The sequence below is a fragment of the Streptomyces melanosporofaciens genome (assembly GCF_900105695.1).
Classification (GTDB): Bacteria; Actinomycetota; Actinomycetes; order Streptomycetales; family Streptomycetaceae; genus Streptomyces; species Streptomyces antimycoticus.
This window is the reverse complement of sequence record NZ_FNST01000001.1, coordinates 449,354-505,644: the sequence shown is the minus strand read 5'-3', so window position 1 is coordinate 505,644 and position 56,291 is coordinate 449,354. Positions and strand designations below refer to the sequence as shown.

57 protein-coding genes and 3 pseudogenes (2 of these 60 running past the window's edge) are annotated in these 56,291 nt (G+C 70.1%); 47 read left to right on the top strand and 13 right to left on the bottom strand.

What is annotated here, in order from left to right:
* Together BLV72_RS02565 and BLV72_RS02560 are read left to right on the top strand one after the other, a co-directional pair.
* Positions 1-829: the 3' portion of a ParB/RepB/Spo0J family partition protein gene (locus BLV72_RS02565; RefSeq protein ID WP_244320585.1), read on the top strand. Its footprint begins 761 nt before the window's first position; only the last 829 of its 1,590 coding nucleotides appear in the window; its start codon lies beyond the left edge, outside the window; its stop codon occupies positions 827-829.
* Between the two features lie 99 nt (positions 830-928).
* Positions 929-1,393 carry a hypothetical protein gene (locus tag BLV72_RS02560; RefSeq protein WP_143059727.1) on the top strand — a complete coding sequence of 155 codons (465 nt, stop codon included), beginning with the start codon at positions 929-931 and terminating at the stop codon, positions 1,391-1,393.
* 79 nt (positions 1,394-1,472) lie between these two features.
* Here the strand turns inward: BLV72_RS02560 and BLV72_RS50980 are convergent, their stop codons facing one another.
* Positions 1,473-1,607 (bottom strand): hypothetical protein, encoded by a 135-nt coding sequence (locus tag BLV72_RS50980; RefSeq protein ID WP_280142997.1) that lies wholly within the window; start codon positions 1,605-1,607, stop codon positions 1,473-1,475.
* A 72-nt stretch (positions 1,608-1,679) separates the two neighbouring features.
* Here BLV72_RS50980 and BLV72_RS46405 point away from each other — a divergent pair, with 72 nt between their 5' ends.
* From BLV72_RS46405 to BLV72_RS02495, 13 genes and pseudogenes are all read left to right on the top strand, one after another.
* The gene (locus BLV72_RS46405; protein WP_167746256.1) at positions 1,680-2,471 is read left to right on the top strand and encodes an N-6 DNA methylase; all 792 of its coding nucleotides are present in this window, start codon (positions 1,680-1,682) and stop codon (positions 2,469-2,471) included.
* Positions 2,468-3,163 (top strand): DUF3263 domain-containing protein, encoded by a 696-nt coding sequence (locus tag BLV72_RS51435; RefSeq protein WP_342030646.1) that lies wholly within the window; start codon positions 2,468-2,470, stop codon positions 3,161-3,163. Before BLV72_RS46405 ends, BLV72_RS51435 begins: the two co-directional genes overlap by 4 nt.
* Positions 3,164-3,234: 71 nt before the next feature.
* Positions 3,235-3,792: a single-stranded DNA-binding protein gene (locus tag BLV72_RS02540; RefSeq protein ID WP_093459951.1), complete on the top strand. Its 558-nt coding sequence runs from the start codon at positions 3,235-3,237 to the stop codon at positions 3,790-3,792.
* Between the two features lie 261 nt (positions 3,793-4,053).
* On the top strand, positions 4,054-4,974 hold the full coding sequence (locus BLV72_RS49425) for a hypothetical protein (RefSeq protein ID WP_244320584.1): 921 nt from the start codon (positions 4,054-4,056) through the stop codon (positions 4,972-4,974).
* A pseudogene (locus BLV72_RS51815) lies at positions 4,859-5,434 on the top strand (tyrosine-type recombinase/integrase); the annotation flags it as partial. The gene BLV72_RS49425 and the pseudogene BLV72_RS51815, both read left to right, overlap by 116 nt.
* Before the next feature lie 52 nt (positions 5,435-5,486).
* Complete coding sequence (locus BLV72_RS50975; RefSeq protein WP_093459947.1) at positions 5,487-5,801, top strand: tyrosine-type recombinase/integrase; 315 nt, start codon at positions 5,487-5,489, stop codon at positions 5,799-5,801.
* Positions 5,798-7,975: a tyrosine-type recombinase/integrase gene (locus tag BLV72_RS02520; protein WP_244320583.1), complete on the top strand. Its 2,178-nt coding sequence runs from the start codon at positions 5,798-5,800 to the stop codon at positions 7,973-7,975. Before BLV72_RS50975 ends, BLV72_RS02520 begins: the two co-directional genes overlap by 4 nt.
* 77 nt (positions 7,976-8,052) lie before the next feature.
* Entirely contained in the window at positions 8,053-8,601 is a 549-nt protein-coding gene (locus BLV72_RS02515; protein WP_093459945.1) for a hypothetical protein, read from the top strand.
* A 346-nt stretch (positions 8,602-8,947) separates the two neighbouring features.
* Entirely contained in the window at positions 8,948-9,202 is a 255-nt protein-coding gene (locus BLV72_RS49415; protein WP_244320582.1) for a hypothetical protein, read from the top strand.
* A 196-nt stretch (positions 9,203-9,398) separates the two neighbouring features.
* Positions 9,399-10,040 (top strand): adenine nucleotide alpha hydrolase family protein, encoded by a 642-nt coding sequence (locus tag BLV72_RS49410; RefSeq protein ID WP_244320581.1) that lies wholly within the window; start codon positions 9,399-9,401, stop codon positions 10,038-10,040.
* Between the two features lie 9 nt (positions 10,041-10,049).
* Complete coding sequence (locus BLV72_RS49405) at positions 10,050-10,445, top strand: hypothetical protein (RefSeq protein WP_244320580.1); 396 nt, start codon at positions 10,050-10,052, stop codon at positions 10,443-10,445.
* Between the two features lie 30 nt (positions 10,446-10,475).
* On the top strand, positions 10,476-10,820 hold the full coding sequence (locus BLV72_RS02500) for a hypothetical protein (protein ID WP_093459944.1): 345 nt from the start codon (positions 10,476-10,478) through the stop codon (positions 10,818-10,820).
* A gap of 216 nt (positions 10,821-11,036) precedes the next feature.
* Positions 11,037-11,759, top strand: a complete 723-nt coding sequence (locus tag BLV72_RS02495; RefSeq protein WP_093459942.1) for a hypothetical protein — start codon at positions 11,037-11,039, stop codon at positions 11,757-11,759.
* A 206-nt stretch (positions 11,760-11,965) separates the two neighbouring features.
* On the opposite strand, the gene BLV72_RS02490 is transcribed toward BLV72_RS02495, so the two are convergent.
* Positions 11,966-13,249: an NsdA family TPR-like regulatory protein gene (locus BLV72_RS02490; protein ID WP_425288342.1), complete on the bottom strand. Its 1,284-nt coding sequence runs from the start codon at positions 13,247-13,249 to the stop codon at positions 11,966-11,968.
* Positions 13,250-13,397: 148 nt separating this feature from the next.
* On the opposite strand from BLV72_RS02490, the gene BLV72_RS47145 reads away from it, so the two are divergent.
* The 6 genes from BLV72_RS47145 (at position 13,398) to BLV72_RS02470 (ending at position 17,395) form a co-directional block, all read left to right on the top strand.
* Positions 13,398-13,529 (top strand): lasso RiPP family leader peptide-containing protein, encoded by a 132-nt coding sequence (locus BLV72_RS47145; protein ID WP_143059725.1) that lies wholly within the window; start codon positions 13,398-13,400, stop codon positions 13,527-13,529.
* 167 nt (positions 13,530-13,696) lie between these two features.
* Entirely contained in the window at positions 13,697-15,532 is a 1,836-nt protein-coding gene (locus tag BLV72_RS02485; RefSeq protein ID WP_107417334.1) for an albusnodin/ikarugamycin family macrolactam cyclase, read from the top strand.
* Complete coding sequence (locus BLV72_RS02480; protein WP_093459939.1) at positions 15,516-15,818, top strand: PqqD family peptide modification chaperone; 303 nt, start codon at positions 15,516-15,518, stop codon at positions 15,816-15,818. Before BLV72_RS02485 ends, BLV72_RS02480 begins: the two co-directional genes overlap by 17 nt.
* A 5-nt stretch (positions 15,819-15,823) precedes the next feature.
* A complete protein-coding gene (locus BLV72_RS02475; RefSeq protein ID WP_107417340.1) occupies positions 15,824-16,237 on the top strand; it encodes a lasso peptide biosynthesis B2 protein in 414 nt (137 codons plus the stop codon).
* Positions 16,238-16,334: 97 nt separating this feature from the next.
* Positions 16,335-16,475 (top strand): hypothetical protein, encoded by a 141-nt coding sequence (locus BLV72_RS48615; RefSeq protein ID WP_208905480.1) that lies wholly within the window; start codon positions 16,335-16,337, stop codon positions 16,473-16,475.
* On the top strand, positions 16,472-17,395 hold the full coding sequence (locus BLV72_RS02470) for a protein-L-isoaspartate O-methyltransferase family protein (protein WP_208905478.1): 924 nt from the start codon (positions 16,472-16,474) through the stop codon (positions 17,393-17,395). The genes BLV72_RS48615 and BLV72_RS02470 overlap by 4 nt, the downstream gene beginning before the upstream one ends.
* A gap of 84 nt (positions 17,396-17,479) precedes the next feature.
* Here the strand turns inward: BLV72_RS02470 and BLV72_RS02465 are convergent, their stop codons facing one another.
* The 3 genes from BLV72_RS02465 to BLV72_RS02455 all read right to left on the bottom strand — a co-directional run bounded on the left by BLV72_RS02465 (position 17,480) and on the right by BLV72_RS02455 (position 19,843).
* Entirely contained in the window at positions 17,480-17,956 is a 477-nt protein-coding gene (locus tag BLV72_RS02465) for a hypothetical protein (RefSeq protein ID WP_093459938.1), read from the bottom strand.
* 221 nt (positions 17,957-18,177) lie between these two features.
* Positions 18,178-19,482 (bottom strand): helix-turn-helix domain-containing protein, encoded by a 1,305-nt coding sequence (locus BLV72_RS02460; RefSeq protein WP_093459936.1) that lies wholly within the window; start codon positions 19,480-19,482, stop codon positions 18,178-18,180.
* An 88-nt stretch (positions 19,483-19,570) separates the two neighbouring features.
* Positions 19,571-19,843 carry a hypothetical protein gene (locus tag BLV72_RS02455; protein WP_093459935.1) on the bottom strand — a complete coding sequence of 91 codons (273 nt, stop codon included), beginning with the start codon at positions 19,841-19,843 and terminating at the stop codon, positions 19,571-19,573.
* A gap of 882 nt (positions 19,844-20,725) precedes the next feature.
* On the opposite strand from BLV72_RS02455, the gene BLV72_RS02450 reads away from it, so the two are divergent.
* From BLV72_RS02450 to BLV72_RS02345, 22 genes are all read left to right on the top strand, one after another.
* Positions 20,726-21,583: a conjugal transfer protein gene (locus tag BLV72_RS02450; RefSeq protein WP_244320579.1), complete on the top strand. Its 858-nt coding sequence runs from the start codon at positions 20,726-20,728 to the stop codon at positions 21,581-21,583.
* Positions 21,580-21,891 (top strand): hypothetical protein, encoded by a 312-nt coding sequence (locus tag BLV72_RS02445; RefSeq protein WP_244320578.1) that lies wholly within the window; start codon positions 21,580-21,582, stop codon positions 21,889-21,891. Before BLV72_RS02450 ends, BLV72_RS02445 begins: the two co-directional genes overlap by 4 nt.
* Complete coding sequence (locus BLV72_RS02440; RefSeq protein ID WP_093459932.1) at positions 21,888-22,472, top strand: hypothetical protein; 585 nt, start codon at positions 21,888-21,890, stop codon at positions 22,470-22,472. Before BLV72_RS02445 ends, BLV72_RS02440 begins: the two co-directional genes overlap by 4 nt.
* Entirely contained in the window at positions 22,472-25,126 is a 2,655-nt protein-coding gene (locus tag BLV72_RS02435; protein ID WP_093459931.1) for an ATP-binding protein, read from the top strand. Before BLV72_RS02440 ends, BLV72_RS02435 begins: the two co-directional genes overlap by 1 nt.
* Positions 25,123-25,506 (top strand): hypothetical protein, encoded by a 384-nt coding sequence (locus BLV72_RS02430; RefSeq protein WP_093459929.1) that lies wholly within the window; start codon positions 25,123-25,125, stop codon positions 25,504-25,506. Before BLV72_RS02435 ends, BLV72_RS02430 begins: the two co-directional genes overlap by 4 nt.
* A 6-nt stretch (positions 25,507-25,512) precedes the next feature.
* Positions 25,513-28,077 (top strand): hypothetical protein, encoded by a 2,565-nt coding sequence (locus BLV72_RS02425; protein ID WP_093459928.1) that lies wholly within the window; start codon positions 25,513-25,515, stop codon positions 28,075-28,077.
* Positions 28,074-29,198, top strand: a complete 1,125-nt coding sequence (locus BLV72_RS02420) for a C40 family peptidase (protein WP_244320577.1) — start codon at positions 28,074-28,076, stop codon at positions 29,196-29,198. Before BLV72_RS02425 ends, BLV72_RS02420 begins: the two co-directional genes overlap by 4 nt.
* Complete coding sequence (locus BLV72_RS02415) at positions 29,192-29,872, top strand: hypothetical protein (protein ID WP_093459926.1); 681 nt, start codon at positions 29,192-29,194, stop codon at positions 29,870-29,872. The genes BLV72_RS02420 and BLV72_RS02415 overlap by 7 nt, the downstream gene beginning before the upstream one ends.
* On the top strand, positions 29,854-32,499 hold the full coding sequence (locus BLV72_RS02410) for an ATP/GTP-binding protein (protein ID WP_093459925.1): 2,646 nt from the start codon (positions 29,854-29,856) through the stop codon (positions 32,497-32,499). Before BLV72_RS02415 ends, BLV72_RS02410 begins: the two co-directional genes overlap by 19 nt.
* Positions 32,496-33,446 (top strand): replication-relaxation family protein, encoded by a 951-nt coding sequence (locus tag BLV72_RS02405; protein ID WP_244320576.1) that lies wholly within the window; start codon positions 32,496-32,498, stop codon positions 33,444-33,446. The genes BLV72_RS02410 and BLV72_RS02405 overlap by 4 nt, the downstream gene beginning before the upstream one ends.
* Positions 33,447-33,700: 254 nt before the next feature.
* Positions 33,701-34,510 (top strand): helix-turn-helix domain-containing protein, encoded by an 810-nt coding sequence (locus BLV72_RS02400; protein ID WP_167746255.1) that lies wholly within the window; start codon positions 33,701-33,703, stop codon positions 34,508-34,510.
* The gene (locus BLV72_RS02395) at positions 34,507-35,292 is read left to right on the top strand and encodes an SAM-dependent methyltransferase (RefSeq protein ID WP_093459922.1); all 786 of its coding nucleotides are present in this window, start codon (positions 34,507-34,509) and stop codon (positions 35,290-35,292) included. The genes BLV72_RS02400 and BLV72_RS02395 overlap by 4 nt, the downstream gene beginning before the upstream one ends.
* A gap of 234 nt (positions 35,293-35,526) precedes the next feature.
* Positions 35,527-36,081, top strand: coding sequence for a hypothetical protein (locus BLV72_RS02390; RefSeq protein WP_208905477.1), 555 nt, complete (start codon positions 35,527-35,529; stop codon positions 36,079-36,081).
* Between the two features lie 113 nt (positions 36,082-36,194).
* Positions 36,195-36,962 (top strand): ATP/GTP-binding protein, encoded by a 768-nt coding sequence (locus tag BLV72_RS02385; RefSeq protein ID WP_244320575.1) that lies wholly within the window; start codon positions 36,195-36,197, stop codon positions 36,960-36,962.
* Positions 36,963-37,106: 144 nt separating this feature from the next.
* On the top strand, positions 37,107-37,664 hold the full coding sequence (locus BLV72_RS02380; RefSeq protein ID WP_342030645.1) for an SAF domain-containing protein: 558 nt from the start codon (positions 37,107-37,109) through the stop codon (positions 37,662-37,664).
* Positions 37,664-38,503, top strand: a complete 840-nt coding sequence (locus BLV72_RS02375) for a CpaE/TadZ family protein (RefSeq protein WP_093459917.1) — start codon at positions 37,664-37,666, stop codon at positions 38,501-38,503. Before BLV72_RS02380 ends, BLV72_RS02375 begins: the two co-directional genes overlap by 1 nt.
* A gap of 94 nt (positions 38,504-38,597) precedes the next feature.
* A complete protein-coding gene (locus BLV72_RS02370; RefSeq protein WP_093459916.1) occupies positions 38,598-40,022 on the top strand; it encodes a TadA family conjugal transfer-associated ATPase in 1,425 nt (474 codons plus the stop codon).
* On the top strand, positions 40,019-40,942 hold the full coding sequence (locus BLV72_RS02365) for a type II secretion system F family protein (protein ID WP_093459914.1): 924 nt from the start codon (positions 40,019-40,021) through the stop codon (positions 40,940-40,942). The genes BLV72_RS02370 and BLV72_RS02365 overlap by 4 nt, the downstream gene beginning before the upstream one ends.
* Entirely contained in the window at positions 40,939-41,823 is an 885-nt protein-coding gene (locus BLV72_RS02360; protein ID WP_093459913.1) for a type II secretion system F family protein, read from the top strand. Before BLV72_RS02365 ends, BLV72_RS02360 begins: the two co-directional genes overlap by 4 nt.
* Positions 41,824-41,873: 50 nt before the next feature.
* Complete coding sequence (locus BLV72_RS02355; RefSeq protein ID WP_093459911.1) at positions 41,874-42,080, top strand: hypothetical protein; 207 nt, start codon at positions 41,874-41,876, stop codon at positions 42,078-42,080.
* On the top strand, positions 42,080-42,508 hold the full coding sequence (locus tag BLV72_RS02350; RefSeq protein WP_280142996.1) for a TadE family protein: 429 nt from the start codon (positions 42,080-42,082) through the stop codon (positions 42,506-42,508). Before BLV72_RS02355 ends, BLV72_RS02350 begins: the two co-directional genes overlap by 1 nt.
* Positions 42,509-42,535: 27 nt before the next feature.
* Entirely contained in the window at positions 42,536-43,012 is a 477-nt protein-coding gene (locus BLV72_RS02345; protein WP_280142995.1) for a TadE/TadG family type IV pilus assembly protein, read from the top strand.
* Positions 43,013-43,032: 20 nt separating this feature from the next.
* Here BLV72_RS02345 and BLV72_RS02340 read toward each other — a convergent pair whose 3' ends face one another.
* Positions 43,033-43,518, bottom strand: a complete 486-nt coding sequence (locus tag BLV72_RS02340) for a hypothetical protein (RefSeq protein ID WP_342030644.1) — start codon at positions 43,516-43,518, stop codon at positions 43,033-43,035.
* 83 nt (positions 43,519-43,601) lie between these two features.
* On the opposite strand from BLV72_RS02340, the gene BLV72_RS02335 reads away from it, so the two are divergent.
* The 4 genes and pseudogenes from BLV72_RS02335 (at position 43,602) to BLV72_RS48610 (ending at position 50,193) form a co-directional block, all read left to right on the top strand.
* Complete coding sequence (locus BLV72_RS02335; RefSeq protein WP_093459910.1) at positions 43,602-44,069, top strand: TadE/TadG family type IV pilus assembly protein; 468 nt, start codon at positions 43,602-43,604, stop codon at positions 44,067-44,069.
* Positions 44,069-47,371 (top strand): LysM peptidoglycan-binding domain-containing protein, encoded by a 3,303-nt coding sequence (locus tag BLV72_RS02330; protein WP_093459908.1) that lies wholly within the window; start codon positions 44,069-44,071, stop codon positions 47,369-47,371. Before BLV72_RS02335 ends, BLV72_RS02330 begins: the two co-directional genes overlap by 1 nt.
* A gap of 149 nt (positions 47,372-47,520) precedes the next feature.
* Positions 47,521-48,678 (top strand): annotated as a pseudogene (locus BLV72_RS47140) (DUF2637 domain-containing protein); the annotation flags it as partial.
* 1,074 nt (positions 48,679-49,752) lie between these two features.
* Positions 49,753-50,193, top strand: a complete 441-nt coding sequence (locus BLV72_RS48610) for a hypothetical protein (RefSeq protein WP_208905475.1) — start codon at positions 49,753-49,755, stop codon at positions 50,191-50,193.
* Positions 50,194-50,947: 754 nt separating this feature from the next.
* Here the strand turns inward: BLV72_RS48610 and BLV72_RS02315 are convergent.
* The 7 genes and pseudogenes from BLV72_RS02315 to BLV72_RS02285 all read right to left on the bottom strand — a co-directional run.
* Positions 50,948-51,730 (bottom strand): aldo/keto reductase, encoded by a 783-nt coding sequence (locus BLV72_RS02315; RefSeq protein ID WP_093459905.1) that lies wholly within the window; start codon positions 51,728-51,730, stop codon positions 50,948-50,950.
* Positions 51,727-52,323, bottom strand: coding sequence for an AAA family ATPase (locus tag BLV72_RS02310; RefSeq protein ID WP_244320574.1), 597 nt, complete (start codon positions 52,321-52,323; stop codon positions 51,727-51,729). The genes BLV72_RS02315 and BLV72_RS02310 overlap by 4 nt, the downstream gene beginning before the upstream one ends.
* 163 nt (positions 52,324-52,486) lie before the next feature.
* A pseudogene (locus BLV72_RS02305) lies at positions 52,487-52,921 on the bottom strand (3'-5' exonuclease); the annotation flags it as partial.
* Positions 52,918-54,102 carry a radical SAM protein gene (locus BLV72_RS02300; protein WP_093459902.1) on the bottom strand — a complete coding sequence of 395 codons (1,185 nt, stop codon included), beginning with the start codon at positions 54,100-54,102 and terminating at the stop codon, positions 52,918-52,920. The gene BLV72_RS02300 and the pseudogene BLV72_RS02305, both read right to left, overlap by 4 nt.
* Positions 54,103-54,128: 26 nt before the next feature.
* On the bottom strand, positions 54,129-54,692 hold the full coding sequence (locus BLV72_RS02295; protein WP_244320573.1) for a nucleoside-diphosphate kinase: 564 nt from the start codon (positions 54,690-54,692) through the stop codon (positions 54,129-54,131).
* A complete protein-coding gene (locus BLV72_RS02290) occupies positions 54,689-55,714 on the bottom strand; it encodes a thymidylate synthase (protein ID WP_093459899.1) in 1,026 nt (341 codons plus the stop codon). The genes BLV72_RS02295 and BLV72_RS02290 overlap by 4 nt, the downstream gene beginning before the upstream one ends.
* Before the next feature lie 151 nt (positions 55,715-55,865).
* Positions 55,866-56,291, bottom strand: the 3' portion of a protein-coding gene (locus BLV72_RS02285; RefSeq protein WP_093459898.1) for a DUF6082 family protein. Its footprint extends 15 nt past the window's final position; the window shows 426 of its 441 coding nt (coding positions 16-441); its start codon lies beyond the right edge, outside the window — the gene reads right to left on this strand; its stop codon occupies positions 55,866-55,868.

Genomic DNA, 56,291 nt, shown 5'->3' with positions numbered 1-56,291 from the left:
GGTCAAGGAACTCGCCGAGGCGGGGATCCCGCTGCTCAAAACCCACTTCTCCTGGGGGCAGAAGGACCCGTCCAAGCCCCTGTCAGACCTGACAACGCCGCTGGGCAACCCGCTCACCGGGGAGAACCACGCGGGGTGTCCGGGTCACAGCGCGCGCCTGGACCACGAAGGGCAGCCCGTGTGGCACTGCTCCGACCCGGCCGCCCACGGGCACAAGGTGCGCCCGGTGCCGAAGAAGCCCCGGACGGCTGAGGATGAGGCCCAGGCCGCCGAACGGCGGAAGGTGATCGCCCGCAACAAGGCGTGGACCGCTGCTCAGGGACCGCGCAAGGACTTCATCGCCAAACTGTGCGCGGGCCGGGCCCTGCCCGATGAGGCCCGCAAGCTCGCGCTGCGGACCGTCGTCGGCCTCCCGTACCACTACGAGAAGTGGGTGGAAAAGAAGCCGACCGAGGACCTGGCCCGGTTCCTGGGGGTCAAGGACCCCCAGGTCGACGAGGGTGGGGCGGCTTCCGGCTCTGACCCGTTCGGGGATTTGGTCGAACGGACCGGCAAGCCCCGGGAGATGCACGTGGTGTTCGCGGGCGTGGCCGCCGCGTTCGAGTACGACCTGCGCGAGAAGAACGCGTGGCGCAACCTCTTCGGCCACCAGGCCCGGTGGCTGATGTTCCTGGAAGCGCTGGGATACACGCTCTCCGAGGTCGAGCAAGAGGCCCTCGCGACGCACCGCCCGAAGCACGCGGATGCGGAGTCCGGGACGGAGCTCAGGGAGCCGACCGACACCGACGGGGCGTCTGCTGCCGGTCGGGACTCGGATGAGGCCGCCTGATCGGCCGCGCTCTCCCCACCTTCGCAGCGGCCCCCGGCCCGGCCCTTCCTGCCCGGACGAGCCGGGTGCCGCTGCTACGCCCCTCGGAGAACGGCAGCCATGTCCGACCCCGGCATCGGTGACCACATCGGTGACACGCCCGGCTCCGGTTCTCGCTCAGTCGTCCCGGCGGTCCATCGGGCCGCACCATCACCAAGCAAGAAAGAGATCACCATGAGTAGTGCCACGCTCGAATCGGTCATCGACTTCATCCTCAACCAAGCCGACGAAGGCAGCGTCGAGAAGGTCTTCGCGGCGGGCAACCAGCGCATGGCGACCCTGATCAACGCCCGCGCCGCCCAGGTCACCGAAGGCGCGACCGTGCGCCTGACCGGCTTGAAGCCCAAGTACCTCAACGGACTTCAGGGAGAGGTCGTAGAGCTGACGCGCGAGCGGAAGCAGATCATCGCGGTCGTCCTGCTGGACGAGACATCCACCACCGAGTTCTCGTTCCACAGGGAGATCGACCCGGAGACGCAGAGGCATCGGGTGCGCGTGCCCGCTGGCACGTGCAAGGTCCTTTAGCCCCATCCAGTTGGCCGTCCGCGTGGTCCGCCGCGCGGACGGCCCCGCCCCTCGCTTCTGTTTCGACTCACCGGCCGCCTCAGGCGTGCCTGCCCGATCCGGAGACAGTGTTATGGACCAGCCCGATTCCCAGGATGAGGTAGGCGCCGACGCCGAGCATCCCCTCCGTCCTCGCCGAGCGCACGGCACAGCCGCGGAACAGCTCGTCGCTCATGTCGCCGAAAGTGCCGCTGCCGCCTGGCACCGAGACCGCGGTGGTGTCTCCATCGAGATCCCTCTTGGAGTGGTGGCCGCCCTCGCCCAGGTGACGCAGCCAGCGGAGGGACCGGACGTCAGCGCCCGTCTGCTGGCTCTCGCGCCCCAGGAACTGCTGGCCCTCTTGGAGCGGGTGTGGTCCCGGCAATGGATCGTGCACCCCGAACTCGTTGTGTGGGCGCGTCCCCTCCACGCCTGGCTCACCAGCAGCACGCCACCGGCGGAAACCGTCGAAGCCATCCATGCCACCGCTCGGGCCGCCGTTCGTGCCGGGCAGCTGGAGCTGACGGGTGCCCCGGATCCCTGGGACCGGGCACAAGCTGACCTGCTCGGCCGCATGCTGGACGAACTGCGTTCTCACGGCGCACGTGAGGCCATGGGTGAACACCACACGCCGCCTGACGTTGCTGCGCTGTTCAGCCAGTTCACCGTACGGGAGGCAGACGCTCCGGAGCCTGGACGATGGTTCTACGAAGTAGCTGCCGGCACCGGCGGGATCTTCCGCGCCACCGCGCAGCACCTCCGCCGCAGGGGCCTGAATCCCCATGGCTACGGCTGGTCAATGGTCGAGATCGACCCTCTGGCCGCCGCCTGCTGCGCGGTCAACGCCGTCGTCTGGGACCTGGGACCGAACGTCGTGATCGCGTGTGCCGACGTGCTGGTCACCCCCGATGCCCACCAGCAGGCCACGGCCCAGCGCCGCAGGATCCGGGCTCACCGCGATCGCGTCGTCGGCCAGGCAGGTCTCATCGCGACCACGCGCTCCGCCGCCGCGCTGCTGAACCTGCCCACCGCCGGGAACCATGAGAAAGGCGCGCCATGACGACCCAGCACGCCGTGTTTCCACCGCTGATCGTCACCCGCCGGGTTGAAAGCGAGGACCGGGCCCCGGCCGATGTCGACACCCGGCGGGTGTGCATCGTGCGAGCCGATGAGGTCGGAGCCGGAGACCTGGTCCTCGCCTCCTTCGACTGGCTGAAGACCGTCTACTTCAACGCGCCCTACGAGGCCGAACCGATGCCGTACGACCGCCACTGCCCGTGCGGGGCATGCGAGTTGCTGGCCGACGAACCCGGCCCGGTCGTCGTCTCCGGCACCCCCCGAGGGGTCTGTTCCCCTCACCCTGCTGCCTCGCCGTTGCTCATCGCTCCCGCAGCACGGCAGGGGAGCGCAGAGGCCGGCGCGCCGCCGACGGACGGTGTCATCTGCTGTGCAGCAGGACTCATCGAGCCGGGCGCCCCCGCGCGCCTGGGCGCACCACGGGGCCGTGGCGGGCATCTGAGTGCCCGGGACCGGGACATCATCGGCCTGGCCGCGCGGAGCTTCCGTACACCGGGGGCGCGGGATCGGGTCATCCGTGAGGAACTGGGCTTGTCCCCCACCCGGTACTTCCAGCTTCTCAACGGGCTGCTCGACGATGTCCGCGCTCTGGCACACGATCCGGTCACCATCAACCGCCTGCGGCGCATCAGAGAGGAGAACCGGGTCAAGCGGGAGCTTCCGGAAGGGCCGTAGTGCCTGGTGGGAGGGGGGGTCCCCGATCCCACATCTTCCACTATTATGAATCTAAGGAAGGGAGGTGCCCCATGCCCGGCGAGCCCGCCGTGCCGATCTCCGGCACCGTGATCGGCAACCCCGAAATCCGCTTCACCGACAACGGCACCCCTGTCGCCCGGTTCCGCATGAAGTCCGTTCCTCGCGTGTGGGACGCCCGGGGCAACACCTGGACCGACGGGAAGGCGGTGCGCTACGTGTGCACCGTGTGGCGCAAGGTCGCCGAGCACGTCGCCGAATCCCTGGTGAACGGGACGGCCGTGCTGGTGTTCGGACGGCTCACCGATGCCGAGGGAGGCGTGCTGCACATCAGCGTCGACGACATCGGCATCAGCCTCCGCGACCGCATCGTCTACACCGAGGTGAGCCTTCCGAGCCCACTCGCCGCCCGCCCCCAGGGAGTTGGCGCCGCAGCACCGGCACCTGCGCACCAGGAAGCCGGAACCGGCGCACCGGCGGCCGCCGAGACCGCCACCGTGCCCGGGGCCGCGCCGAACTGGTGGCACCAGCAGCGAGCGCGGAGCTGGCAGGGCTTCACTCAGATGGCCGCCCGCGCCACGTCCGACCCCGGCGCCTTCCGCATCACCTGATCACGCCGCACGCCCGGCTCCCTGGCCCGCGCCCCACACCACCTGTGGGGCGAAGGACGCTCCGTGCCGATGCGCGCCGCCATCAAGACACCGTGCTCTACGACTCCCGAGCTCCTCGCCGGACCCAACGAATCCCCGGCGGTGGCCTCAGCGGTCCTCTTACGCGCGGCCTGGACGCCCGGGCTCGGCCCCGGCAGCCCTCGCAGCTGAACCAGCGCCGCCTGCTTCCAGCACGTCCCACGCCATCTAAGGAGGTTCGCCGTGCCCCGTACCCCCGCTCGGCTTCCCGAGCCGCTGCCGGGCCTCGGCCGAGGCGACGTCGACGTCGTCATCAACTGGGGGCTGGGGCGTGACTCGAGCAGCATCATTGCCCGGCTCCTCGACGATCCCGCAGCCCACGGCATCGACCTGGAGCGCACCGCGGTCATCCATATGGCGACCGGCGACGAGTGGCCGGACACCATCGCAGACGCGGAGCGGTTCATGCTACCGCTCTTCCGCCGCCACGGACTGCGCCTGGTCCAGCTCGCGCGAGCGGGCCAGGCCAAGGCGGCGGGGATCGAGGTGCTCGATGACTCCCGGTGCCCGGCCGAACTGGTCACCCGCGGCAGCTGGACGCTGTGGGAGGAGATGGAGTCCAACGGCACCGTGCCCCAGCAGGCCGGCACCCGGCTGTGCAGTCTCCACGCTAAGGCAGAGGTCGGCGACCGCTGGATCCCGGCGACCACCGGCGGCGGCCCTTTCCGGCAGATCATCGGCTTCAACGCCGACGAGCCCGGCCGAGCCAAGGCCGACGCCGTCATGAGTAAGAACCCATTGCGCACTGCCGTCTTCCCGCTCATCGAATGGGGCTGGGGCCTCGAAGACTGCCAGAACTACCTCTTCGATCGGTTCGGGATCTGGTGGAAGAAGAGCTACTGCACCTTCTGCTTTATGTGGAATCGGGCGGGCCTAACCTGTGGTCATGGCCCCCATCCCGTGGGGCAAGTTCCCCACTGTTGCAGAGCATCAACTGGCTCACCGGTGGCTTCAGTTCACGGCGAACATCGGGCGAGCTCCCAACACCATCGACGCGTACGGGCGGGCGGTCGAGGACCACCTGCGGTTCTGCGCTGTGGAAGGCACGGACCCGTTACTGGCCCGCGCGGACACCGTCGCAGCTTGGATCAGGGACATGCTTGACCGGCCCCTTCGCCGTCCTGCGAAGGGCCCACGACGGGCGGATACGGGACTCGCGAACGCGACCATCCAACAGCGCCTGGTGGCCGTCCGGTCCTTCTACGAGTACCTGGTGGAAGACGGGCTGCGGGAGCAGAACCCGGTCCGGCGAGGACAGGCAAGCCGTGGTGGTCGCAGACCCCGCCAGGGCCTCGTACGACACGTCGAACAGGCTCCCTGGATCCCCAACGAGGAGATCTGGCAACGGATCCTGACCGCCTCGGCCGAGGAACCACTGCGCAACCGGCTGATGGTCACGCTCGCCTACGACGGTGCACTACGCCGCGAAGAACTCGTCCAGCTCGACGTCGAGGATTTCGAGCCTGCACACCGACTGATCCACCTTCGGGCGGAAACCACCAAGTCCCAGCGAGCCCGGGAAGTGGCCTTCGGCACAACCTCGTCCCGGCTGTTCGTGGCCTACCTCACCGAGCGCCGCACGATGTTCGGTCGGATCGACGGACCGCTGTTCCGCTCTGTCTCGAACCGCAACTACGGGTGCCCCACTGGGCCCTTCCATCTGGTCGAAGACCGTCGAGCGTATCGCCCGCCACGCCGGGGCTGCCCGGTTGTCCACTCACACCCTGCGGCATCTTCGGCTGACCGACCTGGCCCGCGCCGACTGGACCATCGACCAGATCGCCCAATACGCCGGCCACCGCGATCTTGCCACCACCATGCGCTACATCCACTTGTCCGGCCGTGAACTGGCTGCCCGCTTCCACCGCACGAACAAGACCATCCAGGCCGACCGCGAGCGACTGCTCGCCGCACTGCTGGAGGAGCGATGAACACGACCGATTCCCACCACGCCCCTGGCGACGCGATGCCGCGCGAGGCTCTGCTGGAGCTGATGCGACCGGTCGACGAGGCCATCCGGGCCTGGTCCCCCAAGACCGCCCGCGCCGCACGCAACCGCATCGTTGACGAGGTACGCGTCCGCGGCCTCTCCTACCGGTCATGGGACGAGGCCATCTGGGCGGAGATATCCCGCACGGCCGGACCCGCCCGTCTGCACATCGCAGCTCTGGGCCACCTCCTCGGCGGGCATCACCGCCTGCACCACACGGCCGGGATCAACCAGCTCCGCAGGCTCGCCGACCTGGTCTTCGGCCCCGGCGCCACCCAGCCCGCGCTCGACGAGATCGAACAGACCCTGAGTTCCTGGCAGACCTCCCCGCATCTGCTGGAGTGGCAGGTCGGCAACGCGGTCCTCGACGCGCTCCTCAGCGCGGGCAGCCCCCGGCTGGAAGACCTCACCGACGACCTCGTACGCCAACTCGTCACCGCCTACAAGGCTGCGGGTCTGACCAGTCGCCGCCGCGGTCTCATCAAGATCTCCCGGGTGCTCGCGGACAAGGGCATCATCCCGGCCCCGCTGCACATCAACGAGGACAAGGCCGGCCCCCGCTCCGACATGCTCTCCACCGTTCCACCCGAGTGGGCCGAGTGGGCCCTGCGCTGGCGGAAGTTCTCCACCCACGAGCCCGGCACCATCCGCTCGATGTTCTCCGTCATCCTCATCGCCGGACGCTGGGCCGCGGAGAAGCACCCGGACGTCATCTCGCCGGATCAGTGGACCCGGGACATGGCGGCCGAGTACATCGCCGACACCATGCAGGCCACCGTCGGGCAGTGGGCCGGCCACAACCGCAACCGCAGCCGCTTCGGCCAGCCCATCTCCGCAGGCGGACGGGCAGCGCGGATCGACGGCATCCGCGGGTTCTTCTGCGACCTCATCGAATGGGAATGGATCAAGCCACGCTTCGACCCGCGCCGCGTGATGAGCATGCCACTGTCCCTGCGCGCCCAGATGGGGCCGAACCCCAGGATCATCGACGACGCGTCATGGGCCAAGCTCATGGCCGCCGGGCTCACCCTGAACGCCGAGGACCTCATGCCCTACGGCTCTGGCCGAGCCCGAAAGGCCGGCTGGAAGGCCACCTACTACCCGATCGAGATGGTCCGGGCCATGGTTGCGGTCTGGCTGTTCGGCGGCTGCCGCGTCGACGAGATCCGCCGTCTCGACCTGGACTGCGTCACCTGGGACAAGGGCACCGACGACACCAGCGGCGAGCCCTTCACCATCTGTCTGCTGCACATCCCGCAGAACAAGACGTCCCGGCCGTTCAATAAACCGGTCGACCCGATAGTCGGCCAGCTCATCGACGCCTGGAAACTCACCCGGCCACCTCAGCCCGACCTGGTCGATCGCAAGACCGGCGAGAAGCGGCAGCACCTGTTCTGCCACCGGGGCCAGCTCGTCGGCAAGGACTACCTCAACCACAACATCCTCCCGGTCCTCTGCCGCAAGTCCGGCGTCCCGCAGACCGACTCCCGCGGCGCCCTGACCAGCCACCGCGCCCGCGCCACCATCGCCACTCAACTCCTCAACGCCCGCGAGCCGTTAACTCTCAACGACTTGCAGCAATGGCTCGGCCACAAACACCCGGCCAGCACCCGCTACTACGCGGCGATCCTGCAGCGCACCCTCACCGCGGCCTACAAGAAGGCCGACTACTTCGCCCACAACGTCCGCACCATCCAGGTTCTCATCGACCGCGAGTCCATCCTCACCGGAGCCGCCGCTGGCGGCGAGCAGCCCTGGAAGTACTACGACCTGGGCGAGGGCTACTGCAGCTACGACTTCTTCGCCAAGTGCCCTCACCGGCTGGCCTGCGCACGCTGCCCCTTCTACGTCCCCAAGCAGTCCTCGCAGGGCCAGCTCCTGGCCGTCAAAGACGGCATCGACCAGATGCTCGAGCGCCTGGACCTGACCGATGACGAACGCGAAGCCCTCGAAGGAGACCGCGAAGCGGTCACCGCCCTCGCCGAGCGCCTCGCCGACACGCCGACCCCAGGCGGCCCCACTCCACGCGAACTCGGGACCACCGACGGCTTCATTCCCCTGACCCACCTCATGAAGACGATCGCCCCAGACCGGGGCGAGCAGGAGACCGATTGATAAACGAGCCCTCAAGCGCGACGAGAGAGGTCACAGACCCGTCTCGATTCCCAATAACTTGCCGCTTCCCCGTGTCCATGGGGTCGCTCCCCGCCCACCTGGACCGGATGCGCGCCCACCCGCAGATCGCCGGACGCGTGCTGCGCCTGGAGTACACCTCCATGGCCCTCAACCCCAACGGCCGTCTGTTCGGCAAGCGCAGCCTGCTGGAGCACTTCTCCCCCGCCGCCCCTGCCTCCCACGAAGTCCTGGATGCCTTCCAGCGCGAACTGGACTGCCCTTGGGCCATCTACGAAGTCCGACGGATCTTGCCCGTCTCCAAGACAGATCCCACCGTGCGGGCTCCGGCGCTGCGGTCCGTCGCGCGCCTGACCTTCGGGACCGCCTCGCAGACGGGGCGGCATCTGATCAAGGTTTCGGACAAGAACGACGTGCCGGTGGAGATCGACTCGGAGTACGGCTCGGTGCGTGCGTGGCTCCGGAGGCGCGGACAGGGCTTCCCCACTGTGGAGCACTTCCTGGTGGCGGCTCCGTTCTTCGTCAAGGACAAGCAGCAGGAACGGTTCGAACGCGAATGGGCCGCCCATCGCGGCCTCGGCCGACCGGCCTTCGCCAGCCCGGTGTGAGCGGAAGCTCATGCTGTACCTGGCCACCCCCTCGGGGCCGGACGTGCGGACCGCGATGTGCGCCGGGCTCCTGGGGTGTATCACCACTCCCGCCCAGGGCAATCTGATCGGCCCGGGTCGGACGTCTGGTCCCGGTGGCTCGCCCAGCAGATCGAACGCTACGACGGGCCCCAGCGGTGCCTGTGGGCCGTGGCCCCGGACGTGCCCTGTGACGCTGAGCAAACGCTCGTCGAATCCCGCCCCTGGCTGCCCCGGATCCGCGATCTGGGGGTGCCAGCGGCGTTCGCTGCTCTGGATGGGTGCGAACACGACCTGGTCCCCTGGGACGACATCGATGTGCTGTTCCTTGGCAGGCAGCACCGCCTGGAAACTCGGCCCGGCCGCCGAAGGGCTGGCGCGCGAAGCTGCGGCACGCGGCAAAGCCATCCACATGGGCCGGGTCAACTCCCGCAGGCGGCTCACCATCGCCCAGTGGTACGGCTGCGACTCCGTCGACGGAACGTACCTGGCCTTCGGACCGGCCAAGAACCTCAGCCGCCTGCGGAGCTGGCTGGCGGAACTGGGCCAGCAGCCACCACCCCTCTTCCGTCATGCGCCGTGACGGCAGCCACCTCCCACCACGACGAGCCGCCGCTGCCCGCAGCCCGCTTCTCGCCGTGATTCCCGGGAGCGGCCGCGCAGCGACGGCCCAGCACGCCGCCCCGGCATCGGGCCGGCCAGATCGGTCCTGACATCCCGCTCTCTGCCGACCCACGGCCGGGCTCGACACCGCCCGCCCCTCAGCCAAGAGAAAGATCATGTCCCCTGCACACCATGCCCCCGTTGAGACCGTCACCCGCGCGCCGAGGCCGGACCTCACCGACTACGACCTGCTGGCCCCCCGGCTGTCCGGTGGGAAAGACAGCGCCCTGATGATGTGGCTGTTCATCGAGACAGCCCGGACCGCCGGCATCATCGAACGAGTCCGCAGCTACCATGCATCGCTCGGCCTCTTGGACTGGCCGGGCATCACGTATCACGGCGTCTACTGGCCCGGCGTTTCCGAGCTCGCCGCCCGGCAGAGCACCGCCTTCGGCCTGCCTCCCGACCAACTCATCGAAGTCACCCGCACCCTCACCGGCCCCGACGGAACCCGGATGCCTCACTCGCTGCTCACCGAGATTGCCGCGTACGGACGGTTCCCGCGGCTCGGCAGCCGGTACTGCACCAAGAGTGCCAAGGACACCGTGGTCTCGGCGTCCTGGACGCCGTTCGTCACCCAGCGGAAGAAGGAGCTGGGAAGGCCGGTGCGGATCTTGAAGGTCCAGGGCATGCGGCGGGACGAGAGCCGCAGTCGCAGTGCGCTCGCGCCGTACCGGAACGTGCTGGCCAACGGTGCCAGGAGCGTCGACGAGTGGCTTCCAGCGCTGGAGTGGACGACCGAGGCGGTCAAGGAGTGATGCGACTCCATGCCCGTCGCGCGGCACTGGACGTACGACTCGGTACCGGGCGCCGGCGACTGGCTGGGCACGTCCCGCTGCTCCTGCTCACTGTGCAGCTTCGCCTCCAAGCGGGACCTGCTGCTCGCGATCGGCCGACGGCCGCGCCTGGCAGCGCTCTACGAGCTGGTGGAGAGCATTCGCGGCGACAGCCTCCGCAGCGACTGGCGCATCCATGACCTGATCCATCTCGCGGAGGCCCCTGACGCTCCCGACCCAGGTGTCGTCTGCGCTGACAACACCCGAGCCTTCGCCATGCTCGAGCAACAGGTTCGGGCCGCGCTCACCCAGCCACCGCGCAAGGCCGTCAAGCTGGCCCGCCGCGCCGGCACGCTGCCGTGCACCAGCTGCCCCGCCCACCCGTGACCGCACACAATCGAAAGGAGGGTGAGACCGATGACGTATCCGACTGAGCACTTGATGGACCTCGCAGCGCTGGTCGGCGCCACCACCGAGGCAGAGGACCTGAAGAGAATCCTGAGCGAGGGACGCGAGCTCTACCACCGCGGGCTTGAGGAGATGCAAACCGAAGTCGCCCGCGAGTGCTCGGAGCTGGCCGACCAGGAGCTCGCCGAGCAATACCAGCACCTGGGAGCACCATGGCCCGCAGGCAGTACGCGGGATGAGACCATCTCCATGCTGGCCTTCCACCGCTGGGATTCCACCCCTGGCGCTATCGCCTTCGGCTTCATCGCCGAGCATGCAGCGCGCCACGGGGTCAGCGCGATCCCGGAGGAGTGATCGCCCGGCCGGGACGGGCAGTGGATCGGTCCCGGCCGCCCTCCTGTGTCTCGTGAGTCCGCCGACCTTGCTGGAGCTCCGGCCGCAGCTGACAAGGTCGCTCATGCTCGCGCCAAGAATCTCTGACGACGGGCTGGATCCCACACGGGACCTTCTGCCATTATGAGCAGTAACGGAGCGCGACAGCGTTCACCGTCTGCTACCGATTGGGCTGCCATGCCGTCGAACGCCGCTGAGGAACGCCGGCTGGTCGACGCCGTGCAGATCGGTGACGAGTTCGGCCTGAGCCCCGGTCGCGTCAACGCCCTCCATGCAGACCGCGAGAACACAGGCTTCCCGGCGGCACGCCCCAGGAAGGGCCGCGGGGGCAAGCAGGAGTGGGAATACGGCGGAGTGGCCGAGTACTTCGCCAATCGGGAAGCCTCCAACAGGCTGGCGAATCTGACCGAGGACGCCAGCGGCGACCCCGACGAACTTCTCAACGCCTCCCAGGTCGCCAAGGAGCTCGGCTACAAGAACCCCAACCAGATCACCACATACATGCGGGACCACCCCGGCTACTTCGCTGAGCCGGACGTGGTCGAGCACCTCGGCTCGGAGGAGCGTCCGTGGACCAAGATGCTCTGGTACCGCCGGACCATCACCGCCTGGAGGAAAGAGCGTCGGGGGAAGGGACGCCGCGAGGGGAACACCCGGACGGCACCCGCCTTGCCGGAGGTCGCCGCCGATGGTGACCCCGACGAGCTGCTGGTGGCGCCCCAGGCCGCAGCGCTCCTCGGGTTCAAGAGCGTGAATACCTTCTCCAGCTCCCTCTCCCAGGGGAACCTCCCCCTACTGAAGGAGGACGATGGCAAGGTACTCGGCAGCCGAGGCCGGAAATCGCGCGCGTGGACACGGCGCCGTGTCCTGGAGCAGAAGGCAGCACGCAGTTCGAGGTGAACACTGAAGCCGAAGCGGTGAACGGTTCAGCTACCGTAAGCTGCGGCACCCGGTCAGGGTTGTTGATGCCCAGGCAGGCCGGGTGACCGCCCGATGGCCGGCATGGAGGGACCACCAATCCCTCCCCGCAGCGGCACATGCCGTTGCGGACCGGCCATCGCGCTATGGACATGCGAAAGCGAACGTGAGTGGAGAACCCTCGGTCTCTACGCGCGGGTGGCGATGCGCTCCCTGAGCTCCTCGGCGGCCGGGACGTCGGGGATGCCGGGCAGGCGGGCGGAGATGTTGGTCAGGCCGTCGGTGATGCGGACGGAGTGCACTCCCTCCGCGCAGTCGAGGAATTCGTTCCACGTGGTCAGGGCCTGGGCGGTGTTGCCGCGTTTGAGCTGGACGTGGCCGAGGTCGGCGAGGACGATCGCGCGGGTGCGTTTGCGGTCCAGGCCGTGGATGTCGAGGGCGAGGTGGAGGTGTTCCTCGGCCGCAGCGAGGTCGCCCAGCTTGGCGTGGATCATGCCGGAGTCATGGGCCCACCGGCCGTGGCTGTAGTGGCTGGCCCAGGACTGTCCGGGCCTGGCCGGGGCGTGCTCGATCGCGGTCTGTGCGGCGGTGAGCATCGTGGTGGCGGTGGTGTCGTCGTCGTCGGCGGCGGCCGCGCGGGCGAAGGTGTTGCGGTAATACGCCAGCGCCTTGGGGTTGTCGAGCCTCCGGCCGCGTTGTTCGCATGCCTCGGCGAGCCGTACGGCGGTGGGGATGTGGCCGAGTTCGATGGCCTGCTCGGCCAGACCGCGCAGGGCGGTCGCGGCGAGCTCGTTCTCTCCTGCCTCGGCGGCGAGACGGTAGCTGAACAGCTGGTACTTCTGGCTCAGCCCCTGGTTCCCCTCGTCGCGGGCCATCCATCCGATCAGGTGCACCAGCTCGCTGGTGGCGGCGAACAGCTCACGTCCGACTTTCTGGGTCCAGGAGCCGTTCAGCCAGCGGTCGACGTCGACCGTCAGGTAGCGCACCGCCAGGTGCCGGGCGTGGCCGCCGCCGAGCTCGGATGCGGCGTCTCCGAGGGTGGTGGTCATGGTGCGGATCGCGGTGACCTCGCCCATCCCGGCCCTGACGGGGCCGGGCCGGTTCGCGCGGCGGGTGACCGCCTCGGCGTCGGGAAGGTCGAGGGCAGCCAAGCCGACCGCGGCGGACGCTGAGAAGAACTGACGGCGGTCCACGTCGGTGCCTCCCATGAGCATGACCGAGGTCACGGTATCGGCGAACTGGGCCTCATTGTCCCCGCAGGCCCCGGAGAGATCGAGAGCGAGGACCTGTTCGAGATACGGCAGCCACTCCCTGGGGACCCTCTTCCCGGCCTCCCATCTGTAGACCGACTGCCGGCCCAAGTACCCCTTTTTCCCCCAGCGTGCCTCCGACAGCTCATCAGCGAGTTTGTCCTGGCTGCAGTAGGGGCGCCGTGCCTTGCGCGCCGCGCGGATACGGCTCCCGATGGTCATGTCCGGCCCTCATCCGTCGTGATGTGGTTCACAACTGGCCTACAAGTGGCAGACATTCTGGCAGCTACCCACACCCTCCGTCTGCGCGTTGAGTGATAGTCACAGCCCGGCTGACAGAAGCCGGGCAGCAAGCGAAGGGACATCCGCCATGAACCACAAGACGCCTCCGCCGTCGGTGTACCAGGCCCCTCTCGTGCAGGACGCGGGCAACGTCACCGCGGTGACTCTCGGTCCGAACACCTTCGACAGCTCCGACGAGTCCGAGTACAAGGACTCCTGAGCCACCGCCTGGGGCCGGGCGGTCCGTGAAACACCGCGCCCACGCCCGGCCCCGGGCGCCCAGGAGGCGCCGGTCCCCTTTCCCCTCGCGTGCTGAGTCACGCGTGCGGGCGGGGTCGGCGCCTTCGCCTTGTCGCACACGGTCAGGTATGAGGGGAGAGGGCATCGATGAGGTGGAGTGCGGGATGGTACGGCAGCATCAGGCATGACCGGCAGCCCGCTTCGGGCCGGGCAGTGCCCGGCCTGCAGACGGCATGGACCTGCGGCTGGCCCGCCGCGCGGGTCCGCACCGCCGACGCGGGCCCCACAGCGCTGGCGGTGATCGGCGAATGCGGTGCGGATGACCACCATCTGCAGGACGCGCTGGCGACCGTACGGGCGCAGAAATGGCGAGCGTTGACCCGCTGGCCGGGCTCGTACCTGACGATCGCCCGCAGCGGAGCGACCCTGGCGGTGATCGGCGATCTCGCCGGGCAGCACCCGGTCTACTACCACGCCGAGGCGTCCGGGACCTGGTGGTCGACGGCGGCCTCCGCCCTGGCGGCGCTGGACGGGGCGCCGGTCGACGCCACCGCGCTCGCCGCCCACCTGGCCCTTGCCCAGCCCGACGTCCTGGCCGCCCGGAGCCTGTTCCGCGGTGTGCGGCGGGTGCCGGGCGGGCACCTGCTGCTCATCGGCCCGGATGCCGTCGGCACCGACCGGTACGAACCGGTCGCCTACCCGTCCGTGGACCTGCGGCAGGCCGCACCCGTGGTGCGGACCGCCCTGGCCGAAGCGGTCGCCACCCGCATCGATGACCGGCCGGTCAGCTCGGATCTGGCAGGACTGGACTCCACCACGCTGGCCTGCCTGGCCGCCCAGCGAGGCCCGGTGACCGCCGTAACGTTCGCCGACCAGCGCCTGCGCGACGACGACCTCACGTTCGCCACCCGCACCGCCGCCGCGGTGCCGAACCTGGACCACCACCCGGTGCCCGGCGCCCCCGAGACCATGTACTACGCGGGGCTCGACGACCTCGGCCACCTGCCGGTCACCGACGCCCCCAACCAGTTCGCGATCACCGCCTCCATCAAACGCACCGTCCTGAACACCGTCGCCGCGCACACCCCTTCCCCAGGGGTGCACTTCACCGGAGCCGCCGGGGACGCGGTGCTCTCCGCCCCCTCCTCCTACCTCGCGGACCTGCTGCGCACCGGTCAGCGTCGCCGGGCCCGGCAGCACGCGCACCTCCGCGCCCGGCTGCGGAACACCTCCACGCGCACCGTGCTGTCCCGGGCACAGCCGGCGGCCCGCACCGACCTGGCCGGGGCCTGGCGCCAGACGGCGGCCGACCTGCGGGCGCCGGTCCGCGACTGGATCCCCCAGGCCCAACGGCCGGTCGCCTGGACTCCGCTGCTGGCCTCAGCGGACTGGATGACCCCCGACCTGCGCCGCCACCTCGCCATTGCCCTGGACCAGGCGGCAGACGGGCTCACCGAGGCACCGGCCCTGCTGACGGACTGGACCGATCGCCAGGACCTGACCCGGCTCGGCGTGAACACCAGCGGATGGCGGGTGCTCTCGGCCGAGTACGGCATCGACCTGGCCGCCCCGTACCTGGACAACGAGGTCATCCGAGCCTGCCTCGCGGTCCCCGCCGACCAGCGCGGAACACCAACCCGATACAAACCACTGCTGGAAGCGGCATTCGCCCCGACCGGCCTGGTGCCCGACTTCGTCCTCACCCGCACCACCAAGGGCGGCTTCAACGCCCTCAACTACCAGGGCCTGACCGACCACGCCCCCGTCCTGCGGGAGTTGCTGGGACCCTCCTCACGACTGGCCGCCCTGGGCCTGGCCACCGAACAACCCGTCAGCGCCGTGCTCACGCGGGCCGCCACCGGCCAGCCCACCGCCCTCGGCGCCCTCCACCTGATCGTCGCCGCCGAGGTCTGGCTGCGCCAACTGGCCGCCGCGCCCACCCGCTGGTGGCAGGAGGTGACCTCCCATGTGGCAGCTGCTTAACGGCGTCCACGCGGCCCTCACCGACGAGGGCGGGGCGATCCTGGACGAACGCAGCGGCCGCTGGTCGCACTTGACCGCGACCGCGGCCTGCGCGGTGAGGCTCCTGCGCTCCTGCTCCAGCGAGGAGCAGGCCACCGCCCGCTACGCCCAGCGGTACGGCATACCCCTCGCCCAGGCAGCCACCGACGTGCGCGCGGTCGCCGAGACCCTGATCGCCAAGGGCCTGGCCACGTACGGGGGGCGGCCCTCGCGGCGGCGCTGGTGGATGTGGAGGTGGGGGCGGTGACCAGCATGGAGGCGTACTCCACCGTCCGCACCGGCACCCGTCGCGAGCGCGCGGCCGCGGCCGCCGGGCTGGCGCTCGCCCTGGTGCTGCTGCGGCTGCCCTTCCGGCACACCGTCCGCGCCGCCCGCCTCGCGCGCCGCGCCGGCCAACGCCCCCTCGACACAGCGCGGGCGGAGGCGCTGGTCGCTGCCGTACGGCACACCGCCCGGCTGTGGCCCGGCCGCGCCGCCTGCATGGAGACCTCGCTCGGCGCCGTCCTCGCCGCGGCCCTGCTCGGCCGACGCCTCACCTGGTGCCTGGGAGCCCGCTTCGCCCCGCCGCCGGTCGAATACCACGCATGGGCCGAGCTGCCGGACCACGGCCCCGTCGGCGAGTACACCGCCGACGGATGGCACCGCCACACTGCGATGAAGGTCTGACCCAATCTCCCGGTCGCTCCGGGCGGGCGCGTGTCCTTCACCCGCCCGGAGCAGTTACCGCATACGAGTGCCCCCACCCCTCTCCAAGGAGTGAGCAGTGACCGCCGTCGCAGACGCCGCCGAGCTCGTCCCCGAGCGCCACTACACCCACCACGAAGGCCGCGGCGCCACCCCACACCGCTCCAACCCGGCCGTGATCCACCGCGAGCTGACCACCTCGACGTCCACCCGGGCATGAACGTCCTCGAGGTCGGCACCGGTTCCGGCTACTCCGGCGCCCTCCTCGCCCAGCTCGTCGGACCCGCCGGGCGGGTGACCAGCCTCGACGTCAACTCCTACCTCGTGCAGTGGGCCAACCTCATCCACCACGAACGCGGCGTCCGCACCGTGCGCTGCCACATCGCCGACGCCACCGCCGGTGGCTTCCCCGAACGCGCCCCGTACGACCGGATGGTGGCCTGGTGCACCCCGCCGCTGCTGCCCTCGTCATGGGTGGACCAGGTGACCGACGGCGGGCTGATCGTCGTCCCGCTGCCGATCGCGGCCGTTCCCCATATGACCGTGGTCGCCGCAATCCGCGTCACCGGCGGCGAACCGGTCGTGGAGGCCGTGGCCACCGGCGGGTACATCGAGACCACCACCTCACCGAAAACCGACCTCGATCTGCCCGGCCGCTGGGTCGACTGGGAAAACCGCGTCCCCGCCCCCTCCTGGATCTCCATCACCTGGCGCGGCCAAGACGACCACCTTCACACCGGCGCCCGCACCGCACTCAACCAGCTCCTCAAGGACGCACACACCGAGCCCTACGGCGGGCCCGACATCGACTGGCACTCCTGGCGAACCTTCGCCGCCTCCCTCACCAATCCTCAGCTGACCCAGGCCGGACTCCGCCCCAAACTGCGGGCTCTGGGCCACACCACCGCCACCACGGCCGCCGTCATCCAACAGGACGGCACCATCCGCGCCGACCACCCCGACTCACCCTCCCTGGCCGCCCTGCGCGGCTGGCTCACCGCCTGGGAAAACGCCGGGCGACCCGCACCCGAGACCTACACCCCCGCGCTGACCCGGCACGATGAATCCGGACTGACCGGCTGGAGCCTCAGCCTCACCTACACCGAGACGTGCGATGCCAACGGCCGATCGCGTGGCTGATCCCAGGCGTGCCCTGGAGGACGACGGGAGGGCTGCCGCCTGATCGGCGGCAGCCCTCGCATCGTTCCTCAGGGCGCTCGTGGGCTACGAGCAGTGCTTCTTCTCGTAGGAGCCCCAGGCTTCCGCGCGGTCCCAGCTGTTGTTGTAGTCGAAGCCGGCCTCGAGGTTGATGCAGGCGCCGCGGGCCTTCGCGTAGACCGGCCCGGCGAACTTCTTGTAATTCTCGTTCCCGTAGCCGTCCTGGTCCCAGTTGCCCGAGCCGCTCTTCACGACCCGGACCTTGATGTGGTTGGGCTTGTAGATCCCGTTCTTCGGCCGGCCCACGGCGCAGTTCTTGCCGGCGGAGGGGGACCAGTAGACATCGATGTACCCGACGGTACGGCCCTCGGTGTCGCTGCCCCAGACGTTCTGGATCGGCCAGGACTTCTTGAAGTGGTAGGAGGAGCCGCAGCGGTTGACCCTGTCAGTAGCGCTCGCGCTCGGCGCGGTCGCGATGGCGACCGTGCTGCCGATCATGGCGACGGCCGAAGCGGCCACGACGGCCTTACGGATCTTACGCATGGTTTTCTTACCTTCCATGAGGTCAGTTCGTGTTTGTGCGGTCTGTGTCTGTCTGGGGTGGAGTCGGTGGCCATCGCGGCGGTGCGCGGCCGCGCGGCTGGATGAGTGCCGTGGGCGGCCGCTGGTGGGCGGTCCGCATGCGGAGGCGGGCCTCGCTTGTCCTGCCGGCGCAGCCGGACCGCGGGGCGGCCGAGCTGGTGTGATGGGCAGGCGGGGGTGTGTCAGGGGGCATGGGGGGCGTCCTTGGGGTCGGAGTGGCGGTGGTGCCACTGGCGCATGTGCGTCTGGCGCATGTGCGTCTCGACCTCGTGGTCCAGGAGTTCGCCCCAGTGGCCGGCGGCGGCCAGCTGCTCGCGGACCCGCTGCTCTTCGCGGGCGGCCGCCGTCTCGTGCTCTTCGTGTGCGCAGGCCAGCTCGGCGTCGCGGGTGAGGCGGTCTTCGACGGCGGTCCGGGCCTGCTCGGCCTGCTGCTGTTCGGCACGGCGCGCCTGGCAGGCGGTGCAGGGCCGGTCGGTGCCGAGGATCAGCCCGTCCTCGCAGGAGGGGTCGGGGCATTCGTGGGCGGTGAGGAGGTCGGCCACGTAGCCGACGGGGCGCCGGATGGGGTCCGGGCCGGTGTAGTCGTCAGCTGCTCGTTCGGGTCCGCGGGCTTGGTTCCAGCGGCGGTTGATGCGGGCGATCAGCTGTTCGGGTGTGCGGGGCGGGATCTGGTAGGTGCCGGATTCGGGTCCGGGGACGCCGGTGAGCGCGGTGCAGATGGCGCGCACCAGGGTCGGGGCGAGGCGTCCGCCGGGGCGGGTGGGCTGGACTTCCTGCGGCAGGGCGGCCGCGACCTGGTCCCAGCCCGGGGGCCGTTTGCGCGGCCCGGTGGTGATGGCCTTCGGGGCCTTCCGGGTGGTGCCTGCCGTCCTCGATGCGGCGCCTACTGCGGTGGAGGCAGCGCTCCTACCACCCGCACTGGTCCTGCGGACGTCCGGGAGATGGTTCCGCTTGGTGGGTTCTTGATGACCGGTTATGGAGGGGGCGCGTGTGACACCCAGGGAGGGTGTTGCCGACGCCCCCTGGGAGGGGTTGCTGACAACCCCTGCCCCCGCGGCGGAAGAGCCCTGGTCAGGGCAGGGGTTGTCTACGACCCCTGCCTTCGGCGTGGGCCGGGGGATGAACTCGCCGTCGCGGATGGCCGCGTACCGGTCGTCGTGGTCCTGGTAATGGCTGATCTCGGCGAAGGGTTCGCCGACGCCGCCCCACTGGTCCCACGGCCCGTGGACGAAGTACCGGTTGCTCGTCTTGCTGCCGTTGCCGCGGTAGCGCTGCCGGGCGGAGAGATAGCCGTCCCGCCGCAGCTCCCGCAGCAGGGTCCGGGCGCGCTCTTCGCTCACCAGCGCTTCCCCGGCGATCAGGGCCCGGCTGGGGAAGGCGGAGTAGTTCTGGTCGCACCGGGTGGCGATCGCCAGGAGGACGAGCTTGTGCGCCGGTGTGGGCAGGTGCAGCCGCATGACGTAGGCGGCGGCGTCGACTCCGCTCACCTCTGGCCGCCGCGTTCGGTACGGGCCGCGTGGGCGGAGGCGGTGAGCGGAGGTGTACGCCGTGCCGTGGCGGCCGCAGCGCGGCGGGTCACGTGTACCGCTCGTGGATGCGGGTGGATTCGATGTGGTCGCGGGCTGCGGGGGTGTCGGCCTCGGTCGGCTGCGTGCGGATGCGGCCGTCGGTCAGCAGGTCTTCAGCACGGCCCTCACCGCCGGTTTGGAGCTCCCAGCCGCAGGCGAGGTCGGCGACCACGCCGCGGGCGAGCAGCAGGTACTCCTCCGGGAGGGTCTCGCGTGCCGCGAGCCAGCTACCGATCTTGCGGGTGTGCTGGATGACGGACAGGAGCTCGTGAATCAGCACAGAGCTCGACGGGGTGTGGTGCGCGGTGCATTCGGTAGTGGCCGGGGCGGGTGCTGCGGACGTGCGGTGGTGGTGGGCACGTGAGCGACGGGGCCAGAGCGGCATCGGGCTCTCCTTGTGGACGGGTCTGCTTGGCGATGAGCAGACCCGGGCGCTCTGACCGGATCGGTGGCCAAATCCGGTAGCCAGGAGTCACGTTCGCGTCACGTTGGCTGTGGTCGACGGTGTGGTCACGGCCGAGGCGATTGCGCAGCCGCGTGGTTGCGTAGCCGGGCTGCGCAACGGCGACCGGCGAACCGGGTTGCGCAGCCGGGAAGGAATGACGAAGCCGGAAACGGAGGCGGGCTGCGCAGCCCGTCATCCCCCGGGCGCTGCGGGGCCCCGGCAGCAGGGAGTGGTCACGTTGCCGCTCGGCCATCGGCCAGGGGCGGTCAGGGCCTGCTGCTGCTCTGCACGGCCGACTCACTCGCGGCCGCGGCCGCCAGCCGCTTGACGCGAGGGGGCTGCCCGGCGGCCGGCCGCGCCCGGGGCCCCGGCGGGAGCGACACAGGCAGGCGGGCCGATGGCGACGTGGTCAGGGTTGACCGGTTGGTCGACCACGGCGCGGCCAGGCCGATGTGACCCGGTTGTGACGGTGGTCAACGGTGGCTGGCCAGTGGACCGGTCAGGGGTGGCGGGTTGTCTCCAGGCATACGACCGATCCGCTTGTGACCTGGAGTTCTCATGCCTGTGTTCCCACGCCGTGAGGCGTCTTCTGGACCACCGGTGCCGTCGTCTGAGGCGGCTGTCCCGGTGCGGCTGTTGCGGGCCCGTCGGTGGGTCCGGATGGGCCGGGTTGCGATGTGGGGGGCGCTGGCTGCCGGCCCGGTCGCGCTGGTGATCATGACGGCTTCGTCCGAGACCGCACCGGTGATCCAGAAGACGCCGGTACCCCACCAGGCGCGGGATGCCGACCCGTCGGGGACTGCCGAGTTGTTCGTCGCGCTGTGGCTGCGCAGCGACAGCCGGAGTGAGCAGAGCGGTGATGAGCGCCGGCTGCGCGCGATGGCTCCGGGGGTGGATCTGCCCGAGCCGCGTGAGGGTGCGCAGCTGAGTGTCGATCGGGTGGTCGCGGTGCGCAGTGCGCAGCTGTCCGATGGGGCCTGGTCGGTGACGGTGGCTGTGCAATCGGGTGAGCAGGTGCGCTACTTCGCGGTGCCGCTGGTGGCGTCAGGCGACTCCGGATCGGGAGCGGGAGCGTTCGTCGTTGCGGCAGCCCCGGCCCGGATGGCCGGACCACAGGCGATGCGGGCACCGGGGTCTGTGTATCGGGTGCCGGTGCCGGAGGGGAGCGAGCTGGCGGAGACGGTGTCGGAGTTCTTGACGGCTTATCTGACCGGAGTGGGTGAGAAGGACCGGTATCTGGCGCCGGGAGTGCGGCTGGCGCCGCTGGATGCGCCCCGGTACGAGCGGGTGGAGGTCGAGCAGGTCTCGGCCGATGACGCCGCGGTGAAGGGACCGGTGCCGAAGAACGGCACGGTGGCCCGGGTCCAGGTCCGGGTGCGGGCGGTCGACGCGGCAGCCGCCTGGCCGTTGGTCTACAGCCTGCGGATGTCGGCACGGGACGGTCGCTGGGAGATCGCGTCGGTGGGCACCGGCCCCAAGCCGGTGGGGCACGCCCGCGCCCGCGGAGCCGGCGTCGGTCTGTTGGCTGCATCGGGCGCGGGTCGGCCGTTGCGCGCGGCGGGTGGTGTGCGGTGAGCGGCGCCGTGCTGCTTGCCGGGCAGCTCGACGATGCGGGCACCGGGTGGCTGGACATGTTGGGCCGCTGGGCCGACAAGGGGCTTCCGGTGGCGCTGACGTGGATCGTGATCCTTGAGCTGGTGCGGCGGGGGAGTCTGAAGGCCGGGATCGGGGCCCTGCTGGCGATGGCGATCGCGCTGGGGATCTATGCCTCGAAGTTCAGCTTGGCGTCGATCTTCGAAGACGAGGTCAAAAACCCGGCGAAGTCCGCTCCCGCCGTTACCCGGGTCGTGGACCAGGTACCTCCGGTGGGGGGCTCGCGATGAGCGTTTCGGAACGGAGGGTCAGCCGGACGTACACCGCGGCGCGTCGGCATCCGTGGGTGCTGGGCCGGGTCGGTGACTGGAAGATCCCGTTGGGCCCGTACACGCCCCCGCAGCTGATGGTGGCCTTCGTCGGCGCTCTGCTGCTGATCAAGACGTTCAGCTGGTGGTCGTGGCTGGGGCCGGTGCCGGTGGCCGGGTGGGCCGTGGCGGTCTGGATGGCCCGGCGGTCCCGGATCGGGGGCCGGTCTCCGTGGGCTGCTCCGGGCGGCGTGATCAGTGTGCTGCTCCAGCCGCCTGCCGGGCGCATCGGAGGCCGCCCGGCGCGGGATCGCCGGGCCCAGGTGCTGCTGGGGGCGTTCACCATCGAGCCCGCCGCTGCCGGTGTCACGCCGTCGATACCGCGCGGTCCGGTGCTGCGGCGGCCTGCCAGCTCGCCGCCGTCGGCGGAACGGAAGAACCGGCCCACGCGCCCAGCTGGGCGCCGTGCACGGCGGCGAGGTCAAGAGCAGGCAACGCCGGTGCCGCGGACCGCACTGCAGCAGCTGCTGCTGAAAGAACCGGACGACGGGAGGGGTCAGTGATGCGTGTGCCGATCCGGCACCTGGCCGGGCACATTCTGTGGTCCACGCACGGCGGGGTGTGGGGGGTCTGGCGCGTCACCGCGATCGGCGGCCGCTACGTCCCGGATCAGGTCAGGGAGGAAGTACTGGGCCGGGTGACCTCGCTGGTGCGGTCGTTGGCGGGCACGCCGCGGCTGTTCGGGCTGTGCGCGCAAGTCGATCCGGCCGAGGTCGCCGAGCGGATGGTCGCCGGTGTCGATCTGGAGCGGTGCCCGGGGTGGGCGCAGACGGTCGAGGCCGGTCTGGATCTGCTGGAAGAGCAGGAGATGCACACCCGGACCCTGTGGCTGGTGGTGCCCCTGTCTGCGTCCGTGGGCAGTCGGGCCGCGGTGTCGGCGATGGTCGGCTCCGTCTGGGCGGATACGCAGGCCGCCTTCGGCCTGCCGCCGACCCCGGTACGCCGGGCGGAGGTTGATGCCTACCGGGAGCAGGCGGACTGGGTGGCGGCCACGCTGGGCAGTGGGCTGCCCCTGCGTCCGGCCAGTCCCGCGGAGATCGTGTGGATGGTGCAGCACGCCGTGCACCGTGGGATGGATGAGCCGCTGCTGTCCGACGCCGAGACCGACGGCCAGTACGGCGGCCGGATGCGCGACGGGGTGCTGCACTCCCCTTCCTACGCTGACCTGGGCCAGGCCCGGCTGGCCGAAGGCGGCCGGGCCTTGGGCACCAGCGCTCACCAGGACACCGAAGAGGAAGAAGTGTCGGGTCGGCAGGGACGTCGAGCCGCTGCGGACCGGAAGCCGTGGTGGCGTGCCGCGGTCCCTTCCCCTCTGCGGCGCAACTGGCTGCAGGTGGAGGCCGAGGCGGGCACCGGGTATCAGGCGCACCTGGTGCTGGCGGAAGTGCCGCCCGCGGTGTCGGAAGACGTCGCGGACCTGTTCGCACAGCTGGAGAGCCTGCCGTTTCCAGTGGATTTCCTGGTCGAGTTGGAGATCCTCAGCGCGGACCGGGCCAAGGAGCAGCTGCGGAAGAAGAAGAACGAGCTGGTCGACCAGGCCGACCAGTGGGACGCGAAGCCGAGCGGCATGCCCGGTTCGCTGCCGAGCGCGGCTAAGGATCTGGGCGAGGAAGACGCGCGGCTGTCGCGATCCAGCGTGGAGGTCGAGGTCCAGCCAGTCACGGTGCTGACGGTCTGGGACCGGGAGGCCGAGACCTGTGATGCGCGGGCCCGCACGCTGACGGGGCTGCTGCGGGGCGCGGACTACCGGGCAGTGCGGGCAGTGGGACTGCAGGAGCGGCTGCTGACCTTCGGTCTGCCGGGTACGTCCTGGCCGCCGACGATCCGACGGGAGTTCCGGCAGGTCCAGCTCGCCGAGGACTGGGCCATGAGCGGGGCGGTCACCGACACCGCAGTGGGCGACCAGCGCGGCGCGCTGATCGGGATCGATCTGGACTGCGGCACCGTGCGGCCCGTCCTGGTCGACGTCGCCGACGCGCCGCAGCAACAGGCGTCCGCGTCGGTGGGGGTCATCGGGGACCTGGGCAGCGGAAAGTCCGTCCTGGAGAAGCTGCTGACCATCTCGGTGGTCGACCGCGGCGACCGGGCGATCGTGATTGACCGCACGCCGGTACGCGAGTGGGCCGCGTTCGCCGAGACGGCCGCTCCGGACACCTGTCAGGTGATCGACGCGGCCGCGGCAAGGATGTCGATCGACCCGCTACGGATCTTCGAGGGCCCCACCGGCGCCCACTACGCGATGAGCTACCTGGCCCTGCAGCTGGGGATCGGGCCGATGACCACCACGGGAGCCGTGCTGCACCGGGCCGTCGAAGAGGCAGCCGCTGCCCCTGCCCCGTCCATGGCCGCGGTCCTGACCGCGCTGGCGGCCATGGCCGACTCCGACACGGCGGGCCCGGCACGCCGCGATGCGGCTCAGACGCTCACCGATCTGCTGCAGATCGTCGTGGCCAGCCCATTGGCCGACATGGTCTTCGACCCCGAGCTGCCTCCGCTGCGTCTGGACGATCCCGGACACGACCTGGTGGTGATCACCACGGCGGGGCTGACTCTGCCGCCGATGGAAGCGTTTGCCCAGCCCGAAGTGCTGCGGCAGCAGCCGCTGGAGGCGCTGATCGGCCGGGCCGTGATGTATCTGATCGCGGCGATCGCCCGGCAGGCCGCGTTCACCGACCCCACAAGGTTCTGCCAGATTGTCATGGACGAGTGCTACTGGCTCACCAGCAGCGCCGAAGGCCGCGCCCTGGCACACGAGATCACCTACGACGGCCGCAAGCACAACGCGGCCGGGATCTTCGGCGCCCCCGACGAGTCGCATCTGCACGACGTCAGCGGACTGCTGGCGTACAAGGCCCTGGGCCGCACCACCGATCCGGCCCGGGCTCGCCGCGGGCTGGAGTTCCTCGGCCTCAGCCCTCAGGACGAGGACCTGGTGCGGCTGGTGACGACCGGCCTGTCCCCGGTCGGGAAGCCAGGCCGGGAGGGAGAGATGCTGCTGCGGTTTCCCTCCATGCAGGTAGGCCGGATCAAGGTCATCGTGCCCGCCGTGGCCCGCATGGACCAGATCTTCACCACCCCCGGTGACCTGCCCGGCCGGCGCGTCGACCTACGCAAGCCGGAACCAGCCACCGCCCCGAACCCGGGGAGGCAGGCGTGAAACCGCTCAAGCGCGCACGCGCGACGCACCGGGGCCGAGTGGCGGTCTCCGTCGCCGTCATGGTGCTGCTGACCGTCGCCGGAGGCGCTCTGGCCTGGGCACTGCTGGCCGGGACCGAGGCCCTGCTGGATGGCGCACTCCCCCACACCGGCAAAGCGTTCAGTCCCACCGCCACCGCACCCCAGGGCGAGAGCGGTCCCGTGCCCGAGGCGACGGACAGCTGCCACCCCTCTCCTCAGACCTCTAACCCGGAAGGCTGCCACGAGCCGCTGCCCGGCGAGAGCACCGGCGCCGACCCCGCTGGGCCGTGGTGGGTGATGCTGCTGCTGCCCGCCGGGCTGGGGCTGCTGGTCTACGCCGCCTCCGGGCGCCGGCGGTGATGGCCCGTGAGGCGGCTGGACCGGGGCACGCTACGGGCGGCCGGATTCGTGGTGCTGATCACCGTCGTGTTCGTGATCGTGAACACTTCGGTCGCCACCGCGGCGGACGGCAAAGGGGAGGGCGGCGGCGGGCTGTTGGCGCCGCTGAACATCCGCACGGGCGAAGGCGCGCCGTTGAACCGCTACGAGATGGGCGCCGACCCCGGGAAGGTGACCAATGTCGGCGGACAGGTGCGCACTCTGCTGCTCGGCGGACTGTTCACGCTGGTGCGGCTGATGGTGGGCCTGAGCTGCTGGCTCATCAAGACCGCGTTCGACTTTCCACTGCTCACGCTCTTGCTCCGGCCCGCGCAGCAGGTGGCCGACGAGTACAACAAGATCGTCGTGGACACTCTCGGCCTCAAAGGGCTGCTGCTGTCCTGGGGGTTCGTGTTCGGGCTGATCCTCTTCCAGCGCGGCAAGGTCGGCCGCGGGCTCGGGGAGATCGTGCTGACGCTGGTGATCGCGGCGATCGCCGCCAGCAGCCTGATCCGCCCCGACTACCTGCTGGGCCACAACGGGCCCCTGGAGCAGACGCACCAGGCCGCCATGGAGGTCACCCAGATCACAGTGGACAGCCACTGGGGGAAAGGCAGCAGCGATGATCCGTGCGACATGGTCATGGGTCCCATCCAGGACGCGTGCAAGGAGACCGATGTCCATGCCGCCTCGGTCGCCCAGCCCATCCAGAACGTGCTCACCGACGTCCTGGTCGTCAAGCCCTACCAGCTGCTGCAGTACGGCCGGATCCTCGACCCGAAAGACCCTGACGACAAAAAGGCGTACGCCGCCCACCTGAAATGGGTGCGGGGCAAGGAGTACGACACAGAGGCCAAGCGCGCCGAGCGGGAGAAGGTCTGCAAAGCCGAGCCCGCCCCGCTGACCGGCCGGGCCCTGGAGTACTGCCTGCGGGGAGAGAGCCGCCGGGAGGCGACACTCCATGAGATCGGCGACACGATCAAGCTCAAAGTTGATCCGCTGAGCGCGCTCAACCCCTCCGAGGTCGACTTCGACGACTTCATGAAGGACCTGGAGGACGCCGGCGACACCGGGAAAGCGGCCGCCGCCTACGCTCAGAACCCCACGTGGGATCGGGTCGGCGCCGTGCTGCTGCTGCTCATCGCCGTCATCCTGATCACCGCCCTGGCCAGCACCATGGCCCTGGTCCTGCTCGGCGCCCAGGGCGCCGACGTCGGCGCGGCCGCGGTCGGCGGCGTCGCCCTGGTCTGGGGCATGCTGCCCGGCCCCAGCCGCATGGTCGTCTGGCGATGGGCGTCCATCTTCCTCATCTCCGTCCTGCTGATGTTCGTCACCGCCGGCTTCCTGCCTGCCTTCGGGATCGGCGTGGACGCGGTGCTGACCAACGGACCGGACCTGATGGTCGAACGGCTGCTCCTCGTCGACGCCCTGGCGCTGGCCGCCCTCGCCTTCCACCGCCGTCTGCTGCGCGGAGCCAGCGAGTTCGGGTCCCGGATGGCGATGCGCATGCGCTACGCCAAGGTCGGCGGCACGCATCTGCCCGGAGACACCTCCGAGATCGGAGCGGCCCTGGCCATGCACGGCTCGGCCAACTTCGGGCGTTCGCCGGGGCTGATGGCCCTCGGCGGCGGATCACCGGCGCACGCCGCCCTGGGCATGCGCCACAAACTCCTCAACAACCTGGCGGCCCTGACCGACGGGACCGGTATGCCCGTCGACTCCGGGCAGCTGCTGGGGGATGCCGCCGCCGAAGCACGCCGCGGTCTGGCTCCCGCCCTCATCGCAGGCCGTCTCGCCTTCGGGGGCGCCTACGGTCTGCTGATCGGCCGACGCCCGGACGACGCCAAGCTCGACCGGTGGCGCAAGCCCACCGCCGCCGGCAACGGTGACGGCGAGGGCTCTGCGGAAGGCGGGGACGAGACCGGCTCGGGTCGGAGTGGCACCGCGCGGATGATCGCCGACAGGCGCACCGGGGAGATTCTGTACGACCCGAAGGACGGGCGGACGCTGCTGGGCACGCGGGTCCACAACCGCATGGTGCGCTTCCGCGGCTACCGCATCGCCCGGCGAACAGGACGCCTGGCCTACTACTCCACCTACGGACTGCCCGCGGCTCTATCCCGCGGCCGCGGCCGCGCCAGCCGGGCGACACAGGATGCCCGCACTCAGCTGCGGGTCTACAGCAACCAGGTACGCACCGACGCCCACCACTGGGAGCCGGTCGGCCGCGCGGCGGTCCGAGCCGGCCAGGCGGTGGACAGGGCCGGGCAACGGGCCGCGACCGCCGCGCAGGTCTACGGTCCGCCTGCCTCTGCCGCCGTACGCCGCGGCGTGACCACGGCCGCCACGGCCGCTGCCCTGTCAACGTCGCCGGACCGCCCGCACTCGCACATCGGCGGCTCGCGGCCCGCCGCCTCCTCCAGCGCCGGTGTCGATCCGCGCCGTGAGGCCCGCCGGCGGATCCTCGACTCCCTGATGCAGGCCCAGCGCTCCACCTGGGAGCGGCGGCCCCGGTGGGGCGGCCGCGGTGGCAGGGACGGTGACGAGTCGTGAAACGGAAGCTGGGGTGCCTGGGGGTGGTGCTGTTCGTCGCGCTGGTGTGCTGCGCGGGGCCGCTGACGATGTCGATGTCGGCGTCCTCCGGCTCGGGCGGGACCGCGGCCAACGCGGCGGCCGCCGCCGCTGACATCCCGGCCCGCATGCTCACCGCCTACATCGCGGCCGCCGAGAACGTCCGGTCCTACCGGCCCCGGTGCCGGGGGATGCAGTGGCAGGTCCTGGCCGGCATCGCCAAGGTCGAATCCGGGCATGCGGCCGGACGCACCGTCAGCTCCGACGGTGACGTCCGCCCGCGCATCCTGGGACCGAGGCTCGACGGCTCCGGGGCGGGCGGCAACACCACACCAGTGCCGGACACCGACCGCGGCCGGTGGGATGGAGATCCGGACGGCGAGCGAGCCGTCGGCCCCTTCCAGTTCCTGCCCTCCACCTTCCGCACCGTCGGCAAGGACGGTAACGACGACAGGGCGACGGATCCTCACAACGTCGACGACGCGGCGCTGAGCGCGGCGGTGTACCTGTGCGGCAGCGGACGGGGCCGTGATCTGACTCAGCGGCGGCAGCTGGAGACAGCCATAGGCTCTTACAACCACTCGGCTGCCTATGTCGCCGACGTGATGGGGTGGATCAGCCGCTACAAGACCACCGGCACGGCCGCGTCGATCAAGGGAGTCACCGGCAAGGCCCGGACGGTCCTGGCGACCGCGCTCAGCCAGCGCGGGATGCCGTACTCCTGGGGTGGCGGATCCGTCAACGGCCCCTCCTACGGGATCTGCTGCAGCCCAGGCGGATCGTCCGGGGAACGCATCCGGGGGTTCGACTGCTCCGGGTTGACCAGCTACGCCTACGCCCGAGCAGGGATCACCCTGCCGCGGACCGCCGCCGCACAGGCCGGCGTGGGACGCCGTATCCCCGCTTCCGCCGGCGTGAAGGCGCTTCAGCCAGGCGACCTGGTGTTCTACGGCTACGTGCCCACATCGGACGGCACCATCCACCACGTCGGCATTTACCTCGGCAACGGCAAAATGATCAACGCCCTGCGGCCCGGCACGAAGGTGCAGGTCGACCCGGTGAGCGTCATGTCCGACTACGCCGGAGGAGCCCGGCCATGGTGACCTCGACCAGGAAGAAGGCCCATTCGCGCAAGCGCCTCCCCACCCGTGAGAGGACGGCTCACAGATCCCGCAGGTCTGTCCTGGCGACGCTGAGCGCGGCAGCCGTTCTGGCCCTGGCCGGTGGCGTGCTGCTGATCCAGGGCGACAGCGGCGAGAGCCAGGCACCCCCTCAGCCCAGCGCTCGCTCCATCCCACGGAAGCCCTACTCGCCATCGGCGGGTTCGGCCGCGCCACGGCGCTCGACTGACCCGACGCTGCGCGAGCACGGCCCGCGGAGCGAAGCCGTCCCGACCGGACACGAGGTGCTCCCGCCGCCCGGCGACGGGCCCGCCGGTGACACCGCCATTCAGCGCGCGCTCGACCGCTCCTCCCCTGCCGACCTTTCCCCGCAGACCGAGCGGCGCCTGGTCCAGCTCGGGCGGGCGGTGTGGACGGCGGAAGTCACCGGCCGCGACAGGCAGCGGTGGCCCCACTACTTCCCCGACGCAGAGGTCCGCTCCTACCGCCGCTTTCGTATTCAGGCCGCTATCGCCCGTCGCGCAGGGAGCCGACGGGTGGTGGTGCACCTGGTGTGGGCGGGTGCCTCCCCGTCCGGGACCGGCGACGCCGACAACCGCACGGCACGGGTCTTCCTCGTCCGAAATGGAGGCAACACGTGGACACCGTCACGCTGATGGCCAGCAAACTGACCGGCACACCGTCTGACATGCGGCACGCTGCCAGCGCACTGGAAACCTCGGCCGACGTCGTCGTATGGGTGTTGGACCAGTGGCTGTGGCTGGTGCTGGCCGCGCTGGTGCTGTACGGCGCGGGGTCCTATGCCAGGCGTCGGCTCGCCGATCGGGCAACCAGGAAACGTGTGGCATTTGAGCTGGTCCCGTCCAGGCGGTTCGATCCGTCTACTGAGGAGATCTTCCGGTACGGGGCGCTACTGGCCCGCTCGGCGGTGGCCGGGCCGTGGTGGGCTCCGCGGCGGGCCAAAGCGGTGCGGGTCCGGATGCGTGCGGACGGGACGCGCCCCCTGTCGTACCGGGTGGAGGCGCCGGCCGGGGCCGTGCACCTCCTGCGGAGCACCCCGTATGCGCAGGTGCGCTGCGAGAAGATCGCTCCGGTTGTTCGGGACAAGCAGCGAAAGTACGTGGTCCGGGCCCAGTTCGCCCTGCATGGCGGGGCAGGGTCACAGCTCAGGGAAGTGCCCTTGGAGCCCGACCCGCTGCAGCCACTGGTGGACGCGGTCGCCGACCTGCGTGCAGGGCTGGGGGATCTGGCCGAGGTGTGCCTGGACCTTCAGCCGGCCCCACGGTGGCGGCTCAAGACCCGCCGCTGGCAGGTAATCGAGGCCGCACGGCAGCGTGAGCGGCGTGAAGCTCAGCGCGCTACGCGGTGGATGCGACAGGACTTCCGTGAAGTGGAGGACTCGATCGCGTACCACCTCTCACGGCTGCTGACGCCAGGCAGCTCCGGCCGGGGCGACTATCCGCCGCGGCGCGTCATGATGCCGCCTGCTCCTCGCCGAGTTGACCGGGAGAAGGTGCTGGGGAAGCTCTCCGAGGAGGCGCACCTTGTGCGTGTCCAGCTGATGGTGCGCTGCTCTTCCAATACGGTGACGCGGGCCGAGCGGCGAATGCAGCAGGTTCAGGCCGCGCTCGACGTGTTCGCCGCGCGGACCCGGTTCGCCTGGATGGGCAAGCTGTGGGGTCCCGTCAGGTTCGGCCCGGACCGGCGGCCCTGGTGCTGGGTGTTCGATCACCGTTGGCGCACGGGGCAGATGCAGCCGCCGCGCACCAACTGGGTTCACCTCGATGAGCTTGCCGGGCTGCTCAAACCACCGACGATGCACTGCCGCCTGCCCTTGCTGCCGGGCGACGTACCCGGCTTCCGGCTCGGGGATCCGGGGCTGCTGCTTCAGGGCTGGCATCGCGGTGCGGACGGCCGGTGGAGGCTGCTGGCGACGCGCGAGGAAGAGACCTTGAACGAGGTGGCCGTCGGTAAGGCGGGAGGAGGAAAGACAGAACGGGCTCTGTGTCAGGCGGTGGGAGCCGCGCACGCCGGCCACGGCTTGGCCTATGTGGATCCGCACGGCGATTCGTGGAAACGAGCGGCCCCCTATATGGCCCACGACACGATCATGGAGCGGATCGCACGGATCGATCTTGCCGTTGCCGGACCGCGGTCGCGGGTGGGCTGCTGGAATCCGCTGGGGATGGACTCCAGGCAACAGGCCCATGAAGTCGTGGGCGCAGTGGTGGACGCCCTGGCCTCCGCGCTGGGCTGGAGTGACGTTGCCGCTCCCCGGGCCATCACCATCGCGACCAAAGCCGTGGAGGCCCTGGTCACAGTGAACGCCGCGGCCTGCCGGAATCAGAAGCCTGAGTGCCAGGCCACGATCTTCCACATCCGGCCATTGCTCGTTGACCAGAGTTTCCGCGAGGCGGTCCTCGGAGTGCTCGACAGCGAGCAGGTCGCCTGGTGGCGTACATCGTTCGCGGCTATTCCTCCGGACGCACTGCCGACGGTCCTCAACCCGCTGGACCGGCTGGCGGCCAATCCGGCCACCTACGCCATGCTGGGCAGCCCTGTCGGGGCCTACGACATCCGTGCCGCCATGGACAACCGGATGGTCGTGTGGATCTGCCCGGCCGGCAACGGACCGACGGACCGGCTGCTGGTGGCCCTGCTCGTGCGCGACCTGCTGCGCGCGGGACTCTCACGGCGGGATGTGGACGAACGCCACCGGGTGCCCTTCCGGGCCTACCTGGACGAGCTCATCTCCCTGGACGGGGCCGCCGGTACCAGCATCGCGGAAATCCTGGAGCAGTTGCGCAAGTTCAAGGTGCGGGTTCACGGCATGACCCAGCTACTCCAACGGCTGTCTCCGGAAGTGCGGGCCTCCTTGATGCAGAACTCCTCCACCTTGTCCACCACGGCCGGGTCGCTGGATGCGATCCGGCACATCACCAACGAGTGGGGGGACCAGGTCGACCCGGTCGAGGTCACCGAGCTCGACCGGTACCACCACTACATGAGTTTCACCGTCGACGGCCGTCGTGTTGGGCCGTTGCAGGTTCGGGGTCCTGAGCTGTCCGAGGTCTTCCCCCGGCTCGCCCGGACCAGAGCTGTCGGGGCTCTCAGCCGAGCCGCGGACAAGAAGGCGGGCGCACGTCCGGTGAGCGAGCTGGTCGCCATCGCCGAGAAACAGCAGCAGCGCATCGTCGGTTTTCTCACCAGCGTGGGGCGCACTCCCGCTGCCGAATCGTCCGGCCCGCACGAGGCCGCTTCACCCACTCGGAGGCACCTGTGACCGTATCCAGCCCAGGACAACCGACAACGGAGACCTCACCGGGATTCCCAGAAACACTGGCCCACCGCGCCCTGGCCGCGCTCGCTCAGCACCGTGTGGTCAATACCAGGCAGCTGCAGGGCCTGCTCCAGCCCAGCTCCCGGGCCCGGCTGGCCGGGATCCTCAACACCTTGCGCAGGGAGCGCCTAGTCGATCACATCACCATGCCCTCGGCCCATCGGATGCGAGCCTGGTTTCTCACTCGCGAGGGTGTACGCGCCACCGAGAGCTGGCCTGAGGTGCGCGGACGGTCGAAGTACCCGGTCATGGAGAAGACGGTGGCCTCGTTGATTGCCGCGCATACGTGCGCGGTGGTCGATGCCCATCTGGCGTTCGTCCAAGACGCGCGCAACCGCGGCGATGAGCACGGTCCGTGGGACTGGATTCCGGAAACCGTTCACCAGCTGCCGGACGGCGAACTGCTGCAAGCCGATGCGCTGCTGCACTACGGCGTCTCCTCCTTCCACGGCTCACGGGTTCAGCTACGCGCCTTCGTCGAGGTCGATCGGGCGACGTCAACCGGCGGGAAGCTCGCGGGCAAGCTCATCCGGTATGCCCGCTTCTACACTCACACACAGGTGCCGCTCGCCGGACGGCGATCGGCTGCTGCCCAGCCGACGGTTGCCCCGGGGTGGCAGCGCTGGTATCCGGTGTTTCCGCGGCTGCTGTTCGTCCTCGCCAACGCCAGCCCGGTGACCTACCAGCACCGCATCGAGGATCTGCAAGCCATGGCCGCCGAGCATCCGCTGGTCGCCCAGATGGCGGTGAAAGTGCCGCTCGGTGCCGCCGTGCTGTCAGACCTTAAGGAGCACGGCCCCCGAGCGCCGGTCTGGACGCGGCTCGCCGGTTCTCCGGAGCAGTGGCGGCTGGAGGCACCGGCGGAGCGCTGTGCGTGGACCGACCTGTAGGCCCTCACCCACTCCCTCAGCCGGATGATTGCATTCCAAATGGCCATGAAGCACGCACAGTTGATTGAAGAAGAGACGCGGTCGCCGGTATGTCGCTTGCCCTTCGTAGTGGTGTGACCACTAACATCCCGTGGGTCACAGCCGAATCGCGGAATGCGATTCGCAAATCTCGATGCGCGTGGGCACGACGCGCGGGGCCACCAGGCAGAGACAGGAGTGACGTGTCCGAGGACAGTCCGGCGATCCTGCGCAGGGTGTTAGCCAGGCACCTGCAGACGCTGCGGGAGCGGGCGGGCCGTAGCTTCGCCCAGGCGGCTGGCCGGCTCGGGCTGCATCACACCACCATCCGCCGGATGGAGCAGGGACTCGGCAGGCCCCCGCGGCAGCCGGATCTACGGGAGCTGCTGTCGTTCTACGGTGCTGACGCGGGGGAAGTCAGCGCGCTGGTGGAGCTGGCGGAGAGAGCGTCGGGCCGGAACTGGTGGGACGAGTACAACCTGTCCGAATCGATGGCGGACTGCGTCATGCTGGAGGGCGGTGCCACCCGGATCAGGGCCTTCGCCCCGTGGGAGGTGCCCGCCCTACTGCAGACGGAAGACTACGCCCGCGCCCTGGCCCCCGGCGCCCATCCTGACCGGCAGCTCGACCTCCTCAAGCGGCGCCAGGCTGTGCTGGAGGATGACGCCGGGCCGCTGCTGTGGGTGGTGCTGGACGAACCGGTACTGCACTGGCAGATCGGAAGCCCCGGCATCATGGCCGACCAGCTGACGCACCTGCTGGAGATGGCAGCCCAGCCGCGCGTCGACCTCCGGATAGTGCCGTACGACGCCGGCCCCTCGCCCGCGGCCCGAGCCGGCGCCTGCTGTGTCTACCGCCTGCGCCCGCGCGAGCTGCCGGACACCGTCTGCGTCCAGCAACTCGACGACCTCAGCTTCGTGAACAAACCCTCAGCCGTCGCGCACTACACCGCGGTCCTCGACCAGACCGTCGGGAAGGCCACCCGCCGCGGAGAGCAGACACGCCTCCTGCTCGAGCGGATACAAGACCACTGGAGAGCAGCATGACCGATGACACCGCGCACGGGGCGCGGTTATATGCACACTTCCTGGGGGACCAAAGAGACGATTGGCCCGGCGACCTGACCCTGGCCCAGCGAATAGAGCAGCGTGTGCCCAACGTGGGGCTCATCGCGCGCAACCAGCGCAAGTTCGTCATGCGGGCGGTGGGCACTATCGCCGGCTACGGCATCCGGCAGTTCCTTGATATCGGCTCCGGGCTCGCCCACTCCCCCAATGTCCACGAAGTAGTGCAGCGGGCCGATCCTTCGTGCCGGGTGGTCTACGTCGACCAGGACGCGGTGATCACCGCGAACCAGCAGGCGTCGTTCGCCGTCGACGACCGGGTCCGCCACCTCACCGCCGACGTCCGCGACCCCGATGAGATCGTGCAGGCCCCGGTGGTGCGGGAGTTCATCGACTTCACCGAGCCGGTCGGGCTGGTGCTGGCGTCGGTGTTCCTGTTCGTCCCGGACGATGCCGACCCGGCCGGGATCGTCAAACGCCTGGTCAGCGCGCTGCCGTCCGGGAGCTACGTGGCCTTCAGCCAGGGCACCTACGACTACGACGACGAGCGACGCCCGGTGCACAACCTGACGCGGATGTATGCCGAGGGCGGGGTGATCGTGACCCCGCGGGACAAGGCCACCATCGCTGGATTCCTCGACGGAGCGGGCCTGGCCGTGCTGACCCCCGGCATCGTGGCCACCAACCGCTGGAGAGCCGAGGACACCCGGCCGGGTGCGGAGGCCGACTCCTGCATCCATGCCGCTCTCGCGTACAAGCCGTAACGGTGCCCGCCCTGAATCTCAGGATGACCGGCTCATGACAGTAACGCACAAGGGGAACAGCATGTTCTGTACTGCTTTCTCCGTATTTCCTCCCCATGTCCGCGGCCCGGGGATCTGCCGGATCCGCCCGCCATCATCCGCACTCGCCCAGGAGGCCCTGTGACAGCACCACATTCATCCGCCCGGCCCCCAGTCCGCTACGACCGGAAGACCCGGATCGCGCGGTACGGGGCGATGACGATCGCGGTCGGCGTGGCGCTCTCCGTTTCGTCCTGCAGCGGCGACGACAAGGCATCGGGCGAGTCCAAGCACTCGTCCACGCCCGCCGCATCGCCCCCGGAGCCCTCGAAGCCGTCGGCCAGCTCCGATCCGCAGGCGGCCGACAAGCGCGATGTTCTTACGGCATACCGGAGCTACTGGCGCGAGCAGGTCAAGGCGTACTCGAAAGCGAGCGTCAAAGACACTGACCTCGACAAATACGCCAGCGCCGACGCTCTGGGGCGGGCTGAGGGCGACGTATTGAGCCTGCAGAAAGCCGGAGTGGTAACCAGGGGCAAGCCGACGAGCGACCCGGAAGTCACGGGGATCGACATGGACCGGCAAGTCCCCCGGGCGACGATCAACGACTGCCTTGATGTCTCCAAATGGATCAGCGTCAACCGCAAAACCGGAAAAACAGTGCCTCCTGCGAAGGGGCAGCTCAAGCGCTATACGACCACCATCAAAGCGGAGAAGTGGGGGAAGCAATGGATGATGCTCAAAGTCACCTCCAAGGCGCGCACCTGCTGAAGAGCCTGACTTTCATCGCCGCTCCCGCTCTGCTCGCCGCTGCGCTACTACCGGCGGAAGCGGACGTAGGAGATTCCGCAGGCAACGGCCTGTGTGGTGGGACCCACTCCTGGGTGAGTGTCTGCGCGACCGACCCCGGTTCGCCCGGGTCCGACGCATCTCAGGACCGGCCCGCCAAGCCGCGCAAAGGCGACAAGAATCAGAAGGCAAACTTCCAGTCCTGTGTGGTGAAGAAGCTCGACCCGCAGCCGCCGGCCGGGAGCGCAATCTGGGAAGGCCACGATCCAGGCGACGGCGCCGTCTACAGGCGTGCCTGCGTCTTTGACGCGGCTTCTTCCCCGGTCACCGCCGGTGTGCCGCTGCCCGGCCAGACGTTCTGGTCTGCTACGCCGCCGGCCGCTACTGGGCCGGATCCGGCCCAGCTGGCGCAGCAGGCGGTGGACAAGATGCTGCTGAAGGGGCCGGACATTGTCACCCCGGACGCGGCCGGGCGGTGGACGGTGGGGGTGCCGGTGTGGATGCACGCCGGTAAGTCACCGGCGACGTACGGGCCGACCTCGGCGTCGGCGACGGCCGGGGCGGTGACGGTGACCGCCACCGCCAGGGTCTCGAGCATCAAGTGGCAGATGGGTGACGGGTCCACCGTGACCTGCTCGGGGGCAGGCACGCCGTACCGGAAGGCGTACGGCAAGCGGGCGTCGCCGGACTGCGGCCACACCTACGCGCAGACCTCCGCGTCCAAGCCCGGCAAGAGGTACACGGTGATCGCGACCGCGACCTGGGCGGTGGAGTGGAACGGCGGGGGGCAGTCAGGGGAGCTCACGGAGATCCGGGAGTCCCAGGTCGAGGTGTCGGTCGGGGAGCTGCAGGCTCTCGGCTGAGGCCGGTGTCGGAAGGACGGAGCGGTGAGCAAGACCAAAGAACGTAGTGCTCAAAGCGCCGGGGGGATGGCGCAGCCGAGGGGGCCGGTGGCCCCTCCGCGGGTGTCGGCTCGGCGTAGACGACCGGGTCTGATTGCCCTGGCCGTGCTGCTGATCACGGGTGGGGGCGCGGGTGGTGCGGTGTTGCTGATGGAGAGCGGGCAGCGCACCGAGGTGGTGACCGTGGTCCGGCACGTCCCGGTGGGCCAGGTCGTCACGGACCAGGATCTGGGGGAAGCGTCGGTCGCCCTCGATCCGGTCCTCAAGGCGGTCAAGGCCGCGGACCGGGGCGATGTGGTGGGCAAGCGGGCCGCTGTGGAGCTGACGCCCGGATCGCTCCTGTCCCGTGGGCAGGTGACGGCGGACTCCCTGGTGAAGGCCGGTGAGCAGGTGGTGCCGCTGGGGCTGAAGCCTGAGCAGGTCCCCGCCAGTTCCCTCGCCCCGGGCCAGCGCGTCCAGATCGTGCGCGTGCCCGGCGAGGACCCGCAGGGCAGCCAGACGCAGGCCGAGCCCATCTCTGCGCACGTGGTGAAGGTCGGCGACCCCACGCCCGGCACCGGGGCGTCCGTGGTCGACGTCGCCGCGGCGAAGGCCGAGGCGCCGCTGCTGGCGTCGTGGGCGTCCACCGGGAACATCCGGCTGCTGATCGATGGTGGTTCCTGATGCCGGTCATCGCGTTGGCAGGAAGTGCCGGATCGCCCGGAGTGACAACGACGGCGCTGGCACTGCTGCTGTCCTGGCCGCTGGAGCCGGAACGCCGGGTGGTGCTGGCCGAGTGTGACCCCGACGGCGGAAGCGTGCTCTACGGGCTGTTGCAGGGGTCGCTCGGCGACCGGTACGGGCTGAAGAACCTGTCGGTGGCCGCCCGCAAGGGCGAGTTGACCGAGGCGTTCTGGCGCCAGCTGGTCGACATGACCGAGGACGGCAAGGCGGCGCAGGCGGCGGGGGGACGCCTGCTGCTGCCGGGGCTCACCGATCCTGCGCAGGCGGCGGCCCTGGCACCGGCCTGGGAGCAGCTGGCTGATTTGCTCGCGGGGATCGAGCGGCACTCCACGTATCCGCATGACGTGCTCATTGACCTGGGCCGCAGTGGGGCGTTTGGCCCGTCGGGGGTGCTGGCTCAGCGAGCGGACTTGCTGGTGATGGTGGCGCGCTCCACGATGCGCTCGATTCAGTCGGTGCAGATGCGGATCGAGGCGCTGCAGGAGCGGGTCGGTGAAATCGGGCTGCTGCTGGTGGATGAGGGCCCGTATTCGCCGGGGGAAGTGCAACGGCTGCTCAAGGCACCGGTGTTGGCAACGTTGCCATACCGTCCGTCGCTGGCCCGGGTGCTGTCGGAGGGGGAGGAGCAGCCGTCCCGCTTCGCGCGGAGCGAGTTGATGCGGGCGGTGCAGGGGGCGACGACGCCGTTGCGGCAGCGGGCTGCGCTGCGGCGTGCCCGGTTGGCGCCGCGTGGCGGGCCGGTGCCCGGAGGAGGGGAGGTGGGGGCTGGTGCGTGGTAAGCCGCTGCATCCTGACCCGACGGTGCGGGTGACACGGCCGTGGAACGCGGCCACCGGCGATGGGGGCCCGGTGGGCTACCCGCGGAGTCGGAGCATGGCCGTGGATGGCGCGGTGCAGCACCAGGTCCTGGGTGAGGCGGTGCCGACGCTGGTGGTGGACCGTCAGGCGGTCGCGGCGGTCAAGGACCGTGTAGCCCGGCAGGTGACCGCGTTCCGTAAGGCCACGCCGTCAGTGGGCGCGGCCAGTGTGGAACAGCGGGCCCGGGGCTGGATCAACGAGGCGGTCGCGGAGTGGTCGGACGCCGCCGCGGCCGAGCGCGGAGTCAGTCCCACGCCGGCGGAGGACGCGGCGCTGGCCCGCTCCGTGTTCGATGAGCTGTTCCGGGCGGGCCGCCTCCAGCAGCATCTGGACAACCCGCAGGTCGAGAACATTTTCATCAACGGACCTGACGAGGTGTGGCTGGACTTGGCCGGGGGACGCCGGGAGCGGGCCGAGCCGGTGGCCGACTCCGAGGAGGAGCTCCTGGAGCTGCTGCGGCGGCTGGCCAGTGCCGACGACGGGCACAGTGAGCGGACCCTGACCACGGCCAATCCGATGCTGGCGTTGCGGCTGGCGGACGGCTCGCGGCTGCAGGCCGTCACGGAGGTGAGCCCGCGGACCTATGTAACCATCCGCCGGCACCGCGTGCAGGACGCGGATCTCGGCGACATGGTGCGCCTGGGCATGGTCAGCCCCACGCTGGCGGCGTTCCTCGCATCGTGCGTGAAGGCGGAGAAGAACGTGCTGATCGCCGGCCCCCAGGCGGCTGGTAAGACGTCGCTGATGCGGGCGATGCTCAAGGAGATCCACCCGGACGAGCGGTTCGCGACCATCGAGACCGAGCACGAGCTTTTCGCCCACACCAACGGCTTCCACCGACAGGTCGTGGCGATGGAAGCACGGGAATCCAACGGGGAGCGCGGCCCGGACGGGCGGCTGGTCGGTGAGATCACGCTGATGGACCTGATGTACCGGGCGCTGCGGATGTCGCTGTCGCGGATCGTGGTCGGCGAGGTCCGGGGCCCGGAGATCGTGGCGATGCTGCAGGCGATGGCCAACGGCCAGGGCGGCAATCTGTGCACCCTGCATGCCTCTCATCCGGGGGTGGTCTTCGACCGGATTGCCGAGTTGTATCTGCTGGCGCAGGGCAACATGAGCGAGCAGCTGGCGTACCGGCAGGCCGCCAACGGCCTGGACTTCATCGTGTTCGTGCGGATGCTGGACGAGACGAAGATCGGCGGACAGCGGCACCGGTTCGCCACCCACGTCCTGGAGGTCGCCGGGACCGGTGAGTTCGGCCGCCCGGCCACCAACTCGATCTTCACCCCTGGTGAGGAGTTCGGCGAAGTCCGCGCGGTCCCGCGGATGCACCCGTCCTGCATCGGCGACCTGCGCCGCGTGGGCTTCCAGGACCACCTGCTGAACCAGGGGTATGACAGCTGGGCCGGGCAGCCGCTGGCGCTGAAGGTGGCGACATGAGCGCGCTGATCATGGTGGTGTGCGGGATGGCCGTCGTCGGCGGCCTGGTGGCCCTGATCGCCGGACTGGTCGGCACCACCGAGCCCCACCATCCGGGCCTGGTGGCCCGGTGGCGGGCCAGGACGTCGGGCCGGCCGGACCCGGTGGAACAGCGGATGCGGCGCCAGGCCCTGCTGGGGGCCGGGATCGTGCTCGGCCTGGCGGTGTGGCTGGTGACAGGTGTCTTCATGGCCGGGGTCCTGACGGGGCTCGCCGTCGTCGGGGTGCCCTGGCTGCTGTCCCCCACCACGTCTTCCCAGGCCCGCATCGTCCAGCTGGAGGCGCTGAGCCATTGGGCGCGTCAGCTGGCGGATGGTCTGCGGGTCGGCCGGGGGCTGCAGCAGGCCCTGATCGCGAGCAGACGGGGTGCTCCGGCTGTGCTGGAGGAGCCGGTCGCGGCGCTGGCGGACCGGCTGCAGCTCGGCTGGAGTCCCGAGGACGCACTGCGGGAATTCGCCGATGAGCTGGGCGATGTCACGGCTGACAAGCTGGTGGCCGCGCTCATTTTGTCGATCTCCGACCGCGGTCCTGGGCTGGCGCAGTCGCTGGAGGACCTGGCCGAGACGGTCCGTGAGGAAGTCGGGAAGCGGCGCAAGAGCGAGGCGGACCGGGCCAAGCCACGGCAGACGGTGCGCTGGATGACCTTCATCACCCTCGGCCTGATCGGCATGGGCTTCCTGGTGACCAGCTATACCGCTCCGTACGGCACGCTGCTCGGCGAGCTGGTCCTGGCCGCGGTGACCGCCGGGTTCATCGCCGTGCTGACGTGGATGCGGTCGCTGGCCGAGTACCGTCCCATCCCCCGCTTCCTGGTCGCCGATCCGCGCAGCCGTGTCCGCGGCACGCCCGACGCAGCGGCCATCGTGCTGGAGGCGTCATGAGCAACACGTTGGCTGTCCTGGCCGGATGCACCGTGGGGGCGGGCGTCGCCCTGCTGGTGCGGGAACTGCTGCGCCCGCAGCCGGCGCTGGCCGCAGCCCTGCGGCGCACGCCCGCAGGCATCGCCGGGCCGGGCGAGGCGCCGGCGGACCGGGACGAGGTGTGGGGGCGGTGGCTGGTCGAGCGCCTCGGCGGCCTGCCCGGGGTGCGGATACCGGCCAAGAACCTGAGCCTGCTGCGGCAGGCCCCCGAGCGGTTCGTGCTGACCAAGACCGCCTTGGCGATTCTGGGGCTGCTGATGCCGGCGGTGGCCACGGCTCCGTGGCTCCTGCTGGGCCTCGGTGTGCCGTTCTACGTGCCGGCCGTAGCCGGTCTGGCTGTCGGCGCTCTGCTGTGGATCGTGCCGGACCTGTCGGTGCGCGACCAGGCCAAGCGGGCCAGGGAGGAGTTCGCCCACGCGCTCACCGCCTACCTCGACTTGGTGGCACTCAAGCGCTCCGGTGGCTCCGGACCGACCGAGGCCATGGAACGCGCGGCCGCCGTAGGGCAAGGGTGGCCCTTCCAGCTCCTGCAGCAGGCCCTGCTGCGCGCCCGGGTCGACCGGATCCCCCCATGGGAGGCCCTGGAGGAACTCCACCGTGACCTCGACCTGCCCGTGCTGGAAGACATCGCCGAGATCATGCGCCGCTCGGCCCACGACGGGGCCGCCGTCTACGCCAGCTTGCGGGCCCGCGCCCAGAGTCTGCGCACCGAGCTCCTGGAGGCGCAGGCGGCCGAGGCCAACGCGGACAGCGAGAAGATGACGGCCCCCGGTGCTCTGCTGGCGGTGCTGGTCATGCTGCTGATCGCGTTCCCGGCCGTCATCCGCATCCTCGCGTCCTGACCGCCACGCACAACTGACCACGCATATCACCAAAGAGGGGAACCCTGTTCATGCGTTATCTCGCTGTGAAGACCGCGGTCGTACTGGCCGCCGCCTGGGGCAAGGGGCTCAAGGAGGCCCGGCGCCGCCCGGACCGGGGGGATATCAGCATCACCACGGTCATCATCTGGGTGGCTGCCATCGGCGGCGCCATCGCGATCGCCGGAACCATCGCCGCGGTGGTGGCGAAGTACAACGGGAAACTCTCGGGCATCTGATGGCGGCCACCACCTCGAGCGTGTGGCAGAAGTGGAGAGGCCGCCTGGCCGGAGACCGGGGCGACGCGAGCGTGCAGATGGCCATCGTCTTCCCGTTCGTCATCGTGCTCACGATCGCGGTCGTGCAGGCGAGCATGTGGTACTACGCCCGCCAGATCGCCCTGGCCGCCGCGCGGGACGGGGCCACCGCCGGCCGCACCTACCAGGCCGGGACCAGCGACGCGGCGGCCCGTGCCCGCCAGGTGCTGGACCGCACGGCCGGAGACAGCCTCCGCGGGGCCACGGTGTCGACGGCCGGGAGCACGGGCGAGCGGGTCCGCGTCCAGGTTCACGGCACGGCTCCGTCGCTGCTGCCGTTCATATCCGGCCTGTCGGTCACCCAGTCCGCGTCCGGGCCCGTGGAACGCTTCACCACACCGGGAGGCTGAGGGGTGTTGCGTACCTTCCGGACTCGCGTGGCCGATGACCGGGGCAGTGAGGCGGTCCAGGCCGCCATCGTCACCCCGCTGCTGATCATGTTTGTGTGTCTGGCGCTCGGCGGAGGCCGCCTGGTCCTGTCGGGCTCAAAGATCGACGCCGCGGCCGAGGACGCCGCCCGCGAAGCCTCCCTGGCGCGATCGGCCGCCACCGCACGGCAGGCAGCCACCGCGGCAGCCAAGGAGTCCCTGACCGACCAGGGCATCGCCTGCGCGAACACCAGCGTGTCAATAGACACCAGCGGACTCAACGCGCCGCTGGGGCAGGCCGGCTCGGTCACCGTGACCGTGCGGTGCACGGTCGACCTCACCGACCTGCTGCTGCCCGCCCCCGGCTCCCGCACGCTGTCCTCGACCTTCACCTCGGTCGTCGACCAGTACCGGCAAAGAGCTCTCGGGCTCGCACCTTCTGAAGTGCCGTGGAATACGAACCGAAGTGTGGGTGCCGAGCGATGAGTGCGCGAGGGGACTTGGGTTCACGCTCCGTGCGTCGAGCGTGCTCGAGCTCCTGCACGGCAGGCGGCTCGTGCCGTACGCCAGGCAGTCTCAAACCCTTCGGCGATGAGGTCCTGCGGCTCGTGTGCTTCCCACTCGCGGACGGGAACCTCCGCCGTGCCGCCGAACGTCGCTTCGTAGTCTCCAAGGCTTCCGGCCTGCTGGGCGGCTTCCCATTCGGACAACGAGGCCGCGACGATGGGCTCCTGGAGCGGTCCTTGGAGCTCAACCTGGCGAGCGACCCAGCCGTCGGCGGCGACCTCGAAGTAGAACCAGATGTCTTCCTCGGCCCAGTAGCTGCGGAACCAGCGCGTCATGGCGTCATTGTCCGTGACGTCGCGCGGCCATGCCGACGGGCTGGTGTCGGTGAATCCGTGGTGGCCGACGACGCCGGTGTGGCGCTGGGTGACGGTGATGGACAGGGCGAACACCTCGGGCAGAGGCCGGGCGTCGCCGCTGATGGCCATGGCTTCGGCGCGGATCCGGTCTTCGCGGAGGGAACGGCAGCCGCCACCGAACCTATGACTTTCCGGCACGCGGAGGAACACAGATGCGCCTGAACCCGAAGCACGCCGCCTTCTGCCGCGCCCGCCGCCCGGCAGGCGATCGGGGCGGCGTCGCCGTCTACCTGGCCATCTGCGTCCTGCCGCTGCTGGCCATCATCGGCATCGCCGTCGACGGCGGCGGCAAGGCCCGGGCGGTGGAACGCGCCGACGCCCTGGCCACCGAGGCGGCCCGGGCCGGCGGGCAGGCGATCGACCCTTCCCAGGCCATCCCCGGCCGCGCCATCGTCGCCGACCCGCAGGCCGCCCAGGCCGCGGCCCGCTCCTACCTGCGGGCCACCGGCACCCGCGGCAGCGTCACCGTCTCCCCAGACGGCAAGACGCTGACCGTGACCACCCACACCGCCTATGCCACCAAGTTCCTGGCCGTGGCCGGCGTCAACTCCCTTGAGGTGACCGGCCACGGGCAGGCCACCCTCCTCTATGGCGTCGATTCTCCCGAGGAAGGCCCGTGATGCCCACTCCCCCACTGCCGACGACGCCCAGCCGGGCGGTCCTGCGCGGCCTGGCCAGCCTCCTCGTCCTGGCCGCAGCCGTCGCCGGGCTCCCCGTCCTGCTGGCCCAGGTCACCACCGCCCTGTGGGACAGCGGACACGACGACCTGACCCACCTGCTGGACCGCCAGGACACCGGCGGAGCTTTCCTCCTGGCCCTGATCGCCATCGCATGGATCGCCTGGGCCCACTTCACGTTCTGCGTGCTCGCCGAGATCCCCGCTCAGCTCCGCGGCCGCCCCTCCCGACATGCCCGCCGCCTGAACATCAGCCGTCACGCCGCCGCCACCCTGATCAGCAGCATCCTCGTCCTGCTGCCCACCAGCACCGCGCTGGCCACCCCCTCCCCCGCGGCTGCGGCCCCCACCGCTGAGCCCACCCCCGGCCCGACGACGGCGGCCGATCACCACCAGGCCCCGGCCCCCGCAGCGGACCGCAGCACACAGCAGCGCGCCTACACCGTGCGCGACGCGCGTCCGGCCGAGAGCCTGTGGAGCATCGCGGAGACCGAGCTCGGCGACGGCGAACAGTGGAGGCAGATCGCCACCCTCAACCAGGGCCGCACCATGACCGACGGCACGCGCTTCGACGCCGACGCCTTCCTCCAGCCCGGCTGGACGCTCCTGCTCCCGGACACAGGCAGCACCGACGATCCGGCCGGCTCGCAGCACGCCCCGTCCCGCTCGGTGACCGTCGCGCCCGGCGACACACTCTCCGCGATCGCCGAGGCCGCCCTCGGAGATCCGGCACGCTACGGCGAGATCTTCGAACTGAACAAGAACCACCCCGGGCCGGACGGCCGTACCCTCGCCGACCCGGACCAGATCTACCCCGGGCAACGGCTCGTCCTGCCCTCCCCCGCCGGCCCGGGCCACGACGGCGACCATGCCCCGCGGCCAGATGACCCGCAGCGCCCCTCCAAAGGTCACCCGGACGACCAGGATGGCGCCGGGCCGCCCGGACCGCCCTCCGGGCCGGGCCGGGAGACCCGCAGCCCGGAGGCCGGCCACCGCACGCAGACCCCGCCGCAGCACCACGACCGCAAGGACAGCGGCAAGGAATCGGCGCGACCCGCCACGCCGGCCCCGACCGCCCCACAGCAGCATCCCGACACACGGCACCAGCCCGCGCCCGAGCCGGCCGCATCCTCGGATGGCATCCCCCTGCGCGCCATCGCCGGTATCGGTGCGCTGCTGGCCGCCGTCCTGGTCGGCGGCATCGGCCTCCTGCGCCTGATCCAGCAGCGCCGACGCAAGCCGGGCCAGACCATCGCCATGCCGGACGACTCCAGTCGCCTGGAGCAGGCCCTGACCGCCAGCGCCACCCCCGCCAGCGCGGAGCTGCTCGACACCGCGCTGCGCACGCTGGCCCACCACGCCGCCCAGGCCGCCGCCGCGCTTCCCACCGTGCGCGGCGCGCGCGTCACCGCGCGGACCGTCGAACTGCTCCCGGACGAGCCGGGCGAGGCCATGCGGCCGTTCACCGCCGGGGCCGGCGGCTGGTGGACCCTGGGCGAGCAGACCGATCTGCTGGATGCGGACCAGGCCCGCGAGGTCCCAGCGCCCTATCCGGGGCTGGCGACCCTCGGCACGGGGGAGGACGACAGCCTGTACCTGGCCAACCTCCCCCAACTCCGCACGGTTCTGGTCGACGGGGACCAGGCCCAGGTGGACGCAGTCTGCACGGCGCTCGCGCTGGAGACGGGGATGAGCCCATGGGCGGACCAGGCCGACATCCTCCTGATCGGCCTCGGCCGCGAACTCCCCCGCCTACTGCCCACCAGCCGCATCCGGCACCTCCCCCACGCCGCCGCGGCCATCCGCGACCTGGGCGAGCGGCTCCTGGAAGCCCACCAGGATCCTGAACTCGGCGCCCAGCTGCCATGGATGCTGATCTGCGCCGCCCGCATCAACCAGGACGAGGCATGGCAGCTCGCCGACGCACTGGACAAGGCCCGTGGCCTGAAGGTCGCAGCCATCCTCCCGGCGAGCGGCATCGGCCCGCTCTTCCCCGACGCCATAACCCTCGACGCGCGCACGGACGGGGCCCAGCATGTGGAGGTCCTCGGCGCGCGGCTGCGGCTGCAGTCCGTCTCCGGAGACGCCTACGAGCAGCTGCTGGCCACCCTGTCGGTCACCGAGCAACCAGCGCGGCCCGCGACCGGAGTGTGGAAGAAGGTGCCGCCCGAGCCAGCCGCGTCCGATCCGCTCCCCTCGCCCGGGGAAGACCCGGCCCTCGAGGAAGAGGACAGTTCCAGGGAGAAGCAGTCACCGGACGCGCCGTTCCCCGCTCTGATCGGAGCCGCCAGCGACCCGGCCGGACTACGGCTCCTCTCCCCCGCCGTCCCGGCCCAGGACCGTCCGCAACAAGACGGCGATGACACCCCGGACACGAACGCCGCAAGTCCTGGTGCCCAGGCCGCCCCGGACGCCGAGAGCCCGACGGGCACGGGCTCCGCCGAGGACTCCAGCGGCGACAATGAGACGGAGACACCCGCAGCGCGTGATCTGCATGCACCGGAAATCCGGGTCCTGGGCCCCCTTGAGGTGACCGGCGTCGGCGCGTCCGGACACGGCCCCAAACTGACCGAACTCGCCGTGCTGCTCTACTTCCGGCCCCACCGCGACGCCACCGGGATCTGCGAGGCCATGGACCCGATGAACCCGTGGTCCCCCAGCACCCTCAACTCCCGCATGTACGGACTACGCAACAAGCTCGGCACCGACTCCGACGGCAACCCCTACCTTCCCCGTCGGACCCGCGGCTCCGACAGCTACAACCTCTCCCCCGCCGTGCGCTGCGACTGGACACGCTTCCAGCAGCTCGCCGAGCGCGGCCTGGCCGCAGAGTCCTCCGCCTCCGCCGTGCACTGTTTGGAGCAGTCCCTCGGCCTGGTCCGTGGCCGCCCCTTCGGCGGCCGGGACCTGCCCTGGGCCGCCCCACTGCAGCAGGAAATGATCAGCCGCATCGTCGACGTCGCCCACACCCTGGCCACCTACCGCTCCGACCCCGCCAGCGGGCAATTCGACCTCGATGCCGCCCGCCGCGCCATCGCCGTCGGCATCGACGTCGAACCCACCGCAGAACTGCTCTACCGCGACTGGATGCGCATCGAACACGCCGCGGGCAACCGCGCCGGACTCCACACCGCCATCACCTCACTCCAGCAGGCCAACCGCGCCCTCGACCTCGACCTCGAACCGGAGACCGAGCACCTGATCAGCCTCCTGCTCACCAACCCCCCGTCCACGGAGGCGATGTAGCAGGGCCACACGAAAGACCCAGAGGCGGCGGGACCCATCACCCAGACAGATCCAGCTCCACCGCTCTCCCCTCACCGATACCCGCCATCGAATGACAGGGCCGATGAAGAAAGGGCGCAAGGGTGACCGCAAGGACGAACACACCGCTGATGAGGCTGAGCCGCGGCCACCACGTCCTGGCCGGGGTGGTCGTCACCGGGGCGGTGGTGATCGCCGGGATCGGCTTCGCCGGTTCCTACGCCGCGGTGCGCGATCTCGCCCTCGACAAGGGCTTCGGCAGGTTCGCCAATGTCTTCCCGATCGGCATCGACGCGGGGATCGTGGTCCTGCTCGCGCTGGATCTGCTGCTCACCTGGATCCGCATCCCCTTCCCGCTGCTGCGCCAGACCGCCTGGCTGCTGACCGCGGCCACCATCGCCTTCAACGGCGCGGCCGCCTGGCCGGACCCGGTCGGCGTCGGCATGCACGCCGTGATCCCGATCCTCTTCGTCGTCTCCGTCGAGGCCGCCCGGCACGCGGTCGGCCGGATCGCCGACATCACCGCCGACCGGCACATGGAGTCGGTCCGCATCACCCGCTGGCTGCTCGCGCCGGTGCCCACCTTCCGGCTGTGGCGCCGGATGAAGCTGTGGGAACTGCGCAGCTACGACGAGGTCATCAGACTGGAACAGGACCGGCTGGTCTACCAGGCCCGGCTACGCGCCCGCTACGGACGCTCCTGGCGCCGCAAAGCGCCCATGGAGTCACTGATCCCACTACGGCTGGCGCGATACGGGGTACCACTGACCAACACCGCACCCGCAGGGCTCACCGCCGCCGGTCTGGAACCGTCCGTGAAGCCAGCGGCCACGCTTTCCTCCGGCGGAAAGGAGGCGGCGGACGCAATGGCGGACGAGGCGAGGCTGAAGAGGACGTCCCCGGGAGCGCGGCCGGACGCGTACGGCACACCGGAAGCCATACCCGGGGCCAACGCCAGCGGCCCCGCCGCCCACCCTGCACCAGCCCCGCAGCAGGCACCGCCGGCCTCCCGGCAGGACCAGCAGGCGCCGGACCAACAGGCCCTGGCCCAAACGGTGCAGCCCAAGCCCCAGCAGCCTCAACCAGCGATGCCGATGGAGCCCGGCAGCCGTATGCGGCCGCTCGGTGGTGAGGGTGTGGGCAGCCATCAGGGCGCATACATACCAGAGCAGCACGAGCCCAAGCGGTACGCGTATGAGGAACGGTCGGGGCAGCCACTGAGCCAGTTACCGGCCGACGTGCTGCGTGAGGAGGTCTACTACGCCGCTTTCCGTCAGTTCCTCGCCGACCACAGCCACTACCCGTCGGCGTACCAGTTCGGCCAGCGGCTGCGTGAGACATACGGCCTGACCGACCTCAGCAACAACGAACTGACCACATACATCGAAGACTTCAAAGAGCGCCTGCCCGTCGGCGCCGACCGCTCCCGGGGCGATTGGCACCGTATGAACGGCCACGACCACCACATGGCCGTACCGGAACAGCGGCGGGCACCCCAGACGGGCCACGAGAAGCAGCCGAACCTGTGGAATCCGGCGTCGCCAAAGAATCCAGCCCTCGATGAAACGCCCCTCGGGCACCACACGAACGACGGCGCTGCCTCCACTCCCCCCGCCGACACAGGCACCCCTCCCCCAGAGCCGCCCCCGGGAGACGAGGACACGACGGCCAGCCCGGAACCGGAGCCGGACAGGTCTGAATCCGAAGAGGAGACCACCGATCAACCCCCCGCCGTGGAGACCGTGGCCGACCGCTACTACGCCGCCTGGCTCGCCTACCGCGGCAAGCACGGTGCGCCACCCAACGGAGACCAGCTCTCCCAGTGGCTCTACGACGGTGGTGTGACAGGCAGAAACGGCAAAGCAGTCAGCCCCAGCACGCTACGCCGCTACATCGCCTCATACCCCTGCTACGAGACCTGGGCCGAACACGCCGACAACCACGGCCAAGAGCCGACCCCGGAAGAGCTTGTGAAGCTGCTGGCCGACCACGGCATCATGCGCAACAACGGCGGCACACCGTGGGAACTCACAGATCTGGAGCGTCTTCTACCCAATTTCCGCAGGCGGCGCCGGCTGCGCTCCTCCCGCTGATCGGCGCCGTCATCCAGCTCCCTCTCGCACCAGGCCAGGCCGGATGCGAGATGCAGAAGATCAGTCCGACGCGGAGATCCTTCTCGCGTCCCCCTTTCACCCGGAGGTGCTATGACCGACCAGATGGGGCCAGATGACGCCCGGCGTGCGGAGAAAGAACATCAGGATCCCCCTCATCCAGACCCATGGCGTGGCTCTACGCAGCACAAGCGGCACCAAACTCAAACGGACACAGGCCCGCTTACGCAGCCCGACCGGTACCCGGCGAGCGTGTGCGCACTGCGCATCGACCCCGACGCCACCTCCTCGCGCCTCGACCTACCAACGGATCAGGCTGCGCAACACAACGTCCTCCGCAGCCTGATCGGAGGCAGCACAGACCGGGCCGTCTACCACCGGCACGCACTCCTGCACCTCCACGGCAACGGAGCCGGGATGCGGTTACCAGTGAACCCGGCAGCCTGGGCACTCGCCTGCTCCTGGCGCGGACTAGACCTGCCCTACCGCCTCTACGGCCCCGTCATCGTCACCGGACCGGACACCAGCGGCACCGTCGAGGACCTCAAGGACAGGCTGCTCGCCCAGGCCGAGGAAGTCGCCCGCAGGGCGAAGGAACTGCGCTTGGAATGGTCTGCCCGTCCCCCAGTCTCCGAGCCCGCCGCCCGCCAAGAACTACTCGCATACACGCGACGAGCAATACACCACACATGAACGGCCAGCCGGGCGCCGAAGAACACACTGCAGTAGCCGCAACGGGCCGAGCCACACAAATGGACCTCACGCTGACTGCACGGCCGCATGATTTTCCCGTTGGCTCACGCCCCCGGGGCATCCATATGGGAGTGATCAAGGCAAGCCGCTTCCCTCCGAGAGGCTCCGGTGGGGATAGCGCAAACATCTTCACGAACGGCGATCTCCACAGATCGGGGCCGGGCGCCAGGGAGCCTGACTGCTTCGGTGCGGCTTACGACTCCGGTTTCGAGATAGGCCATCTCCTCATCAGCGAGAGCCGTGAGCCCGGCACGGACCCGTGCTCGGGCCAGGGCGGGCAGGGACGAGGTGGCTTGCACGGTCGGGAGCACCAGCAAGTCCGCTCGTCCGTCGCGGTAGGTGAGACAAGCTGCGTCGGCGTAGGTGAGGGGCTTGGTTGCTACGACATAGGTGAAGATCTGTCGGCGCCGCGTCTGAACCCAGTCAACGGCGACCCGTCGAAGGACGGGTATGCCGCTCGGCGCTCCCAGGAGGACATTTTGGGCGGCTTGCTCCGGGGCCTGCCCGTTGTGGGCAGGGCCGCACGGCACGAGCAGGTCGCTGCGGAGCTCGGCGAGGAGTAAGTGGCTGGTCTCGACGGGCACAAGTAAAGACACTCCTACCAGCGGCGGCCGCCAGTTCTCGTAGGGAGCTATCTTCCGCATGTGGCGCTGTCGAGCAGTTGGAATCGCGGTGGTCGGTGTGGGTGTTCGCGTCATAACCGCGCGCCCGTCACGACGGTGACGAGTTGGCGGAGGTGTTCCGGTGAGCTGGTGCTGGGGATGGGTGCGACGTGGTTCCCGAGGTGGAGCAGCCAGTTGAGAGCTGCGTCGGTATGCCCCTGCCGTGCGAGAGTGCCGGCGTCGAGGGGCCGGTACGGCACGTAGGGGATGGAGAGGTCGCGGCAGAATTCGAGCGCCGGGTCGTGCCGGTCTCCGCTCATGTTGAGGACGTTCTGCACGGCGGCGACGGTGATGTCATCGGTGACGGTACGGATCTGCTCGGGCGTGACCTTCGACAGGCCGATGTGCCCGATCTTTCCCTCGTCTTTCAGGGCTTGGAGTGTGCCGATCTGGTCCGCGACGGGCACTTCGGGGTCGATGCGGTGGAGGTAGCAGAGTTCGAGCCGGTCCATGCCCAGTCGCCGTAGGCTCGCTTCGACGCAGGCGCGCAGGTAGACGGGGTGGCCGTGCGGGACCCAGGTGTCCGGGGCGGGGCGTGCCAGGCCCACTTTGGTCGCGATCAGGACGTGCTCGGGGTACGGGTGTAAGGCATCGTGGATGAGGTGTTCGACGGTGTGGGGCCCGTAGGCGTCCGCGGTGTCGATGTGGGTGATGCCGTAGGTGTGGACGGCCTGGCGGAGCACGGAGAACGCGGTGGCCCGGTCGGCGGGGTCGCCCCAGATGCCGGGGCCGGTCAGGCGCATCGTGCCGAAGCCGAGCCGGGAGACGGTCTTCCCGGCGAGGGTGATGGTGCCCGCGGGCGGCGTGATGGTCATACGGCGGCCTCCTGGAGGCAGAGCTGAAGGGCGCGTTCGATGGCGCGGGCCTGGCTTTCGTGGTCGCTGGTGACGCGCTGGTGCGGGATCCCGTCCTCGGCCAAGAGGCCGTGGACGTGGCGGTCAACCAGGAGGCGGTAGCGGTGGTCGTAGTCGTGGCTCTGGTCGACGGGTACGTCCGGGTCCAGCACGGTCGCCAGGAGAAGGTCATACTTCGGCGCCTGCGTCGAGGCGAGGAGCCGCAGTCGTTCCCTCTCCAGCCGGTGAGCGTGCTCGCCGCGGTACTCAAGGGCCGCGTGGTAGTACGCGAGAGCGTCGAAGGAGGCGCGGTCGACGAGGACGACGTCGGCGCCCTGGGCTGCGGCGGCGATGTCGTCGGCGATGCCCTGCGTGATGATCCACTCGGTGGAGGCCGCGGTGTGGTGCTGCATTTTCGGCAGGCCGATGGCCGCGGCGCGTTTGGCGAGTCGGCCGGTGCGGGCCACGGTGAGCCCGTGGCCGCGCAGTTCCATCTGGATCCGCTTGAGCAGTGTCGTCTTGCCGGTGGAGTGGGTGCCGAGCACGCCGATACGGATGGGTGGCTGGTGGGTCACCACAGGGTGGGGTCCTCTTCTGGCTCGGGGCGCCCGGCAGGCCGGGCGGCACGGCCGCGGCAACGAGCTGGTCCCAGGTGTCGTAGTGGCGGGCCATGGCGATGAGGAGCTGCGCGGTGGCGTAGGCGTCGTAGGTGGCACGGTGCCGCTGGGCGGGAGCGGCCGTGAGGTCCGGCGCGGTGTGCTTGATCAGCGCGTCAAGGCTGTAGCGGGGCAAGTCCTTGTACGTGGCCTTGGCCAGGCGGAGCGTGTCCAGGACCCCGAACGGTTCCCACTTGGGCAGGTGCGCCTTGAGCACTCGGTAGTCCGTGTGCGCGTTGTGGGCGCAGATCCACGCCCTGCCCAGGAGCCCGTGGACCTGGTCGGCGACCTCCCTCCACGCGGGTGACTGCGCCAGAAGTCCGTTGGTCAGGCCGTGGATGCCGGCAGCGCGGGGGGTGACGGGCCGGGGCGGGCGGATCAGCCACGCCCCGGCCGTGCTGGTGTCCGGCCCGCCGTCGCGAACGGGAAGGGCGGCCACCTCGACCAGGTCGGGCGGGTTGGCGCCATTGCCTTCGACGTCCACGACGAACAGGGCGGGCCAGGTGGCGAAGTTCATGGTGCGGATGTTCCGTTCTCCGCCGGCCAGCCGATGGGAGCCCGGCCATGCCGACGGTAGTGGTGAGGCTTCTCGCGGTCGTGGCACTGGAAGCCGTATCCGTGCTGGAGGTAGTAGCGCGGCGGCTCGTCCAGACCCTCCACGATGATGGCCCGGTCGGTGATCTCAACGGGTCCGGTCGCGCCAAGGGCTCGGGCGCTTGCGGTGACCTCCGCGAAGTCAGGCTTGCGCCAAGCCGAGTCGCACAACGCGACCTGCTTCCGGGGGCAGATGTCGCACAGTTCCCAGATGCCGTAGTGGCCGTTGTAGTCAGCCTCTCCGTGGGCGTAGGCCACGCCGCAGCTCGTCTTGCGGAACAGCGCACCCCATGGGGCGGCGACGTCCTCCACTGTGCGGAAGGCATCGAGCACCCGCCGCTCGGCCACCTCGGGAAGGATCTTGCGCCGGGCGGTGTCCTCGTACGGCACGGGCAGCCCGTGCGCCTGGTAGTAGGCGGCGATCTCCTGGCGGAAGAACAGGCCGGTAAAGACCGTGGCGTGCGCGTGCCGGGACAACGCGCGCGCCCGCTCCAGGTGGGCGTCGGAGTCGTTGAGACCGGGAACGATCGGCCGCCAGTACAGGATGGTGCGGTACCGCCCGGCGTGCTCGTAGAGGGTACGCAGGCTCTCGGCGGCGATCTGGGAGTCCACCGGCTCGATGGCCTCGTGGTCGATGCCGGAGTGGGTGACCAGCACGGTCAGCCGCAGATTCTCGAAGCTGTTGAGGACCTCGCAGTCCTCCGGGGAGACGCGCCAGCGGGTGATGACCAGGACATGGTTGGTCAGGCCCCGGTCGTCCAGGTGCCGCAGCACGGTGAACAAGTGCGGCTTGACGGCCGGCAGCATGGGGTCGGTCGCTCGGTTCAGGAGCTGGAGCGGCGTGGTGTGCGGCCGGAAATACGGATGCTCGACGAGCGTGGTGACTGCCGCCTCGTCGCTCATCAGTCGGCGGGGGACCTTCATCTCGAAGTTGTCGAAGGTGTGGCGGATGCAGTATCCGCAGTCCAGCGGGCAGCCGATGATCCAGTTCAGGGAGAGACCGGACTTGCGGTACTCGATCACCTCCGCCAGGGCGGGCTTCAGCTCGCCTATCGCCTCCGTGGCAAGGATCGGTAAGGGGCGTTGCTGGTACGGCTCGCTCATGATGCCTCCAGTTCGAGGGAACGGCGTCAGTTCTCCGCAGACGTGCGCTGGCGCGGGGCGCTCGGCAGGGAAAGCAGGGCGCGGCGACGAGCGCCGTACCAGGTGCCGAAGTCGCGACGGGCGGAGTCCGGATCATCGCTGGTGTGCACAAGGTTGCGGACCAGGCGCCGCTCGGCGAGCGCCGCGGCCAGACTGTCGTCCCCGAGGTCGCCACGGATGGTGCCGGCCGCGGCCCGGGTGGGGTCGAAGTGCCCCAGGAGCTGACGAAGACGGTGGTGCACGCCTGGTTCTCCGTGGGCCAGTGCCACCGTGGCGGGGCGGTCGGCGTACTCCGCGTCCAGGCAGGTGGGGATGTCGCGGTCCGGGAACCAGTCGGCGTCCACCAACAGGTCCCAGTAGTGCACATGCGCCTGCCACGCCTGAACGGTCAGGTCGAGCCGACCCGACACTGTGACCTGGGCTGCGCCGATCCGGTCCAGGACGGCGTCCACCAGACCGCCCTCGACCGCGTCGGGCTTGCACAGGATGACCGCCCACCGGTCGAAGTCGACGCCTTCGACCACGGTCCCGCTCGGTGGCTTCCGGCTCACTGCTCGCCTCCGTCCAGGGCGGCAGCGCAGGCCGACCAGCGGTGGCCGACGAGCCACCGCAGGCCCGGGTCCAGAGCATCAAGGACATCCGGGTCCACCGTGTCCGCGTGGTCGTGCTGGATCTGCCGATAGACCTCGAACAGCAGCACAGCCTGCTGCCAATAGGGATCGAGGTCCGAGCTCGTGATGTGTGCCGCGCTGTAGTGGGCCTTGTTCGTGCGCAGCACCTCCTCGTGCTCAAGGACCCGCGCCACGGTCGCTTCGGTGGTGCTCGCTGGCATCGCCGCGAAGGGGAACTGGATCGGCGCCGAGCGGGTGACGGCTTCCAGAAGGACGCGGTGGACGCGGTCGGCGTTGCGGTCGCAGATGTGGGCCGAGCCGATGAAGTGGGTGTAGGTGCCCAGCTCAAGGCCGAGTTGGACGGCCGCGAACTCCTGAAGCATGGTGAAGCTGAAAACGTCCGAGAGCAGGCCACAGTCGAGATCGTTGGCCCGCATGTGGCACACCATGTGCAGCCGCTCATCCCGCACCAGGAAGTGCAGCCCGGCGAGGCACGCCATGTCGGGGTTGTCACTGATCGCCAGCTCGTCAGCGGCGAAGACGGGAAGGTAACCCCGCCTACTGTCCCGCTCGCCGCGGAGCAGTTCCATGACGCGGTCAAACGGCGACGCCGTGTCGCCGCTGGCCGGGTTGAAGATCGTGTGGCCGTAAGCGGAACCGCCCAGATGGATACCGTCCCGCGAGCTGGAGCGCATGGACGGCGCGTAGTAGCCGATCATCTCCAGGTCCCTGCGGCCGGCCAGGTACCAGAGTGCTTCGGCGAAGTGGAAGACCGGGTTCACCTTGCGCGCCGCCAGGAAGGGCAGTCGCTGGCGCGGGTCCGACAAGCGGAAGCTCGCGCCGATCACCTCACGGGCGTCGTTTCCACGGGCAGAGATGTGGTGATCGTGATCCTCCGATACCAGCCTCAGTAAGGCCAGGTACGCCTCTTCGAGACCGGGGAGGCTGACGGGTGTGAGCATGATTCTCCTTGGATGTGCAGTCACGGCCGTGGCCGGTCTGCGGGGATGCTGAGCCCGGCCGCCCCTTGCCTCCAAGGAGCGGCCGTCGAGGGCCGCCACGGACCGAGCGCCAGCCCGGCTGTACCGGTTCGAGGCAGCACAGGGCGTTCGGTCAAGTGGCCATCGCGTCAACGGCCACCATGGCCGCGTGCTCGTCGGCCATGATCGTGTTGAAGGCGCGGTCGACGCGGTCCACCGCCTCCTCCTCACGGAAGCCGCCGAGCATCGCCCAGTAGGTCCGGCCTGCTTGGCGTGCCATCACCCATCGCGCCTGGACCCGCAAGGAGGCTGTGTCGAGCAGCCCTGCCCGGAACTTGGCCGACAGGAATGAGATCAGTCGGTTGCAGTGCAGGATCTTCGTGTATTCCTCGTCGGGCAGCTTGCCCGGGGCTGTCCAAATCACCCGAAGCGCGGGGTTGGACAGCGCCTCGGTGATCAGCTCCTGGTGTATCTCCTCGGCATGCAGGGCGAGCCGCTGCCGGTTCTGCCTCTCGGACTGCACAAGATGCGCAATGCCGAACGCGGCGGCGAGAACGAC

Excerpts from the sequence above, each read along its gene's own strand:
- BLV72_RS02365 (WP_093459914.1), top strand. The coding sequence starts at position 40,019 with ATGAGCGCGCTGATCATGGTGGTGTGCGGGATGGCCGTCGTCGGCGGC.
- BLV72_RS02495 (WP_093459942.1), top strand. The coding sequence starts at position 11,037 with ATGCCGTCGAACGCCGCTGAGGAACGCCGGCTGGTCGACGCCGTGCAG.
- BLV72_RS02540 (WP_093459951.1), top strand. The coding sequence starts at position 3,235 with ATGCCCGGCGAGCCCGCCGTGCCGATCTCCGGCACCGTGATCGGCAAC.
- BLV72_RS02515 (WP_093459945.1), top strand. The coding sequence starts at position 8,053 with ATGGGGTCGCTCCCCGCCCACCTGGACCGGATGCGCGCCCACCCGCAG.
- BLV72_RS02465 (WP_093459938.1), bottom strand. The coding sequence starts at position 17,956 with ATGCGTAAGATCCGTAAGGCCGTCGTGGCCGCTTCGGCCGTCGCCATG.
- BLV72_RS02470 (WP_208905478.1), top strand. The coding sequence starts at position 16,472 with ATGAACGTCCTCGAGGTCGGCACCGGTTCCGGCTACTCCGGCGCCCTC.
- BLV72_RS02450 (WP_244320579.1), top strand. The coding sequence starts at position 20,726 with ATGACGGCTTCGTCCGAGACCGCACCGGTGATCCAGAAGACGCCGGTA.
- BLV72_RS02490 (WP_425288342.1), bottom strand. The coding sequence starts at position 13,249 with ATGACCATCGGGAGCCGTATCCGCGCGGCGCGCAAGGCACGGCGCCCC.
- BLV72_RS47145 (WP_143059725.1), top strand. The coding sequence starts at position 13,398 with ATGAACCACAAGACGCCTCCGCCGTCGGTGTACCAGGCCCCTCTCGTG.
- BLV72_RS02360 (WP_093459913.1), top strand. The coding sequence starts at position 40,939 with ATGAGCAACACGTTGGCTGTCCTGGCCGGATGCACCGTGGGGGCGGGC.
- BLV72_RS02435 (WP_093459931.1), top strand. The coding sequence starts at position 22,472 with ATGCGTGTGCCGATCCGGCACCTGGCCGGGCACATTCTGTGGTCCACG.
- BLV72_RS02560 (WP_143059727.1), top strand. The coding sequence starts at position 929 with ATGTCCGACCCCGGCATCGGTGACCACATCGGTGACACGCCCGGCTCC.
- BLV72_RS02300 (WP_093459902.1), bottom strand. The coding sequence starts at position 54,102 with ATGAGCGAGCCGTACCAGCAACGCCCCTTACCGATCCTTGCCACGGAG.
- BLV72_RS02335 (WP_093459910.1), top strand. The coding sequence starts at position 43,602 with ATGCGCCTGAACCCGAAGCACGCCGCCTTCTGCCGCGCCCGCCGCCCG.
- BLV72_RS02520 (WP_244320583.1), top strand. The coding sequence starts at position 5,798 with ATGAACACGACCGATTCCCACCACGCCCCTGGCGACGCGATGCCGCGC.
- BLV72_RS50980 (WP_280142997.1), bottom strand. The coding sequence starts at position 1,607 with ATGAGCGACGAGCTGTTCCGCGGCTGTGCCGTGCGCTCGGCGAGGACG.
- BLV72_RS02370 (WP_093459916.1), top strand. The coding sequence starts at position 38,598 with ATGGCCGTGGATGGCGCGGTGCAGCACCAGGTCCTGGGTGAGGCGGTG.
- BLV72_RS51435 (WP_342030646.1), top strand. The coding sequence starts at position 2,468 with ATGACGACCCAGCACGCCGTGTTTCCACCGCTGATCGTCACCCGCCGG.
- BLV72_RS02485 (WP_107417334.1), top strand. The coding sequence starts at position 13,697 with ATGAGGTGGAGTGCGGGATGGTACGGCAGCATCAGGCATGACCGGCAG.
- BLV72_RS02355 (WP_093459911.1), top strand. The coding sequence starts at position 41,874 with ATGCGTTATCTCGCTGTGAAGACCGCGGTCGTACTGGCCGCCGCCTGG.
- BLV72_RS49405 (WP_244320580.1), top strand. The coding sequence starts at position 10,050 with ATGCCCGTCGCGCGGCACTGGACGTACGACTCGGTACCGGGCGCCGGC.
- BLV72_RS02330 (WP_093459908.1), top strand. The coding sequence starts at position 44,069 with ATGCCCACTCCCCCACTGCCGACGACGCCCAGCCGGGCGGTCCTGCGC.
- BLV72_RS02340 (WP_342030644.1), bottom strand. The coding sequence starts at position 43,518 with ATGGCCATCAGCGGCGACGCCCGGCCTCTGCCCGAGGTGTTCGCCCTG.
- BLV72_RS49410 (WP_244320581.1), top strand. The coding sequence starts at position 9,399 with ATGTCCCCTGCACACCATGCCCCCGTTGAGACCGTCACCCGCGCGCCG.
- BLV72_RS02350 (WP_280142996.1), top strand. The coding sequence starts at position 42,080 with ATGGCGGCCACCACCTCGAGCGTGTGGCAGAAGTGGAGAGGCCGCCTG.
- BLV72_RS02475 (WP_107417340.1), top strand. The coding sequence starts at position 15,824 with ATGGAGGCGTACTCCACCGTCCGCACCGGCACCCGTCGCGAGCGCGCG.
- BLV72_RS02375 (WP_093459917.1), top strand. The coding sequence starts at position 37,664 with ATGCCGGTCATCGCGTTGGCAGGAAGTGCCGGATCGCCCGGAGTGACA.
- BLV72_RS02500 (WP_093459944.1), top strand. The coding sequence starts at position 10,476 with ATGACGTATCCGACTGAGCACTTGATGGACCTCGCAGCGCTGGTCGGC.
- BLV72_RS02415 (WP_093459926.1), top strand. The coding sequence starts at position 29,192 with ATGGTGACCTCGACCAGGAAGAAGGCCCATTCGCGCAAGCGCCTCCCC.
- BLV72_RS02440 (WP_093459932.1), top strand. The coding sequence starts at position 21,888 with ATGAGCGTTTCGGAACGGAGGGTCAGCCGGACGTACACCGCGGCGCGT.
- BLV72_RS02390 (WP_208905477.1), top strand. The coding sequence starts at position 35,527 with ATGACGATCGCGGTCGGCGTGGCGCTCTCCGTTTCGTCCTGCAGCGGC.
- BLV72_RS02290 (WP_093459899.1), bottom strand. The coding sequence starts at position 55,714 with ATGCTCACACCCGTCAGCCTCCCCGGTCTCGAAGAGGCGTACCTGGCC.
- BLV72_RS02480 (WP_093459939.1), top strand. The coding sequence starts at position 15,516 with ATGTGGCAGCTGCTTAACGGCGTCCACGCGGCCCTCACCGACGAGGGC.
- BLV72_RS02395 (WP_093459922.1), top strand. The coding sequence starts at position 34,507 with ATGACCGATGACACCGCGCACGGGGCGCGGTTATATGCACACTTCCTG.
- BLV72_RS02315 (WP_093459905.1), bottom strand. The coding sequence starts at position 51,730 with ATGACCATCACGCCGCCCGCGGGCACCATCACCCTCGCCGGGAAGACC.